The organism is Oerskovia sp. USHLN155 (genome assembly GCF_037145535.1).
Classification (GTDB): Bacteria; Actinomycetota; Actinomycetes; order Actinomycetales; family Cellulomonadaceae; genus Oerskovia; species Oerskovia rustica.
The window spans coordinates 1-56,884 of record NZ_JBBCXG010000010.1 but is presented as its reverse complement, the minus strand read 5'-3'; the positions used below and the strand labels follow the sequence as shown (position 1 = coordinate 56,884).

Here is a 56,884-nt window from a genome sequence, read left to right as displayed (position 1 = left end):
CTTTGGCTGGCCCCACTCCTTGGCCTGGTCGGCGAGCTGGGCTGCTGTCGTCTGCGCCTTGGCTCCTGCGTCGCCGACGAGCGCGGCGACCTCGGCTGCCTGATCCTTGATCTTCTCGGAGTCGATCGAGGAGATCGTGTCGTTCACGACTCGGGCGGAACGGCGGGTGCGGTCGGACATGGAGCCTCCTGTGTTCGCGGTGCTGGTGATGCTCGCTGGGACTCCACTCTGCCACCGTGCCAGGGGACCCGCGAGACAAGCGCGCCGAGGCGTTCGACACCAGTCGGGCGACTGGCGGGAGCCACAGGGCCTCGTGTGAGAATGAGGTCATGTTCGCAACCCTCCACACCACTGCTGGTGACATCCGCATCGAGCTCCTGCCGAACCACGCGCCCAAGACGGTGGCGAACTTCACCGGTCTGGCGAAGGGCACCACGACCTGGACGGATCCCCGCACGGGCGCCGAGAGCAACGCGCCGTTCTACGACGGGCTGATCTTCCACCGCGTGATCCAGGACTTCATGATCCAGGGCGGTTGCCCCCTGGGCACCGGGACCGGCGGTCCTGGCTACACCTTCAACGACGAGATCCACCCCGAGCTCCAGTTCGACCGCCCGTACCTGCTGGCCATGGCCAACGCCGGCTCGCGTCGCAACCCGGTCTCGGGCGAGGTCGAGGGCACCAACGGATCGCAGTTCTTCATCTCGACGATCCCCACGCCGTGGCTCAACGGCAAGCACACCATCTTCGGCGAGGTCGCGGACGACGAGTCGCGTGCCGTGGTCGACGCGATCAACACGACGCGGACTCGCCCGGGCGACCGCCCGGTCGACGACATCGTCATCAGCTCGGTCACCATCGAGGACTGACCATCTCCGTCCCCGCCTTCGGGACACCGGAGCCGGCCCAGCCGGCTCCGGTGTGTCCCCGACACCCCGACCGAGTCTCCTACGTCCGCTGCCAGCGCTGCGGACGTCCGGCCTGCCCCGAGTGCCAGCGGCCCGCCGCCGTCGGGGTGCAGTGCGTGGACTGTGTGCGGGAGCAGGCACGCACTGTTCCGCGCACCCAGACAGTCCTGGGGGGCACGGTCCGTGGGGGCCGCCCCGTCGTGACGCTGACGATCATCGCGCTGTGCGTCGGGAGCTGGTTGCTCCAGCTCGTGACGGGCGGCGAGTGGACCCAGCAGCTGGCCTTCGCCCCCTTCATCGGCGAGGTGGAGCCCTACCGCTTCCTCACCGCCGCGTTCCTCCACTCCACGGGTGTCTTCCACATCCTGTTCAACATGTACGCGCTGTGGATCACCGGGCCGTTCCTCGAGCAGATGCTCGGTCGGGTGCGGTTCGTCGCGCTGTACGTGCTCGCGGCGCTCGGAGGGTCCGTCGGGGTCCTTCTCCTGGCCGACCCGGCGACGCAGAGCTGGTACACGGCGGTCGTGGGCGCGTCGGGCGCGGTCTTCGGGCTCTTCGGAGCGATCCTGCTCGTCCTGCGCCGCCTCGGCCGGAACGCGACCCAGATCCTCGTCCTGATCGGGATCAACGTCGCGATCGGCTTCATCCCGGGCACCAACATCGCGTGGCAGGCGCACCTGGGTGGGCTCGCCGTCGGGCTGATCCTCGGGGCGGGGTACGCCTACGCGCCCAAGGCGCGCCGCACGGTGTGGAGCGTGGGCGTGACCGTGCTCGTCGCGGTCGCCCTGGTGGCGCTCACGGTGCTCAAGTACTCGTCGGTGGCGCCGGGGTACGTGGCGTTCTGACCCGACTATTCGACCTCGAATAGTTATCCACAGAGTTACTCACACCTGTGGAACTACACCCGTGTAGTTATCCACAGCCTCGGTGGCTGGGGATTCGTCGAGCGAGCAAGGGTGGGTCCGCAGCACTGCGGACCCACCCTGCACCGTCACCCACGGCGGCGAGGGACGACCACGACGGCTACTTCCAGCGCGTCGTCAGGACGAAGCCCGCGATGATGAGCGCGAACCCGATCGCCAGGTTCCACTGGTTGATCGCCGGGATCGGCAGCCCCAGGCCGTTGCTGGTCAGGTAGAAGATGACGATCCACGCCAGGCCCAGCAGCATCAGGGTGAGCATGGTCGGGACGAGCCAGCGGGGGTTGCCCGTGTCAGGCTTCTTCACCTGCGGGGCCTTCACCTTGACTGGCTTCTTGCGAGACTTCGACTCGGGCACGAGAGCTGGCTCCTGTCCTCGGTATGCGTGTTCCTGGCACGAGAGCTGTGCAGGAGCTGTGTCGGGTGGGACGAAGCGGCGTTGCGCGACGTCGTGAACGGCAACGCCATTCGACGTCTAGCGTAGTGGGCGGACAGAATGGCCGTGTGCACGGTGACCGGAGGTGAGCCAGGTAATGAGCCAGGACGACCGGAGCCTCGACGCGCCCCGCCGCGGCGACCAGGGGGACGACGGCCCCGAGCCGTCCGCCGCGGGCGAGACGACCCCGGCGGCCGCTCCCCCGGTCTCTCGTGGACGGCGCTTCCGGTCCAGCATCACGGTCCTCCTGGTGCTCGCGCTCTCCGGACTGATGTTCACGGCGAGCGCCAGGCTCGCTCGCAACCAGGACGGTCGCCACCCCCAGAACCTGACCGACCTCGTGCAGAACGAGGAGCGCCGCGTCGAGAGCATGACCGGGCAGGTCGTCGACCTCGAGGCCGAGGTGACGGCCCTGGCCCAGGACCTCGCTCCCGCCGAGCTGACCTCCCCCGAGGTCGTCGTGAACACGGGCATCGTGGCCGGCTCGGTACCCGTCACCGGACCCGGCCTCAGCGTGACCCTCGACGACGCCCCGCCCACCCAGCAGTCCCGGAGCGCCAACGTCGACGACCTGGTCGTCCACCAGCAGGACCTGCAGGACGTCATCAACGCCCTCTGGGCCGGCGGTGCCGAGGCCATGACCCTCCAGGGCCAGCGCGTGACCCCGACCACCGCCTTCCGCTGCGTCGGCAACGTCCTCAACCTGCACGGCCGCGTCTTCTCTCCGCCGTACGTCGTCTCGGCCGTCGGGGACACCGCGGCGCTCCAGGCCTCGCTCGACCGTTCGCCCGCGATCGGCATCTACCAGGAGTACGTGGACGCGTACGGGCTCGGGTGGAAGGTCGAGAAGTCGTCCTCGCTGGACATCCCTGCCTTCGAGGGCGCCACCGACCTGCGGTATGCGCGCGTGCCCGGCGAGAAGGACCAGGCGTGACGGCGTCGTCGGGACCGGTCCGCCACGTACGCCCCGACGGCCGCCGACGTCCCCGCGCGCGCCGCAGCGCCGCCTCGACGGTCGCCGGGGTCCTCGGCGAGCTCCTCATCACGGTGGGCGTCCTCCTCGGTCTGTTCGTCGTGTGGCAGCTCTGGTGGACCGACGTCCAGGGAGCCCGTGAGCAGGCCGAGGTGCTGCAGAGCATGGGATGGGAGGTTCCCGCGGACGAGGCCGTCGAGGTCCGGCGCGACGAGCCTCCGGTCGCCGAGCAGCCCGCGGTCGGTGACGTGTTCGGACAGCTCTTCGTCCCGCGGTGGGACGACGCGGTGATCCCCCTCGCACAGGGGACGGACAAGCGCACGATCCTCGACAAGGCGATGGCGGGCCACTACCCCGAGACGGCCATGCCCGGAGCCGTCGGCAACTTCTCGCTCGCGGCGCACCGCATGACGTACGGCGCACCCTTCCACCGGGTCGAGGAGCTCGAGGTCGGCGACCCCCTCGTGGTCCGCTCGAACGACACCTGGTACGTGTACCGCGTGACCGAGGGCTTCGTCGTCCAGCCGAACCAGGTCGAGGTCATCGCGCCCGTCCCCGGCCAGCCGGGCGTCGAACCGACGCAGCGCTTCCTGACCCTCACGACGTGCCACCCGATCGGCCTGAACTCCCTGCGGGAGCGGTTCATCGTGCACGCCGAGCTCGACTACTGGCTGCCCGTCGCCGACGGACTGCCGCCCGACCTCGTGGGCCACGTGCCCGACGAGCTCGTCGCGGCCCCCCCGGAGGCTGCCGAGGGCGCTGACGGGTCCGCTCCTGCGGGTCTCGCCGGGGTGCGCGCCGTGGACACCGTGACCGGCCCGACGAACGGGGGACGATGATGTACGGAGCGCTCTGGCGTGTGCTGCCAGGTCCGGCGTGGCTCCGGGTGCTGCTGCTGCTCGTCCTCGCGGCGGCCGTGGTGCTCGTGTGCTTCGAGTGGCTCTTCCCGATCGTCGCCGAGTACATGCCGTTCAACGAAACGACCGTCGAAGGAACAGGTGGGTAAGGGATGGTCCGCATCCTCGTCGTGGACAACTACGACTCGTTCGTCTACACGATCGTGGGGTACCTGAACCAGCTGGGTGCCCGCACGGTCGTCGTGCGCAACGACGCCGTCCCCGCCGTGGGCGCGGACGGCCGGTACCGGGACGACGACGGCGCGTTCGACGGCGTCCTGGTCTCGCCCGGTCCCGGCACCCCCGCCGAGGCAGGGCAGAGCGAGGAGGTCATCCGGGCCTGCGCCGCCTCGCGCACGCCGATGCTCGGGGTGTGCCTGGGCCATCAGGCTCTCGCCGAGGTCTACGGGGCGACCGTGACGCACGCACCCGAGCTCATGCACGGCAAGACCAGCCTGGTCGAGCACGAGGACACGGGCGTGCTGGCGGGCCTCCCCTCCCCCTTCACCGCGACGCGCTACCACTCGCTCGCGGTCGTCCCCGAGACGGTTCCTGCCGAGCTGGTCGTCACCGCCGCGACGGAGAGCGGGGTCGTCATGGCTCTCCAGCACCGCGACCTGCCGCTGCACGGCGTCCAGTTCCACCCCGAGTCGGTGCTGACCGAGGGTGGGCACCGTCTGCTCGCGAACTGGCTCACGCTGTGCGGGGCGTCGGACGCGGTAGAGCACTCGGAGGGCCTCGCGCCGCTCGTACGTCGCTGACGGGGCCGCTGAGGACCCAGAACGAGGGCGCGCAGGGCTGGACGGCCGCCGCCCGTCGGCCGCCGCGGCGCCGCGCACCAGGGCCCGGCCCGGGGCCGGGCCCGCCCCCCCCCTGGGGGGGGGGGCCCCCCGCGCGTCGCCGGTCCTACGGCTCGCGACGGAGCGTCACGGGGTCGGGTTCCCGCCGCCCCCGCCGCCGTTCCCGCCGCCCCCGCCGCCGGCGGGCGGGCCGCTCGAGATCACGAGGTCGACCGTCGTCCCCTCGGCGATCGCGGTGTCCTTCGGCGGGTTGGAGGAGATGACCTGCCCCTTGGGGACGGTGGCCGACTCCTTGTCGGTGGTCTTTCCCAGGTTCAGCTGGCGGCCACCGAGTGCCTCTTCGGCCTCGTCGCGTGTCAAGCCCTCCATGTCCGGGACGTTCGTCATCTCCGGACCCGTCGGCACGGGGGCCTTGGCGATGGTCAGCGTGACCTTCTGGCCCTGCTTGCCCGGGCCCGCGCCCGGGTTCTGCTTGATGACCGTGCCGGCCGTCTTGGTGCTCTCCTCCTCGATGATCGCGTAGCTGAGGTCGATGTCGTCGAGAGCCTTCTCCGCGTCGGCCTGAGGAAGACCGACCAGGTCCGGGATGTTGACGAGGCCGCTCGAGATGAAGATCTTGACCGACGAACCGGCCGGGGCGCTCGCGTTGGCAGCCGGGTCGGTCCGGGTGACGAGCCCCTTCTTCACGGTGCCGTTGTCCTCCTGGTCGATCGTCGGGTCGACCGCGAGACCGGCGCCCTCGATCTCGGCACGGGCCTGCTCCTGGGAGAGGCCCGCGACGCTCGGGACGATCACGGCGTCCGGGCCCGCCGAGAAGTACACCGTGACCTCGGTGCCCTCCTTGACGGACTCGCCGCTCTGGGGGTTCGAGCTGACGAAGACGTCCTTGGGAAGATCCGAGTCCTGGTCGATCGCCTTCAGGAACGTCAGCCCCACCGCGTCGAGGGCCTGCTCGGCCTGCTCCGGGGTCGTGGTCGCGCTGAACGTCGGGACGGTCACCGTCTTCGGCTCGGGCGGTTGCTGGTTGAGCAGGATCATGGCGATGATCGCCGCGATCGCGACCACGCCCACCGCGATGAGCGCCCACATGAGGCCGCGCTTCTTGCCCGAACCCTCGTCCTGCGGCTCCCCCTCAGCGAGGGGCCCGCCGGGCTGGCCCGGGGGGACGGCGGCGGGGACCCCGGTGGTCTCCCACGGGTTGGGTGGGCCCGCGACGGCAGGGCTCATGACCTGCGTCGCGTTCTCGAGGGGGCCCTGCACCTGGGTCGCCGCGAGAACGGCTCCGGCGGCGGCAGCCGCTGCGACCCCGAGCGCGGGCGCGGTGATGTGCCCGCCACGGACCGCGTTCTCCAGATCGTTGCGGAACTCGGCGGCGCTGCTGTAGCGGGCCGTGCGCTCCTTGGCGAGCGCCTTGAGCGTGATGCGGTCGAGGACCTCGGGGACGTCCGGGGCGAGGTCGCTCGGCTTCGCGGGGGCCTCGCGCACGTGCTGGTACGCCACGGCGACCGGGGAGTCGCCGATGAACGGCGGGCGTCCCGTGAGGAGCTCGAAGAGCAGGCAGCCCGTGGAGTACAGGTCGCTGCGGGCGTCGACCGTCTCACCGCGGGCCTGCTCGGGAGAGAGATACTGCGCGGTGCCGATCACGGCGTGGGTCTGCGTCATGGTCGCCGCGGAGTCCGCGACGGCACGGGCGATGCCGAAGTCCATGACCTTGACGGCACCCGTCGGGGTGATCATCACGTTGGCGGGCTTGATGTCGCGGTGCACGATGCCGGCGTGGTGCGAGTACTCGAGGGCCGACAGCACGCCCGCGGTGATCTCGATCGCCTCGTCGATCGGGACGGCCTGCCCGTCGCCGAGGATGTCGCGGACGGTGTGCCCCTCGACGTACTCCATGACGATGAACGGCACGTGCGCCGTCCCGCCGCCGGGCTCGACGTGGGTGTCCTCGCCCGTGTCGTAGACCGCGACGATCGCAGGGTGGTTCAGTGCCGCGGCGGCCTGTGCCTCGCGGCGGAACCGGGCCAGGAACGACGGGTCGCGCGCGAGGTCCGAGCGCAGGATCTTGATCGCCACGGTCCGTCCGAGACGGGTGTCGTGGCCGATGTGCACCTCGGCCATACCGCCTCGGCCGATGAGCTCACCGACCTCGTACCGGCCGGCAAGTACCCGGGGAGCGTTGTCCACCACTTAGGAGTCCTTCGATGTCGTCGGGGCCGAGGACCCAGAAGGGCCCGGCACAGTACTGAGCATCATCCCATCGTCGGACGTCAGGTCCGGGGACGAATGCAACGATCTGGTCACGTTCGGGGCGGAACCGGCCCCCTCGGAGCGTTCGTCGCCGCCTCCCACGAGGGTCGCGACGAGCACGACCAGCAGGAGCCCGAGGAGGGCGAGGAGCGGCCACGAGAACCCCTTGGCGAATCCACCGATCCGCTGGCCGGTCGTGGTCGACGTCCTGACGGGCGGCGCGTCCTGGGACGCGCGCCGACGCTCGGCGCGGGTGACCCCAGCGGGGGCCGCCCTGCCGGGGCCGCCCTGCACGGTGGCGCGCGACGGCGTCGGGCCTGACTCCGTGCGGCGCGGGCGCGTGGCCGACGCGCCACCGTGCATCTCCCGCCGCGGCGGGTACGAGCGCGGTGCGTCCGTGGGCGGGTCCGCCGCCACGGAGGCCGAGGCGCGCTCCCACGGGAGGGCGGTCGGCTCGGCCGGGCCGGGGACGGGAGGCGCGGGTGGAGGCGGCGGTGGAGGCGGGAACGCCTGGCCGTCGAAGACGGGAGTGCTCGGGGGCGCGGCCGACGCCGCGGAAACCGGCGCGGACGCCGCCGACGGTGCGGAGAGCGCCGAGTGACCCGAGTAGCCCGACTGGGCCGAGTAGCCGGACTGGGCGGAGTAGCCGGACTGGGCGGACCGTGCGGAGTCCTGCGACCGCGGGGACGAGATCATGGGCAGCGGGCGCGACCGCAGCTCCTCGGGGATCTCGAGCGGCGTCGGCGAGCTGGGCGGCGGCGCCGCGCCGTGGCGGGCCGGCTGCGCCCGGCGAGACCGACGTGACGGGCCGCCTGCGCGAGCGGTCGCCCCCCACGGGTCGCGTGCGATGGTCTCGACGAGGTCGTCGAGCGTCTGTGCGAGCGCCGACGCCGGCATGGGCCGCGCCTTGGGGTCCTTCGCGAGCATCGCGTAGATGAGCGAGGCGAGCGACGGGTGCACGTGCGCGGGCAGCGGCGGCACCTTCTCGTTGACGTGCGCGACCGCGATGTCCACGGGGGTCGAGCCCGTGAACGGCCTGTTCCCGGCCACCGACTCGTACGCCACGATCCCCAGCGCGTACACGTCGGAGGCGCCGGTCGCGGCCTGGCCGATCGCCTGCTCGGGCGACAGGTACTGGGCCGTGCCCATGACCATGCCCGTCGCCGTCATGGGGATCTGGTTCGCGGCGAGGGAGACCCCGAAGTCGGTGATCTTCACGACCCCGCGCGGCTCGAGCAGGATGTTGCCGGGCTTCACGTCACGGTGCACCACGCCCGCGACGTGCGCGGCGTGCAGCGCCCGAGCGGTCTGCGCCAGGATGGGCAGGAGCTTGGAGGGCATGAGGACGGGCTCGCGCTCCAGGAGGTCGGCCATGGGCTCGCCCATGACGAGCTCCATGACCAGGTAGCCCGACTGGTTCTGCTCGCCGTAGTCGTACATCTGGGCGATGTTCGGGTGCGACAGCGCGGCGCTGTTGCGCGCCTCGGTGCGCAGGCGCTCCAGGAAGTCCTCGTTGCCCGCGTACTCCTCGCGGAGCAGCTTGACCGCGACCTCACGCCCGAGCGCGCTGTCGTTCGCGACCCACACCTCGCCCATGCCGCCGATCGCGATCCGGCGCACGAGACGGTAGCGGTCGCCCAGCGCGAGCCCTTCCACGGGCCTCACTTGTTCAACACCGCCTCCATCACTGCCTTCGCGATGGGGGCGGCCACGGCACCGCCGGTCGCCTCGTTGCCGCGGTCGCCGCCGTTCTCCACGATCACGGCGACCGCGACCTGCGGGGCGTCGGCGGGGGCGAAGCCCGTGAACCACGCGTGCGGGGACTTTTCCGGGTCGTTCTCGGCCGTGCCGGTCTTCCCGGCGACCTGGACTCCGGGGATGCGCGCGGGCTTGCCCGAGCCGTTGTCCACGACCCCGACCATCATCGACGTGAGCTGCTGGGAGACCGTCGGGGAGACCGACGTGCGCAGGAGCGACGGCTCGGTCTGCTCGACCACGTCGAGGTCTGCTCCCCGGACCGTCTGCACGGTGTAGGGCGTCATCTGCTTGCCGCCGTTGGCGATCGCGGCCGACACCATGGCCATCTGCAGGGGCGTGACCTTGACCTCGCCCTGGCCGATCGAGGCACGCGCGAGCTCCGCAGCGTCCTCGGTGACCTCCGCGGACGGGAAACGGCTCGGCGTGACCGTCATAGGGACGGAAAGGTCCGTGTCGAACCCGAAGGCCTCGGCCTGGTCCCGCATCGCGTCGTCGCCGAGCGTGACGCCGAGGTCCGCGAACGCCGTGTTGCACGAGATCCGCAGGGCGTCCGCGAGCGTCTGCTCGCCCGTCGGCGAGCAGCGGGTGCCGCCGAAGTTCAGGAGCGTCCGCGTCGAGTTCGGGTACTGGTACTCGTCCGGGGCGGGGATCACTGTGTCCGGCGTGTACTGCCCGGACTCGAGTGCCGCCGCAGAGGTCACGACCTTGAACGTCGAGCCGGGCGGGTACGTGTTGCCCGCGATGGCCCGGTTGACGAGCGGGTCGCCGTCGGCGTTGATGAGGGACGTGTAGGCCTCGCTCGCCGCCTTGGTGTCGTGGTTCGCGAGGACGTTCGGGTCGTACGACGGCTTGGAGACCATCGCGAGGATCTTCCCGGTCGACGGCTCGATCGCGACGACCGCGCCACGCTGCTCGCCCAGCGCGTCGTACGCGGCCTGCTGGGCCGCGGGGTCGATCGTGAGCTCGACGGACGCACCCTGGGGCTTCTGGCCGGTGATCATGCCCTGGAGCCGGTCGATCCACAGCGTGCTCGCCTGGCCGTTGAGGAACGCGTTCTCGCTGCGCTCGATCGCTGACGTGCCGTTGACGATCGAGAAGAACCCGGTGACGTGCCCGAACACGGGCCCGTTGGTGTAGGAACGCTGGTAGCCGTACGGGTCGTCGACCGGGGTCGAGAGCGCGACCGACTCCCCCGCGACGACGATGGGCCCGCGGAAGTTCCCGTACTCGCGGTACACCTGTCGCTTGTTGCGCGGGTCGTTGTTGAGCGAGTCCGCCTGGACGAACTGGATGTAGGTGGTCGAGACCATGAGCGCCAGGAACATGACGAGCACGACGGTCGCCACGCGGCGCAGGGGGACGTTCACAGGTTCTTCCGCTCGGTGTCGTCGATGATCTCGGTCGCCCCGGTCATCGGGTCGCCACCGTCCTGGGGGCGGTCGGTGCGCACGACCTGCGTGGGCAGGTCCTGGGAGGGGGCGCCACGCGAAGGCCCGACGGCGGCGCTCGCCTCGCCCGCCTCGACGGCCTCCTGGGAGCCCGCGCCCACCGCGACGGGCTGAGGGCCCGTGCTCGGGCCGGTCGCCGTCTGCGACGGGGCGACCTGGCCGCGCACCGGCAGGGACGACGGACGGCGGGCGTTGTCGGAGATCCGGAGCAGCAGGCCGACCACGAGCCAGTTCGCGAGCAGCGACGAACCGCCCTGCGCGACGAACGGCATGGTCAGGCCCGTGAGCGGGATGATGCGGGTGATCCCGCCGATCACGACGAAGAGCTGCCACGCCATGACGAACGCGAGGCCGCCCGCGAGGAGCTTGCCGAACCCGTCACGCACGCCGATCGCGGTCCGCAGGCCGCGCTCGACGAGCACGAGGTACATGACGAGGATCGCGAGCAGACCCGCGAGCCCGAGCTCCTCGCCGAGCGACGTGTAGATGAAGTCCGAGTAGGCGTACGGCACGAGACGCGGATAGCCCTGGCCCCAGCCGGTGCCGGTCAGCCCGCCGTTCGCGAGCCCGAACATCCCGCCCACGAGCTGGCCCGAGCCCCCCGGGTCACGGCCGAAGATCTCCGGGGCCAGCGGGTTGAGCCACACGTCGACGCGTGCCTGGACGTGGGGGAACGCCGACGCGGCGACGACGGCACCCACGGCGAACATGCTCAGGCCGATCGCGACCCAGCTGAACCGCTCGGTCGCGATGTACAGCATGGCGACGAAGAGCCCGAAGAACAGGAGCGAGGTACCCAGGTCCCGCTCGAAGATGAGGACCGCGAGCGAGGCGGCCCACACGATGACGAGCGGGCCGAGGTCGCGTAGGCGCGGCAGCTGGAGCCCGAGGACCTTGGGGCCGGCGAGCGCGAGCGTGTCCCGGTTGGTCACGAGGTAGCCGGCGAAGAAGATCGCGAAGGCGATCTTCGCGAACTCGGCGGGCTGGAGCGACATGCCCGCGATGTTGACCCAGATGCGGGCGCCGTTGATGTTCCGGCCGATGACCGGGAGCAACGGCAGGACGACGAGCACCAGACCGACGATCATCGCCGTGTACGAGTACTTGCGCAGGGTCCGGTGGTCCTTGAGCAGCCAGACGACGCCGCACGCCGCGACGACGCCGAGCACGGTCCACATCAGCTGCTTCGTGGCGAGGTCCGACGGAGAACCCACGATCGAGCCACCGATGGCGATGCGACCGATCATCGCGAGGCCGATGCCGTTGAGCGCGACCGTGACGGGCAGGATCACCTGGTCGGCGTAGGGCGCCTTGATCCGCAGGACCACGTGCGCGCCCACGGCGAGCACCACCAGGACCAGGCTGTGCAGGAGGAAGTTGTCCGGGAGCTGGTCCATGAGCCCGAACCCGACCGAGGCGTACGAGCCGATGCCGAGAGCGAGGGCGAGCACGAGCAGGCCCGCCTCCGCCCGGCGCGACGGGCGCTTCGTGGAGGCTGCGGTGTGCGGCTCGACCGTGGCCATCAGGGCGCCGCCGGGGGAACCGTGGTGTCCGCGGGCGGGACGGCGGGATCGGCCGGTGCGACCGGGTCGACGGGCGGGACCGTCTCGGCGTCCGCGGGGGACGCGGGCTGTTCCGTGGTCTCGGTCTCGGTGTCGGTCTGGGCGTCGGCCACCAGGCGGGTCGCGCGTTCGCGCGCGTCGTCGAGGGACGTCGCGCTGATCGTCTCCTGGAGGCGGTCGACGACGTACGGCGGCAGGTCGTCGACCTTGTCCCCCGTGAGCTCGACCGGGGTCGACAGCGTGAGCGGACCTGCGCTCGTCGGGACGCCGCGGAACACCGCGACCTGGCCGTCGGAGACGCCGACGTAGTACTGGTCCTGGGTCCAGCGGTACCCGTACAGGGCGCCGGCACCGATCACGGCCAGCACGACGACGGTGACCACCGGGGCGATCCATCGTCTGGTGCGCTTGGCGGGCCGCACGTCAGAGTCGTCGCCGGCCACGACCACGGTGCCTTCCGTGCCGTCGGCGGGCGCCGGGGAGGTGTCGGTGGACTCCTCGTCCGCGGCGGCCTGCTGCTGGGCGGCGCTCGCCGTGGCGACGAGCGAGGCCGCCCGCGCGGCCGGACCGTCCTGGGCGGACGTCGGGCGGTCGCGGTCGATCGCCGCGGAGCCGACGACGACCGGCGCGGTCGAGGGCCCGGCGCCGTCGGGAAGGGTGTCCAGGTCGACGACGTCGACGACGACGACCGTGACGTTGTCCGTGCTGCCCGCGCGTAGCGCGAGGTGCAGGAGGCGCTCGGCGCACTCGTCGGTGTCCTCGACCGAGATCAGGGTCTGCTCGAGCGTCTCGAGGCTCACGAATCCCGAGAGGCCGTCCGAGCAGAGCATCCAGCGGTCACCCGGGCGGGCCTCGCGGACCGACATGTCGGGCGTCAGGTCGACGTCGAAGTCGCCGAGTACCCGCATCACGACGTTGCGCTGCGGGTGGTACTCGGCCTCCTCCGGGGTGATGCGGCCGGTGTCGACCAGGTGCTGGACGAACGTGTGGTCGGTCGTGACCTGGTTCAGGACGCCGTCGCGCAGCAGGTAGGCGCGCGAGTCACCGAGGTGCGCCATCGCGAGCGTGTTGCCGCTGCGCAGGAGGGCCGTCACGGTGGTGCCCATGCCCGCGAGCTCGGGCGTCTGCTCGCTGCGCTCGACCAGGTCGAGACGGGCGTTGTCGATCGACGACTCCAGGAGGCCGAGGGCCTCGTCCGGCCCGTGCGACTCGCCGTCGAGCGGGGCGAGGGCTGCCACGGCGAGGGACGACGCGACGTCGCCGCCGGCGTGCCCACCCATCCCGTCGGCCACGACGACGAGGTGCGGACCCGCGTAGCCCGAGTCCTGGTTGTTCGACCGGACCAGGCCCACGTCGGAGAGGGCGGCGTACTTCAGCGCGATGTTCATGCCGGGCGCTACCGCTGCAGCTCGACGATGCTCTGACCGACCCGCACGCCCACACCCGGTGGCAGGGCTTCGATACCGGTGATGCGTCGATCGTTGATGTACGTGCCGTTCGTCGAGCCGAGGTCCTCCACGTACCAGGTCCCGCCCTGGGGGAAGATCCGGGCGTGCCGGGACGACGAGTAGTCGTCGTCGAGGACGAGGGTGCAGCTGGGAGCACGCCCCAGCAGGATCGAGGAGGCCGAGAGCGGGACGGTGGTGCCGCGCAGCGGGCCGGCGGTCACGACGAGCCGTGTCGGCCCGGTCGGCGCAGGGGCCGCGGGCGTGGGAGCCGACGGAGCAGCTCCGCGCGACGGTGCGGAACCGCGCGACGGGGTGGCACCCGTGGCAGGGTGCGTCTCCTGGGTGCCCCGGCCCTTGCGCGCCGTGATCTTGGTGCCGTACAGGTCGCGTCGCAGCACACCGATCGCGGCGAACACGAACACCCACAGGAGGACCAGGAATCCCAGCCGCAGCAGGGTGAACGTCAGCTCGGTCATGCGGAGGGGATCACCAATCCTCGTTGTCGGGCGCACCCGTCCAGAACATGATGCGGGTCCGCCCGATGGTCAGGCTGTTCCCGTCGAGCAGGGTAGCGGCCGGGACCTGGTGGCCCTCGACGAAGAGACCGTTGGTCGAGCCGAGGTCCGTCGCGATCACACCGTCCGGCGTGACCCGGATCTCGAGATGGCGACGGGAGACGCCCGGGTCGTCGACCACGATGTCGGCCTCGGACCCACGCCCGATGACCGTCACGGGCCCGGTGAGCAGGTACCGCTGCCCGTCGATGTCGACCAGAGGGTGACGGGCGCTGGGCGCCGAGCTCGTCGCCGGCGCGACGTTCCCCCGCACGCTCGCGGACCGGAGCTGGAAGCGCCCGGTGTCCAGGGAGTCCTCCTGCTCGAACGACACGCTCACGGGGCCGACGAACGCGTAGTGCTGCGACGCCGCGTGCTCCGTCACGTTGGCAGCGAGCTCGTCGGCGAGCGACTCCGCCCCCCAGCCCTCGACCTGCGCGTAGTCGTCCGGCGACAGCTCGATGGTGAACTGGTTGGGCACGACCGTCCGGTCGCGGTCCACGACCGCGGCCCGGTCGTCGACCTCACGACGCAGAGCGCTCGCCAGCTCGACGGGCTTGACCTCGCTGCGCCCGACCTTGAAGGCGTTGTTGACGACGCGTTCGACGCCCTTCTCGAAACGATCCAGGACTCCCATGCCACCTCCTCCCTCATCGACGTTGCTTCGACCGGGTACACGGTCCCCGGGCAGACTACCTAGATCGTAACGACCCGGGGCCTCGCCGAGCCGGTGATCGGCTGAAGTGGACGGGGAGATCAGGGGGAGATCGGGTGCCGCGGGCGTGAGGCGGTCGCCGGAGCGGGGTACTGTTCTCTCTGGTGCAGCACCGGGCTCCGGCTCAGGTGAGGCGCCTGTGGAAGACCTCTTGGAGGTGGCCCGACGACCGATGCAGGTCTGGGTCGGCTCTCGTGATAATCTTCTGCGGCACGCGCGAGTGGCGGAATGGCAGACGCGCTAGCTTCAGGTGCTAGTGTCCGAAAGGGCGTGGGGGTTCAAGTCCCCCCTCGCGCACGTGATGTACGAAAGGCCCCGGATCGTCGATCCGGGGCCTTCGTCGTACCTGGCGGTCTGCTACCCGCCATGTTCCGTCCTGGTGGGCGTCAGCCGAACACGTGGTGGTAGAACTGCCCCACCCAGTCGGCGAACTCGGGGCTGACGTTGAGCTCCTCGTCGACGGAGTACTTGCTGAAGACGCCGTTCACCACGGTCGGGTCCTCGGCCGTGAACCACGGCCCCCCGCTGCCTCCTGCGGTGAGGTTGTCCTCCTTCGTGACGGTCGACGGGAAGGTGTCCGCGACGCGCCGTCCGAGGCTGTGCCACATGTGCTCGCCGTCGAACGGGAACCGGGGGGTCGGGCGGGCCGGGTAGCCCGTGTTGTCCCAGGTGGTGCCGGTGCTCCCCCACCGGACGCCGGCCGTGCCGACGACGTCGCCGACGCCTCGTCCGTCGCCGTCGGGGGCGACGACGCACAGCCCGAGGTCCCACGCGGACGACTCGTCCGTGGTCCACGCGCTGGGCCACACCGACCGTGTGACGGCCCACTTCTCGTAGGGGGCGGCGCCTGCCGTGTAGGCGGGGACGAAGACGATGTCGGTCGCCTGGTTGCCCCCGAGCACGAGGCAGTGCGCGGCGGTCATGATGCCGAAGCGGTGGACGACGACGGCCGACGCCGTGTGCCGCTTGCCGTCCATGACGAAGAAGAGCTTGCCGACGGTCCGCTCGGGGAAGGACTGGGGGTCCTTGACCCGGGAGGTCTGGGCCGCGCCGAGCAGGTCGAGGCGACCGCCCTCGGACGAGGCCGTGCCGGAGATCGTGCCGCCCGCGCCGGTCGAGGTGACGTCGGTGACCGCCAGGGAGTCCCGGTCGATCGTGACCGAGCGGTCGAGCGGTTCGGCCTCCTCCATCCGCTCGGGGGTCCAGTAGTCGGTGCCCTCGGCGTCGGTCGCGTGGAGTGCGCGGGCGACGTCGTCGGACTCGACGAACTCCGGCTCGTGCGTCGCGGTCAGCGCCCACGGGCCGGCCGGGTACAGGTTGGCGTCGACCGTGTACCAGACGATCGTCCAGCTGCAGCCGCGGTCGTAGTCGCTCTTGACGTAGACGTTGCCGTTGTTGCGGCCGATGATCGTGGCGCTGCGCTTCTGCCAGTCGCCGCCGTTGTCGGTCCGGTTGCAGATCACGTCCCACCCGACGATCACCTTGGAGGTGTCGCGGAACGTGAACACGTTCTCCCGCCACCCGATCTTCCAGTCGGCCGAGTAGTTCTGGGTGACGCTGGCCACGTCGATGCCCGGGGCGTCGCCGCGCTGGAACCCGTAGCCCCAGCGCACGCGGCCCTTGTCGGCGTCGAAGTTCTCCCCCTCGGCCGGCTCGGTCTTCGACGCGGCGACGACCTGGGTGTAGAACGTCTGGCGGTTGCCGACGACGTCGAGCTCGCCGAGGAGCCGCTTGGTGTCCGCCGTGAACGCCTCGATCCGGGGCTGGTCGGTCGGGAGCGACGACTGGTAGGCCTCGAGGTCCTTCTCGAGCCTGCGGAACGGGTCGTCGACGAGCTTCTTGCCGAACTCGGGGCAGGTCTTGACGCGGCTCCGGGCGAGCCAGAACTGGCCGTAGAGGTAGCCGACCTGCGAGAAGACGTCGGGGCTGATGGGCACCTCGCCCGAGATCGACGGGTCGATCATGCGGTAGGCCATGAGGTAGGACTCGAGCGGGGCGGGCGTCTGGGCCCCGTTGAACCAGGGCAGGAGCGTCGAGACGATGGTCTCGGCCGTCCAGGTCGATCCCGACGGCGGGTCGGGGAAGCTGCCCTTGACCCCGCGTGCCGTGATGTGGATGCTGACGTTCGCGCCGTGCTCCGAGGCGACCTTCTCGAACTTCGAGCTTCCCTCGGTGCTGAACACCTGGGGGACCTCGGCGGCCACGGCCGCTGAGAACTTCGTGCGCTGCTCGGTGCTCGTGAACCGGCACTGGTAGGTGACGTACAGCGAGGAGCCTGAACGGTAGCCGGCCACGAAGTAGTCGCCGTACTTCTCGCGGAAGCCCGGTCCGGGCTGGACCGCGAGCTCGTACGACGGGGCGAGCGAGTACTGGCCGTCCTCGACGGACACCTCGGCGACGAGGGTCACCGCGAGGTCGGAGACGGCGAGCTCGTCGAGGAACGAGGTGCTGGCGCTGACCGTGATGCCCTCGATGTTGTACGAGCCCTTCAGCGAGGCGCTGATGAGGGTCTGGACGTCGCTCTCCGCCTGGATGAACGAGTACATGAACTCGGGGTTCTGGGTCGTGCTGGGCGTGACGGTGAACGGCTTGACGGCCGAGGCGCGGAGCTGGCCGGTCACGGCGTCGACGCCGAGGCCCGGCTTGTAGCTCGGCTGCCAGGGCTGGCCGACGACCGTGGTGTTGAGGAGCGTGGTCGGTTGCGTGTTCGATACCTGTCTCATCATCGATCCCCTTGCGTGTTCGAGTGACTACGGATGGTCGTGCTCAGCTCGTCATCGATGCATCACCGGTCCCCTGGTCCGGGTGGGTGCGAGGGCCTCGTCGTCGCCGCCTCCGAGGGGGCGGTGGTGCGGGAGCCTCGCGCACGTCGTCGTGCGTTCCTCACTCTGCTCGACGGCGTCAGGTGTCGTCCTCACCAGAATTGGTGAACTGTGCCGGGGCGTCGTGGAGCCAGGTCATGTGGCCGGAGCGACGGGCGACGGCCACCGCCTCGAGCTGGGACCGCACCTGGAGCTTGGTCAGGATCGACTTGATGTGGCTGCGGATCGTGTGGGTCGAGAGGTAGCGCTGGTTGCTCATCTGCGCCGCGCTGAAGCCGGCGATCATGCCGCGCAGGATGCCGCTCTCGGCGGCGGTCAGGCGGCCCAGGCCGGCGCTCTCGTCGCGTCGCCGCTGCAGCGTGCGGGAGAACGCGACGGCCTCGTGCTCGGTCCGGCCGGGTGTCAGGTGTGCCCTCTCGACGAGCCGGAGCAGCGAGAGCAGGGACGCGGACTGGTTGAGGACCGTGGCGCCCCGCCCGTGCAGCGTGAGGAGGACCGACACGGATCGCACCGAGCCGACGCAGACGCAGGTCGTGAGCGACCCGGACGTGGGCAGGCCCATCCGGGGGTTGCCGTCGTCGTCCTCGATGACGACGACCGCCCTCGTCCGCAGGTGCGTGGGGTCGGCTCGGGAGACGGTGTGCAGGTCGGCCGTCCACCCGCGGGCCACGAGTCCGGCGTGGAGCGCGGGGCCGAGGGCGGTCCCGTGCGGCGCGATGACCGTGATGCTCGGCCGCGAGTTCTCCACGGTCGTCTTTCTGGCACGGGTCGTGAGGGTCGGCAACCGCGGGCCGGGCCTGTCTCGGGGGACCCGCACCGTCATACCTAGATCTGCTAGGTTAGTTACCCCTAGCAGTCCTAGGTATTGGAGCACCATGCACATCGACAAGGACCTCGTCGCCGCCTCGGCCACGCCGCTCGTCCTCGGCATCCTCGCGGACGGGGAGTCGTACGGCTACGCGATCGTCCGACGCGTCAACGAGCTCTCGGGCGGTCACATGCAGTGGACCGACGGGATGCTCTACCCCCTGCTCCACAGGCTCGAACGCCTCGGGTTCGTCGAGGCGACGTGGGGAGTGTCCGACGTCGGGCGGCGGCGCAAGCACTACGCCCTGACGCCCGCCGGCCACCAGGCGCTCGCCGAGCGCCGCGCGCAGTGGCAGGTCGTCGCCGACGCGCTCCAGCAGGTGTGGAAGGACATGGGCGACGCCCAGTCACCCCGCGCCGTGGCCGAGGGGTGGGCATGATGGCCGGCACCCCGGAGCTCGAGGCCCAGATCGACCAGTGGCGCAGCTACGTCCAGCGCCGTCAGGCGATCTCCACGGCCGACGTCGACGAGATGGAGGACCACCTGCGGGAGCAGGTCGCCGACCTGACCGCGACGGGCCTCGACGACGACGAGGCCTTCCTGGTGGCCGTCAAGCGCATGGGCAACCTCGACGAGGTCTCGCGCGAGTTCGCCCGCGAGCACTCGGACCGCCTGTGGAAGCAGCTCGTGCTCGTCCCGGACCCAGGCACCACGGGTCGTGGCGGGAGCTCGTGGCGCGAGCTCGCCGTCGTCCTCGCGCTCGCGGTCGGGGCCGGCGTCGCGGTCAAGATCGCCTCCGGGCTGATCGGCGACGAGACGGTCCTGATGCGCAACATCAGCCTGCTCGTCCTCCCGTTCCTCGCGGGCTACTTCGCCTGGAAGCGCCGCCTCACGTGGGGCGTGGGCGCGATGCTCCTGGTCCCGTTCGCGGTGCTCGCGGTCGTGCTCAACGTCTACCCGTTCGAGGCGGACGGATCGACCCTGCTCCTCGCCGCCCTGCACGCCCCCGTCGTCCTGTGGGCGCTCGTGGGGATCGCGTACGTCGGCGGGCGCTGGCGCTCGGACAGCGGCCGCATGGACTTCGCCCGGTTCACGGGCGAGCTGGCGATCTACTTCACGCTCCTCGCCCTGGGAGGCGGCGTCCTGCTGGGCCTCACGTTCGGGACCCTGAACATCGTGGGGATCGACCCCGAGCCGTTCTTCGAGGGCTGGGTCCTGCCCTTCGCGGTGCCCGGGGCGCTCGTCGTCGCGGCCTGGCTCGTCGAGGCCAAGCAGAACGTGGTCGAGAACATCGCACCCGTCCTGACCCGCGTCTTCACGCCGCTGACGATCGTCATGCTGCTCGTGCTGTTCGTGGTCCTCGCGACGGCCGGCTCCCTGCTCGACACCGACCGCGGCCTCCTCATCCTCATGGACGCGATCCTGGTCCTCGTCCTGTGCCTGCTGCTCTACTCGGTCTCCGCACGCGACCCGCTCTCGCCGCCCCACCTGTTCGACGCGCTCCTGCTCGCCCTGGTCGTCGCGGCGTTCGCGGTCGACGCGGTCGCGCTCACCGCGATGCTGACCCGCATCGCCGAGTTCGGGTTCAGCCCCAACAAGGTCGCGGCCCTGGGGCTCAACCTCCTGCTGCTCGTGCACCTCGTGGGGTCGGCGCTCCTGCTCACGGGGTTCCTGCGGGGACGGCGCCCGTTCGCCGCTCTCGGACGCTGGCAGACGCAGTTCCTGCCGGTGTACGCCGTGTGGGCGGCGGTCGTGGTCGTGGCGTTCCCGCCGGTCTTCGGGTTCGTCTGACGGGCGGCCCGACGGCGCAGGGCGACCCTGCGCCGTCGGGCTCGGAGGAACACGTGACGGACGGACTTCCTTCCTCTCCCCCGGTGTGTGACAGTGGGCCGGATGCCCCGGGCGCGCCCGCGCCCGTGCTGCTCGCACCGGTCCTGCGACCGGTGCACCCCCGACAGCACCGCAGGACACTGGAGGAGCCATGACCGACGTGCACGTGCCCGTCGCCGCCGACCACGTCGTGACCGTCGACGCCGAGGGGAACCGGACCGGGACCTTCGCGCGCAGCGACGTCCACACCACGGAGACGCCGCTGCACCTCGCGTTCTCCTGCTACGTGCTCGACGGCGCAGGTCGCCTCCTCGTGACGCGTCGCGCCCTGTCGAAGCGCACGTGGCCGGGCGTGTGGACCAACTCGTTCTGCGGGCACCCGCGCTGGACGGAGACGACCGAGGAGTCCATCACGCGGCACGCCGCGCACGAGCTGGGCCTGCGGATCGAGGGCCTCGAGGTCGCCGTGCCGGGGTTCCGGTACCGGGCCGTGGACGCGTCGGGCGTGGTCGAGAACGAGATCTGCCCCGTGTACGTCGCGCGCGCCGCCAGCGACGTGACGGCCAACCCGGACGAGGTCGCCGAGCTCGAGTGGGCCGCGCCGGGCGCGCTGGGGAGCGCGGTCGACGCGACGCCGTGGGCGTTCAGCCCGTGGATGGTCCTGCAGGTCGCGGCGCTCCGCGACGCGGCGAGCAGGCCCGACGGCGCCGTCTCGCCCCTGCTGACCGAGGTCGCCGCGGCTCTGGGCTGAGCGGCTTCAGCCGACCCGGGAGCGGACCTGGACGCTCGCCGAGCGCAGCTTCTCGGGCAGGTGCAGGTGGTCGGCGTCGGCGACGCTCACGCGCAGCCGACGCGCCGGCAGGGCGTGCGGCAGAACGAGCTCGGCCCCCGGCTGACCCGACCGGTGCAGCGCCGCGGCGAGCTCGCGCACCAGGATCTCCTGGCGCCGCGCGCCCCGCACCGAGAACACCCACAGGTCCTGCTTCTCGGGCCGGGGCTGCCACGTCCCGGTCCGGGTGAACGCTCGGGAGTCCTCCGCCGTCGGCCCCACGAACGTCACGGACCGCAGCGACCACAAGGCCGTCCGGTTGGTCGCCGACGCTCCCTGGTCGGCCTTGAGCAGCGTCACCGGACGCTGGGTCCCGACGATCGCCGAGACGCTCGGCACGACGACGTCCGCGTACGGCACGGCATAGGGCGTCATGAACGGCCCGAACGAGCCCACGACGAGGCCACGTTCGAGCACGAGGAGCTTCTCGCTCGCGACGAACCGCAGGACCACGGCCAGGACCAGGCCCATCGCGAGGGCGAATCCGATCACCTCGACGACGCGCCCGTTGAACGCCACGACCGCGACGAGCAGGGAGAAGACTCCCGCCACGGTACCGATCGCGCGCGCCGAGAGCGTGCAGGACTCGACGTGCCGCAGCTCGCCGAGGGTCGACCGGTGGCGGTCCACGACGGCACGGACCTTGTGGGTCGCGCGGTCGCTGAGGGGGTGGGGTGCGGGGCTCAGGGGAATCCTCGTGTCGGGTGGTGGTGTGGCGTGGTGCCGGCGCACGAAAATACCGCTTTGTCGCGTTGTGTGCCACGGGCATCCGCCCTGGACCCCGGCACGGTGCGGGTCGTCGTGGGGCGGGCGTGCCGTTTCGACCGAGCACGCTCTGCCGGGGGACAATCGACGCATGTCTGAAGCCGGAGTCCTGCCCGTCCCCGACCGCGCCGCCCCGTTCGAGGCGCACGTCGAGTGGGCGCGGGCGACCCCGGTCGTGGGCTTCGACCTGTCCCCGATCGACGACCGCTGCATCGAGGACCCTCTGCCCTGGGACTACCTGGTGCTCGCGCGCGAGCTCGTCGGCAGCGGTCGAGGTCCGGTCCTGGACCTGGGGACAGGTGGTGGCGAGGCGTTCGGCTCGCTCGCGCCCTTGCCGGAGGGTTCGGCCGCGACGGAGGGCTGGCCTCCGAACGTCCCGGTGGCCCGACGGCGCCTCGAACCCCTGGGCGTGGACGTCCGGCAGGTGGGGAGCAGCAAGGGCGAGGGCCTCATGCTGCCGTTCCTCGACGGCCGGTTCGCGGTCGTGCTCGACCGGCACGAGGAGTTCGAGCCGTCCGAGGTCCTGCGCGTCCTGGAACCGGGAGGCGTGTTCATCACGCAGCAGGTCGACTCCCGGGACGGTATCCGGGTCAACACCGCGCTCGGCGCACAGCTCCCCTGGGACCCGGACGACGTGACGCTCGAGGGCGCCGTCGCCGACCTGGCCGAGGCCGGCTTCGTGATCGACGTGGCGCGCGAGCACGTCGGGACCCGGCACTTCCACGACCTGAGCTCGCTGCTCTGGTACCTCAAGGTCATCGCGTGGCAGGTCCCGGAGATCGCGAGCCTGTCGTCCGAGGCGATCGGGCGGTACGAGGCCCCGCTGCGTGCGCTGCACATGCACTTCGCGGCGGGCAACGACTTCGTGGACGAGGCGCCGCGGTTCCTCGTGGTGGCGCGCAAGCCGTTCTGACCGCCGAGGGGACGTTGGGACCCGCCGAGGGTGACGGCGACTTCCCTACCTGGCCCTACCTGGCCGGCCGGTACCCTGCTCGTCGTGAACGAGGTCAGGTTCGTCGGTGACACCACGCTGGCGCGACGGACGGCGTGGGTCGTGACCGCGGCAGGTTGCGTGCCGCTCCTGCTCGCGGGGATTGCGGTCATGGCGTGGCAGCTCGCGCAGACCAACGACTGGCAGACCGGGATGCGGAGCTTTCACACAGGCGACCCGTTCCCGTGGTTCTGGGTCGTCCCGTCGGTGGCCCTGTCCGCGTGGCTGACGGTCCCTGCCATCCGGGCCTGGCGCCGCGTGCGTGGACTCGTGGCCCACGACCGATCACGTTCGTCGGCCTGACGGGACGTCTCTCGGTCCAGCCGCAGAGGGCGCCTTCGACCAGGGCGTGAAGAAGCCCGCGGGCCGGTGGATTCCTCCACCCGTCGCGCTGGACAAGGGCGCGACTCCCGCGGGCTCCGGTGGTTGCTCGGTTCTCGCCGGTCGTGGGTGACGTGACGGTCACCTGTCGGCCGCGGGTTCCTCGCAAGGTCCGTTGCTCGATGGCACGACTAGCGTGCAACCACCTCATGTGTCCGAAGATTCTTCACTTCGTGGACCACCTCCTTTCCCATGTACGGACGACGCTACGCCTGCCGTCCGCAGGGTCGCCAGGGTTTTTCTCGACAGGTTCGGACCCGTCACCCTCGGCCGCCAGATCGGACGGCCCTGTCCTTGCCGCGGAACGTCGCGTTGACCGTGGACAGCGTCGCGGGCAGGACGAACGCGCCACCGACGCCCTGGATCAGGCGCGCCACGACGAGGGTCCCGGCGTCGTCGGCCTGCGACGCGAGGAGGCTCCCCGCGAGGAAGACCACGACGCCCCCGAGCAGCATGTTCCGCCGCCCCAGGCGGTCACCCAGGCGCCCCGTGGTGAGCAGGAGCGCCGCGAACACGACCGAGTAGGACGCGTTGACCCACTGCGCGTCGCCCAGGTCGAGGTGCAGGTCCTCGATGATCGTCGGCAGCGCGACGCCCACGATCGTCCCGTCGAGCACGATCATCGACAGCGCCGTGGCGAGGACGAACAGCCCGGCCCACCGGTGGTCCGGGGCGACGGGGCCCTGCGCGGTGCGCGGGGAGGAGGGCTGGCCCGTCCCGTCCGACTGCGTGCTCATGGACGCTCCTTCGAAGCGGTGCTGCGGTGCGCAGCCCTGGCTGGGCGGTCAGGCAGGGAGGAGGCGGTCCCACTCCTCGGGGTAATCGTCGAGCCACTCGGCGAAGCCCTGTGCGGGCCGCCCGGCGAAGCGTTCGACGACGTCGCTCACCCCGGCCAGCTCGCCCGTGGCGATCGCGGTGTAGGACGAGACCCAGCCGTCGACCTCGAACGGTGGCGCGGCGTAGACGGCGCGCGACGCGTATGCCTCCTCGACCGTCTCCGGGTGGTACGTGATGGTGCGGCCCGTGACGCCGGAGAGCACGCTCGCGACCTCGGTGAGGGTCAGCGCCTCGGGGCCGGTCACGTCGTACGTCTTCCCGTCGTGCGCGTGGGGGCGCTCGTCGAGGAGGATCGCGGTCGCGACGTCGGCGATGTCGTCGTGCGACACCGACGCGAGCCGCCCGTCGCCGCCCGGGCCGCGGATGACGCCGTCGTCCCCGACCATGTGGACCAGGCCCTGGTGGTAGAGGTTGTCGCGCAGGAACGTGTACTTCAGGCCGGTGCCCTTGATGTACTCCTCGGTGTGCCAGTGGTCGCGTGCGAACGTGAACGTGGCCTCGGGGGCCGCGCCCACGAACGACACGTAGACGATGCGTTCGACGCCCGCGGCGACGGCCGCGTCCACGGCTGCCCGGTGCTCGGCGACCCGGTCGGGCGCCTCGCGCGCCGAGACGAGGAAGACCGAACGGGCGCCCCGGAAGGCGCGGACCATGCGCTCGGTGTCGGTGTACCCGGCGGTGACCGCGACCTCGGAGTCGGGCAGCGGGTCGCCGTCGGGCAGGCGCGGCGTCCGGGAGGTGTCCCGCACCACGAGGCGCTGGGCGGCTCCCTCGGCGGCGAGCCGGAGCGCGAGCTTCGATCCGAGCTGCCCGCTCGCGCCGGTCACCGCGACGATCCCCGAGTCCGTCCTGATGGTCATGCGTCCACGGTAGGCCGGGCGCGCGGGAAGTGCCCGACGGCGGGACGACGGTCGCGAGACGGGTCGGTGCGTCCGAGACAGGTCTCCCGGGCGTCGGTCGACCCACCCGTCTCGTGCGGGACCACCCGTCTCGTCACGCAGGCGGGGCAGGGCGCACGGTTCGGGCAGACTGGTCGGGTGACGACTTCCCACGACGCGACCCCCGATCCCGGCCACGGCCCCTACCGCGTGATGACGGTCTGCACGGGCAACATCTGCCGCTCGCCCATGGCGGAGATCGTGCTGCGCGACCGGTTCGAGGCCGCGGGGCTGGGCGGGCGCGTGGTCGTGGACTCGACGGGCATCAGCGCGGAGGAGCACGGCAACCCGGTGGACCGCCGTGCGCGCCGCGTCCTGGCCGAGCACGGGTACGACACGGGCGACGGCCACCACGCCCGCCAGGTCCGCGCGAGCGACCTCGTCTCCCGCGACCTGGTGCTGCCGATGACGTCGCAGCACGCGCGTGCCCTGCGCCGGATGCACGGCGACGGGAACGTGCGCATGTACCGGACGTTCGACCCGGCGGCGCCCGTCGTCCCGCGGGAGCGGGCCGAGCGCGACGAGCACCTGCTCGACATCGACGACCCCTGGTACGGCGGTATGCAGGACTTCGAGGACTGCCTAGCGCAGGTCGAGGCCGCCGCGGACGGCGTGGTCGAGTTCGTGCGCGGGGAGCTCGCGCGACGTCAGGCCTGAGGCGATCGCGCCCGGGCGGCCCACCCGCGCACGCTCGCGCCCACGGCCCCCGCCGCCGAGCGTGCCCACCGGACCGGCGCCCACGCGCCGACCCCGGTCGTCTCGGTCCGCGCCTCGTCCGACCCGGGCTCCGCCGCGGACTCCGGCTCGGGCACGTACCCGTGCACCCACGTGGCGATCTGCTCGTAGGCCGCGGCCCGGGCGGGAGCGGCCGAGAGCACCACGTCGTGCAGAGCCCCCTCGATGCGGGCGAGCAGGACGAGGCTCCCGAGGTCGGTCGACCGCCGCGCGATCCCGACGACGTCGAGGGCCGTGTCGCTGTGCATCATCTCGGGGGTCCAGCGGGGCAGGAGCGTGCTGCTCGTGGACAGCAGCACGAGGACGGGCACGGCGATCCCGAGCCCCAGCTCGACCGCCGCCTGCCCGTGCAGGACCGCGTTGAGCCAGCCCCCGTGCACGACGAACCCGCGCACGGGACGCCACGCGAGGTCGTAGTCCCACTCGCCGTCGAGCGTCCTGGACACCGAGCGCGTGTAGAAGCCGAGGTCGACCTGGGGCAGGGGGACGCGCGGGTCGAGCCGCGCCTGGAGCGCGATCGCGGGGGCGAGCACCTTGCGCCCGATGTCGCGCGCCTGGAACTCGAGCCACGGGCTGTTGAGGACGAGCCCTGCGACACGGCCCTGGTTGCGCGCGGTCCACAGGCTCAGCGTGAGCCCGCCCGTGGAGTGGCCCATGAGGACCAGGCCGCGCTCGCGCATCACGGGGTCGGCGGTCAGGACGCCGTGCCCCATCGCGGCGAGCGCGGCCTCGATGTCCTCGTCGTACGTCGCGAGGCTCGTGACGAACCCGGGGGTCTGGCCCGGGCGCAGGCTGCGGCCGTACTTGCGCAGGTCGAGCGCGAAGAACCGCGCGCCCTGGGCCTCCCAGAAGTCCGCGAGCCCGGTCTGGAAGAAGTAGTCGGACCAGCCGTGCACGTACAGGACGTCGATCCCGCGGTCGCGCACGCCCGCGGGGCGCGCTCCTCCGTGGAGCGTGTCGCCGGCTGTGCCGCCCTCTGCGTCCCGACGGCGGCGCACCAGCGTCGCGACGACCTCGCCCTCGTCGTCGGGGTCGAGGGGCAGGGTGAGCTGCTCGAACCCGTCGAGGACGTCGGGCGCCCAGCCCGTCGGCTCGGCGGTCGGGGCGGTGGGTTCGGGCATGTCCCGAGGGTAGGAGCCGGTGGGTGGGAGCGCTCGCCGGGAGCGGGTGGTTCAGGTCGCCTCGGTGCCGCCCGCCGGTCCGCCCGGCCGACGGCGCCACCACCGCCGGGCGCCCGTCGCGCCCGAGCCGTCGGCCGCCCGGGGCGAGCGGTCCCGGGGTGAGCCGTCCCGGGAGGTGCGCGGCGCCGTCGGGCCGGAGGACGACGCAGCGCTGCGGGCCGCCCGCCGTTCGCGCCAGAGCGACACCTCCTCCTCGACGTCCCGCAGGGGCGTGACCACGGGCGGGCCGCCCAGGAGCTGGCGCCGCGCGTCGACCACGCGCGCGTTGAACTCCGCGAGGACCTCCCGCACCGACTCCTCCGAGAACTGGCGGTCGAGCTCGTCGCGCAGCCGGGCGTCGTCGGCCCGCAGCTGCGCCGGCGGCAGGATGCCCGTGATCTGCTCGCGCTCGACGAGGTTCTTGAGCCACCAGTCGGGGTCGTACCGCGCGCCCAGGCCAGGGATGGGCTTGCCCGCGAGCGGCAGGTCGTCGAACTCGCCGCGGGCCATGGCCTGGCGGACCAGCTCGTCGACCCACTGGCCACGGTTCTCGAGCGGGAGCCGTGCGCGCGCAGGGCCGTCACCGTCGGCGGCGCCCTCCTGGGCGGGCTCCTCGGCTGCAGCCTCCGCCGCCTCGAGCGCGGCCTCGCGGTCCACGCGGTACTGCGCGGCCCGGCGCACCGGGTCGTCCTCGGTCATCGGGTCCTCCCACGGTCGGCGCTGGACGGGTGCTGCTCCCATCCTCGCCGATCGCGGGCGTTGTACGCTGAGCCGCCCGGCCTCTTCCGACCGGGTGTGCTCGTCATCGGTGAAGAAGCAGCCGGGACTTGTCGGCAGCGCGCTGCCATGAACGGCCCGCACCTTGCGGGAGGGGAGCTGCACATGACCCAGAGCACGGACGAAGAACTTCTCAGCCCGGCCGAGACGATCGACCTCGAGAACTGCGCGCGCGAGCCCATCCACATCCCCGGACGCATCCAGCCCCGCGGGGCGCTGCTCGTGGTGCGGGAGTCCGACGGCCACGTGGTGCAGTGCTCGACCACCGTGCGCGAGGTCCTGGGACGAGACACCGAGGACGTGCTCGGCGCCCACCTGTCCGAGGTCCTGGGCGCCGACGACGGCACGAGGCTCCTCACGCACGTCGCCCAGCACCCCGACCTCGCGCCGCACAACCCCGTCGAGATCCGCACGGGGACGGCCCGCGAGGCCGCGACCGACGCGATCCTGCACCGCCCGCCGCTGCCGGCCGACGCCGAGCCCGTCGTCGTGATCGAGCTCGAGCCCGCCGTCGTACGCCCCCTCAGCTTCCCCAACACGTACCAGGCCGTGCGCGCGGCGCTCGCGGACCTCGACCGGGCCGGGACGCTGCCCGCGCTGTTCGGGACCGCGGCGCAGCACGTCCGGCACCTGACGGGCTTCGACCGCGTGATGATCTACCGCTTCGACGCCGACCACAACGGCGAGGTCGTCGCCGAGGCCAAGCGCGAGGACCTCAACTCGTTCTACGGGCTGCACTACCCCGCGACCGACATCCCGCGCCAGGCCCGCGCGCTGTACGAGAAGAACTGGATCCGGCTGATCGACGACGTGGGCTACGTGCCGTGCGACGTCGTCCCGACCGACCTCCCGACCACGGGGCAGCCGCTCGACCTCACCTACTCGACGCTGCGCAGCGTCTCCCCGATCCACCTCGAGTACCTCGCGAACATGGGCGTGGGCGCGTCGATGTCGATCTCGCTGCTTCGCGACGGGAAGCTCTGGGGCCTCATCGCGTGCCACCACTACTCCGGGCCGCACCACCCGCCCTACGCGGTGCGCGCGGCCGCGGAGTTCCTGGGCGCCGCGCTGTCGGTGCTGCTCGTCGCGCAGAGCGAGGAGGACCGCCTGGCCGCGTCGCGCGCGTCGGCGCGCCTGCTCGCGGGCCTCGTGGCGGACAGCCGCGACGAGGACACGTCGCTCGTCGAGGCGCTCACGGCAGACGGTCGGCTGCTCGACCTCGTGGGCGCCGACGGGGCCGTGGTTCTCGCCGAGGGGCGCTCGGCCTCGCTCGGGCACGTGCCCGACGACGCAGGGGTCGCCCTGCTCGCCGGGTGGTTCGCGGAACGGCTCGCCGCCGCGGACGACGAGGTCGTCGCGATCGACTCGCTGCGCGTGGCCGCCCCGGACCTCGCGGAGCGCCTGCCCGACGTCGCGGGGGTGCTGGGCGCGCACCTCAACGACGGTCAGGTCGTGCTCTGGCTGCGCGACGAGGTGCTGCGCAGCGTCGACTGGGGCGGCGACCCGCACAACAAGGCCATCGCACGCAGCGAGGGCGACACGGTCCGGCTCAGCCCTCGCAAGTCGTTCGAGCGCTGGCGCGAGGTCGTGAGCGGCCACAGCGAGCCCTGGGCCGAGGACGCCGTCGAGACGGCCGGAGCCCTGCGCAGCCACCTCGTCGAGGCGCTCTACCTGGCCGGGCGCCGGGACGTGCGTGCGGCCGAGGCCCTGCAACGGAGCCTCCTCCCCGCATCGCTGCCGGACACACCGGGCTGGACCGTCACCGCGCGGTACGAGCCGGCGGGCGGAGGTTTCGTCGGCGGCGACTGGTACGACGCGCTGCGCCTGCCCTCGGGCGCGCTCGGGCTCGTCGTCGGGGACGTCACGGGCCACGGGCTCCAGGCAGCCGCCTCGATGGGTCAGCTCCGCAACACGTTGCGCGCCGCGCTCGTGCAGGCCGGGACCGCGCGCGGGGCCGTCGAGCAGGTCGCCGAGACCGTGCGATGGACCATGCCGGGGCAGATCGCGACGCTCGTCGTCGCGGTCGTCGACCTCGACGAGGGCTCGGTCGAGTACGTGACGGCCGGGCACCCACCGCCCTTCTTCCTCGTGCCGGGCGAGGGCGTCGTGTGGGGCCGGCTGCTGGGCGGTCCGCCGCTCGGGCTGGGAGCGCTGCGGTTCGAGGCCGGGACCACGTCGATCGCGCCCGGCGGTGCCCTCGTGCTCTACAGCGACGGGCTCTTCGAGCGCCGGGACGAGTCGCTCAAGGTGGGCCTTCGCCGGCTCGCCGGGACCTTCGCCGAGCACGTGGGCGACGTCGACGCCGTGCTGCGCGCGACCCGGGACCCCGCGTCGGAGGACGACGCGACGCTGCTGGTGCTGCGCCGTCGGGCGCAGGACGAGGCAGAGGACGAGTCCGGGGACGACTGAGGGCCGACCTGCGCCTCGCGCAGACCGGCCCTCAGCGGGAGCGAGCGGTCAGGGGACCGCCGCGACAGGTGTGGGAGCCCCCACCGCCTCGCGTGGTACGCCGAGGCGGGCCCAGACGTGCTTGCCGTCCGCGACGAACCAGCCCACGTCCAGGGCGATCCGCTGCGCGAGCACGAGCCCGAAGCCGCCGTCGCCCGGCAGGCGAGGCGCCGCGACCACGGGGGCGCGGCTCGTGTCCTGGTCGATCACGTCGACGATGTACTCCTCGCCGTCGGTCAGGAGCTGGACCGTCGTCGGCGGGCGCCCGTGGCGCAGCGCGTTGGTCGCGAGCTCGCTCGCGACGAGCACGATCTTCTCGGGGACCTCGGCGAGGGCGCCGTCGGGGGCGAGCGGTCGCCCCGTCAGCTCGAGGTGGAGCGAGGTACGCAGCGTCGAGAGCTCGTCGATCGAGTCGAGCTGCCAGACGCGGACCACGTGGAAGTTCTCGGGCGGACGGGACGAGGCGATCGAGGTGTCCAAGAGGTTCCTCCGATGGGTCCGGTGGGGTGTGCGGTGGGACAGGTGCGACGACGCGGCCGGGGATGGTGGCCGGGGCGCCGGGAAAGGTCAGTCGACGAGCGTGAACTGGGTCAGGACGCCGCTGATCTCGAGCAGGTCCTTGATGCGCTCAGGGACACCGACCAGGACCGGGGCCTCGCCACCGGCCAGGAGGGACAGGTACAGCAGCCGCAGCCCGCCCGAGTCCATGAACGTGACGTCGGACAGGTCGATCGTCACGGGGCCGTCGGCGCGCTCGAGCGAGCGGACGAGGTCACCCTCGGAACGGTCCTGGACCGCGGCGTCGACCTCGCCCCACATCGTCCATCGAGGTCCGGAGTCGTCGATGCGGACTCCCCCTTGCGTCGTGTGCTCCGGCACTGCTCGCCTCTCGATCGTGACCTGCGGGACGTCGTCCCCGGTCTCTCGACGACCGGGACCGTGCCAGGTTACGGAACTTCCGTCGCGGTTTCCTTCCAGGACTCGCTCCGTCACCGGACCTGCACAGTTCACCCGGTGCTCCTCGGGCCCCACGAGGCCCGGAACGACGGGCATGATGGCCTCATGAAGGTCTCGCGCAGGTCGCACGTCCCCCCGTTCGCCGTCATGGAGGTCCTCGCCGCGGCGAACGCGCGCCGCGACGCGGGCGAGTCGGTCCTCAACCTGTGCGCCGGGGAACCCGCGACGGGGGCGTCCGACGTCGTGCGGCGCCGGGCGATCGAGCTGCTCGAGGCGGGCGACCTCGGCTACACCGAGGCCCTGGGCGTGCCCGCGCTGCGTCAGGCGATCGCCGAGCACTACGGGCGTACCTACGGCGTGCACGTCGACCCGTCGCGCGTCGCGGTGACCACGGGGTCGTCGGGCGGCTTCATGCTCGCGTTCCTCGCCGCGTTCGACGCCGGCGACCGCGTCGCCCTGGCCCGCCCCGGGTACCCCGCGTACCGGAACATCCTCGCGGCCCTGGGGTGCGAGGTCGTCGAGCTCGACTGCGGCCCCGAGACCCGCTACCAGCCCACCGTCTCCCAGCTCATGGAGGCGTACTACGAGGGCGGCCTCGACGGCCTCGTCGTCGCCAGCCCGGCGAACCCGACCGGGACGATGATCCCGCCGGCCGACCTGGCCGAGCTCGCGGCCTGGTGCGCCGACCACGAGGTGCGCCTCGTCAGCGACGAGATCTACCACGGCATCGTCTACGCCGACCCTGCGTCGGAGGCGGGCGAGACGGCGACCGCGGCCCGGTACCTCGACGGCGGTGCGGTCGTCGTGAACTCGTTCTCCAAGTACTGGGCCATGACCGGGTGGCGGCTCGGGTGGCTCGTGCTGCCCGAGGACCTCGTGGCCCCGGTCGACGCGCTCGCGGGCAACATCGCGCTGAGCCCGCCCGCGCTCGCGCAGCACGCGGGCGTCGCTGCCCTGTCCCCCGAGGGGTATGCGGCCGCGCTGGCGAACGTCGCCCGGTACGCGGACTCGCGTGCGCTCGTGCTCGACCGGCTCGACGACCTGGGCTGGGACCCGGTGGCCCCGGCGGACGGCGCGTTCTACGTCTACGCGAACGTCGCGGAGTCGGGGCTGGACTCGGTCACGTGGTGCGAGCGGCTCCTGGCCGACACGGGGGTCGCGCTCACCCCGGGGACGGACTTCGACGGCGTGCGCGGCCACGAGTGGGTCCGGTTGTCGTTCGCCGCCGCACCGGAGGTCGTGGCCGAGGCGGTGGACCGGATCGTCGCGTGGCGGGCGGCGGGCTACCGGCGGGTGTGAGGAGCGGTCAGGCCGCCAGGTCGACGGCGCGTGCGTGGGCGGCAGGCACCTCGAGAGGGACGACGACGGCCTCGGTCGCGCGGCGGCGTCGGGCCTTGACGAGCACCACGATGGCCTGACCGCCGATGACGATCCAGACCACGTTCGCGACGGCCGAGGGCCACACGCCGTTGACCGCGGCGACCAGGCACATGAGGCCCGCGCCCACGAAGTTCGTGAGCTGGAACCGCAACGAGTCCCCCGACCAGCGACCACGTGTGACCATCGCGTACGCCGTGACGGCCGCGATCGCGCCGATCCATCCGAGCGGGGTCACGACCAGGTCGACGAGGGCGGGGGAAGCGGACATGGCGGTCTCCGGGCAGGGGTCAAGAAGGGATCGGGGAGGGGGGTCCTGGTGGGAGCTGCGACGCTGCAGCGACCAGGTGGATTGTGGGCGCCAGCCCCTTTTGAGGAGGACCAGCCGGCGCCACGTCACAAGTGTGACCCCGAAAATCATTCAGCACAATTGAAGAACTCTGACGTGGCCGTTTAGCATCTCTACATGGCCACGGACCCACGAAGACTTGGTTTCCTGCTTGCCGTGCACCGGGCCGGAGGTGTCCTGGCGGCAGCCGACCTGCTGCACGTGACGCCCTCTGCCGTGTCTCAGCAAATAGCGCGTCTGGAGGCCGAGGAGAAGGTCCAGGTCCTCGACCGGGGGCCCCGTGGCGTGACCCTGACGCCCGCAGGCCGCATCCTCGCCGAGGCCGCCGAACGCATCGAGTCCGAGATGGTCGAGGCCCGCAAGGCCATCGTCGCGATGAGCGAGGAGATGACGGGGACGGTGTCGGTCGGGTCGTTCCAGACGGCGATCCGCGCGGTCGTCGGACCCACGTTCGCGTCGCTCGAGTCGCGCTACCCCGGCGTCGAGCTCGACGTCCAGGAGCTCGAGCCCGCGGAGGCCCTGCGGCTCCTGCGCAGCGGCGACCTGGACGTCGTCCTCCTGGAGCGCGACGAGGACGCGGACTCCCCCGCGCCGCGCGGCATGCGCGAGGTCCCTCTGCTCGACGAGCCGTGGCGCGTCGTCGTACCCGCGACGTTCCCGACGCCCGCGCGCCTCGACGACGTGCGCGACGCCGTCTGGCTCGGCCCCGAGCCCAGCACGGCGGCCGCCCGCGCCCTGCGCCGCCTCTCGCGCACGCTCGGCACGACGCTCCGCACGCGTCACTCGTACTACGACTTCGACGTGGCCCTCGCGCTCGTCGCGGCCGGTCAGGGCGTCGCGATGCTCCCCGCGCTCGCCGTCCAGGGCGAGATGCCCGACGGCGTCACGGTCGTCCCGCTCCCGGGTCTCGGATCGCGACGTCTCGTCGCACGGCACCGGGCCACCCGGCACGAACCCCGACCCGTCGTGAACGCGGTCATCGACGAGATGGTCGCGGCGGCCGCGGCGATCGAGCTGGGCTGAACAGGCTGGGACCGAAGACCGCTCAGCGCCTCCCGACCGACAGGCTCCCGTCGTCGAGCACCGACAGCTCGTCCAGGACCCGGTGGAGGGTGCCCACCGACCGGTCCCAGCGCATCGACCGAGGGTCCGCAGGCAGGTCGGCGCCCCGGGCGGGTGCGGCCGGCGCGGCCGGCGAGGCCAGGTGCCGAGGGACGTAGGCGGTCGTGCGGGGCTGCTGGTCCTGCGACGTCATGTCCATGCTGGGTGAAGCCCCCTCGGGCGCTCGTGGTGGTCCCCGACGCGGACGTGCGACGAGGTGAGCACCTCATCCTGCCCGCGCCGCGCGCGGCTCGACGGAGGCGCGCCCTCGGACGTGGGCGGGACCCTGGTGAGAGTCGTGGAGATCGTGTGGCCGCTACTCACGGACGAAGACCTGGTAGCGCTCCGGGTCCTTCTGAGCCGCGACGGTCGCGGCGACCCGTTCCTCGGCCGCTTCCCTGGTCGGCAGCACGTCGCAGTCGAACGCGTCGTACAACGTGATCGAGGTGTGCGCCCAGCCGAGGAAAGGTTCGGTCCCCGCGGGGCAGCTCCCGACGAGCGGGTACACGAAGACGATCTGCTTGCCGGTCTGGAGACCGACCTTCCGTGCGATCCCCTGCGCGGTGTCGACGATCAGGCTGCGGTTCGTCGTGATCTGCCCCGGGACACCCGGGTCCTGCACGGTCCCGTCCACCTGCCCCTGCACCCAGGCCCGGACGCGCTCGGGCAGGGGTTCGTCGCTCGTGACGACGACCCGCGTCTTGTCGGGCAGGACGAAGGCGTGCGTGCCGGGCGGAAGCCTGTCGACGTCCTCCACGGCGATCGTCTCTCCCGTGGTGACGGCCAGCTCCTCGGGCGGTGGGGACGCAGCCGCGGCGTCCGCCACGGACGACCCGTCGGCCGGGCCCGCCGTGTTCCCGAGGTCGTCCCGGACGCAACCCTCGAGCATCGCGAGCAGCGCGAACATCACGAGCGTGGCCGCTATCAGCAAGAACCCCGTGCGACGATTCTCGAGGTTCGTCACCGAGCGCACCTCCGTCGATCTCGGGCGTGCTCGCCAGGAGCACACGTCGGTTTTCCACCTCCTATGCGGCGAGAACGTCCTTGGCCTGCGTCCCGTGCTGCCGGGGGGCTCGCGGTCCGGCGCGGGCCTGTGCTCGCCCGCGGGTGCGCCCCCGACCGTCCCGGCGCGCGCCGTCCCGAGTGCGCTCGTACGGTGTGGGGGTGCGCGAACCCCAGACGCCCCGGGCAACCCCGGCCCTGCCGACACCGTCCCCCCGACGTCTCGGGGCCGTCCTCGCCCTCGCTCTCGCCGTGCTCCTCGGCGTCGGCGTCGCGGGCTCCGCGACCGCGGCGACCACGGCCGGCTGGGCTGCCTGGGACCCGCTCGCCGGGACGGGCGGCAGCTTCACGACCACGATGCGGCTGCCTGCAGGAGGCTTCCCGGCTGCGACCACGACGTCGGACTCGCGGGCCGGCCAGGTGGGCGTCCAGTCGGGGGCCAGCTCGTGGCTGAGCACGGCGACACCGGTCGGCGCGAAGTACGGGTCGAGCCAGGGGCAGCCCTACCTGAACCTGCGCCCCCGGGCCGACGCACCCACGTCCCCGTCGACCACGACCTACACGTTCGAGCGCCCTACCCCGACCGGCGGGTGGACCTTCGTGCTGGGCGACATCGACGCCGATCAGGTGACGGTCGTCGCCCGGGGAGAGGGCGGCCGCCTCCTGACGGGGGTCGAGCTGGGCTACCAGGGCGGGTTCAACTACTGCGCCGTCACGCCGAGACCGGCCTGCACGGGCACGGACGTCCCGACGTGGGACCCCGCGACGGGCGTGCTGCGGGGGAACGCGACGGCGACGGACACGTCGGGGGCCACGGGCTGGTTCGAGCCCACGGTGCCCGTCACGAGCCTGACGCTCCTGTTCCAGCAGCGCTCCGGCTTCCCGGTCTTCCAGACGTGGTTCGCGTCGCTCGCCCGGGACGTGACCGGGACGGTCGCGCTCCAGGACGTGGGTCCGATCAGCGGTGCGACGCTCACCCTCGTCTCCGCGGACGGCGTCCGGCTCGCGACCACGACCTCGGGAGCCGACGGCACGTACTCGTTCACCGGCTACACCGCGGCGGACGGGTACACGGTCGAGGTCACCCCGCCGCCGGCCCCGCCGGGGCAGGCCGGGTACGTCGTCGTCGGCCCGGGGTCCCTGCCCGCGGACCTCGCCGCGACCGACGCGACCGGGGTCGACTTCACGGTCCGGCCGATCCTTCCCGTCCCGGTCGGAGGCACGGTCCTCACGGAGGACGGGACGCCCGTCCCCGGCGCCACGATCACGATCACGGGGCCGGGCGGGCCCGTCACGGCGGTGACCGACTCGAACGGGGCCTACCTCGTGGACCAGGTGGCGGTCGGGCAGCACACCGTGACCGTGACACCGCCGCCCGGGTACACGGTGGACGAGCCCAGCCAGTCGTTCGAGGTGCTCCCCGGGGACGAGACGCTGCGCACCGTGAGCTTCGTGGCGTCACCCCTGCCGTCGGTGTCCGGGACGGTCACGGCGGGCGGACGGGGTGTCGCGGGGGCCGTGGTGTCCTTCACGGGCCCCGGGGGCGCGACCGGCAGCACCCTCACGGCTGGGGACGGTACGTACCGCTTCGACCTGCTCCCCGCCGGTCGGTACACGATCACGGTCGCTCCCCCGCCCGGGTTCACGGTGGACGGGCCGGGATCGCGCGTGGTCGTGCTGGGAGCGGAGGACGTGGCCGGGGTCGACCTCGCGCTCACGCGACCGGGCGCGATCGGGGGCACGGTCACCACCGACGACGGCGCACCGATACCGGGGGCGAACGTGCTGGTCAGCGGCCCCGGCGGTGACGTCCCTGTCACGACCGGAGCGGACGGGACCTACTTCGTCGACGGGCTCGGCCCGGGCGACTACACGATCGTGTTCGCGGTCCCGGACGGTTTCACGAGCGCGGGACCGACCGAGCGCGCCGTGACCCTCACGAGCGCGGGCGAGTCACGCCTCGACCAGGACTTCGCGGTCGAGGCGGCCGCGCCCGTCGACCCCGTCGACCCCGTCGACCCGACGACGCCGGGCACCCCGGGCACGTCGCCAGGCTCCTCCCCCGGCGCACCGGCACCCGAGGCCGGCACACCCGGCTCGGCGACCGCGGGACGTCTCGCGAGCTCGGGCGCCGACCCGAGCGCCCTGCTCGCGGTCGCCGCGGTCCTGACCGCCGCGGGACTCGCCCTGGCCGGCGGACGCGCGCTGCGCCGTCGGGCCTGACGACGCTCCCCCGGCCGGCTCCCGGGCGAGACCCCGTGCCTGCGGAGGGGACCTTCCGGACGTAGCCTGCTCGGATGGACGTAGCGGTGCTCGGAGCGACCGGCGACGTCGGGCGGCAGGTCGTCACGCAGCTCGTCGAGCGGCGCGTCCTGCCCACGACCTCCCGGCTGCAGCTCGTCGGCCGGCCCGGCGGTGCGTCGGGGCGCGCGGTCCACGGGCTGCGCGCGGACCTCGTCGACGCCTACGACGAGCACGCCCCGCTCATCGACGTGGCCCACTCCCCCGCCGACGTCGTCGCCGACGTGGTCGTCGTCGCGGCCGGGGCGACGACGCCCGCCCGCTCGGGCGCCTCGCTCGACCGGACCGGTCTCGCCGTCGCCAACCGCGAGGTCTTCGCCGAGTACGCCGACGCGATCGCGCGCCACGGCTCGGGGCACGAGGTCGTGATCGTGGTATCCAACCCCGTCGAGGTCGGTGTCGCCGTGATGGCCCGGGCGCTGGGCGCGCGGCGCGTCGTCGGGATGGGGGCCTGGCTCGACACGCTGCGCTTCCGGCGCGAGATCGCCGTCGAGCTGGGCGTCCGACGGCACCGCGTGGGCGGCTTCGTCGGGGGCCAGCACGGCGAGGACGCCGTGCCGCTCTGGTCGACCGTCCGCCTCAGCGGGCACGACCTCGCCGAGCGCGACCGGGCCGTGCGGCTCCTGCGCCGGGGACGCACGCTCGACGCGTTCCCGGACGAGATCGCCGCCGCCAAGGCCGAGCTCGTCGCGGTCGCGGCCACCGACGTCGGCGCCGCGTACCGCCTGATCGACACCTGGCCCGCCGACCTGCGCGTCGTCGCGCGCCCCTGGATGACGCACCAGAGCGGCGCCAAGACCGCGACCGCCACGGCGTCCGCGACGGTCGACCTCGTCGAGGTCGTGCTCGACGGCCGGGAGATCGTCGTCGCCGGGCAGGTCGCCCTCGACGGCGAGGTGGCGCTCGCGGGCGAGCCGCAGCGCGGGGTCCTGGGCGTCCCGCTCGTGCTGGGTCCCGAGGGGTGGACGCGCGTCCTCCTGGACTCCCTGCCCGACGACGAGACGCACCGTCTGCGCGGAGCGGCGGCGGCCGTGGGGTCGGCCCTGCGGACGGCGGGAGTGGTGGGCGGGCCGGGCGGATCGGCCGCAGGGGCCGCGGGAGCCGCGGGGCCCGAGAGGACCGACGGCCCCGAGGCGGCCGAGCCCTCCTGGGTCGCCCAGGTCGAAGGGGTGCACCGTGCGGGCACCCTGACCGGCCTCACGGGCGTCTTCTCGACGCGCGGGGTGAGCTTCGAGCACCTCGCGACCGAGGAGGTCGAGGGCGACGGCGACGCGGGCACGATCCACGTGAGCTTCCGGGCCAGCGAACGCCGTGCCCGGGCGCTCGAGCGTGCAGTGGGACGCCTCGCGACGGTGCGCTCCGTCGTCGTGCACGGCGCTCCGCGCGAGACGGCCGCGCCGCCGCGCGAGCGTGGGCGCTAGGCTGGGCCCACAACCACATACTGCTGCTCGAACCACTGCGGGAGAGCCCGGCCACCTCAGGGTGAGGTCGGCGCCGAAGGAGCAACTCCTCCCCGAGAATCTCTCAGGCCGACGTACCGCGGTGGCGAGGCAACTCTGGAAAGCGGTGGCTCCGCGTCCGCCCTCGGGCGGAGGGGTCCCCTACCGACGGTGCAAGCCGGCGCGCCCCGGGTCCGCGAGGACCATGGCGGACCGGCAAAACTCTCAGGTCGACGCTGCGCGTCCGATGACAGAGCGGGGAGGAACGGGCCGGCCCCTGGGCCTGCCGTCGTCTTCCTCGCCGACCCCCCGGAGACCTCCGTGACACAGCAGTCCAGCGACGCGTTCGACCGCGCGCACTTCCCGTTCCGCCACCTCGGGCCCCGCCCTGTGAGCGACGACGCGCCCGCCGCACCCTCGGGCGAGGTCGCGACGATGCTCGCCGAGCTCGGGTACGACTCGCTCGACGCGCTGATCGACGCCGCGGTCCCCGACTCGATCCGGACCGACCGCCCGCTCGACCTGCCCGCAGCCCGCACCGAGTCCGAGGTCCTCGCGGACCTGCGCGCCATCGCGGCCAAGAACGTCGTGAAGACCCAGATGATCGGTCTCGGCTACTACGGGACCATCACTCCCCCGGTCATCCGACGCAACGTGCTCGAGTCCCCCGCCTGGTACACGGCGTACACGCCCTACCAGCCCGAGATCTCGCAGGGGCGCCTCGAGGCGCTGCTCAACTTCCAGACCGTGGTCCTCGACCTGACCGGGCTCGAGGTCGCCAACGCGTCGCTGCTCGACGAGGCTACCGCGGTCGCCGAGGCGGTCGCGCTCATGTGGCGCGCGGCCAAGGGCGGGGCGGGCGTCGTCGTCCTGGACTCCGAGCTGTTCCCCCAGACGATCGCGGTGACCCGGGCGCGGGCCGAGTCGGTGGGCCTGCCGGTGGTCGTGGTCGACCTGTCCGAGGGCGTGACGGCGGGCCTCGTCGCCGCCGGGGTGGCGGACCAGAGGCTCATCGGCGTGGTGCTGCAGCAGAGCGGCGCCTCGGGCGTGGTCCGGGACCTGCGCCCCCTCGTCGCCGAGACCAAGGAGCAGGGCGGTCTGGTGACGATCGCGGCCGACCTCCTGGCCCTCACGCTCCTCGTATCCCCCGGCGAGCTCGGCGCGGACGTCGCGGTGGGCTCGGCCCAGCGCTTCGGGGTCCCGCTGTTCTACGGCGGCCCGCACGCCGCGTTCATGGCGGTCCGCAAGGGCCTGGAGCGCTCTCTCCCGGGCCGCCTGGTCGGGGTGTCGGTCGACGCCGACGGCGACCAGGCCTACCGCCTGGCCCTGCAGACCCGTGAGCAGCACATCCGTCGCGAGAAGGCGACGAGCAACATCTGCACGGCCCAGGCGCTGCTCGCGATCGTCGCGTCGATGTACGCGGTCTACCACGGGCCCGCGGGCCTCAAGGAGATCGCGGAGCGCGTGCACTCGCGGGCGGTGGCGCTCGCGAACGGTCTGCGGGCCGCGGGCGTCGAGGTCCGGCACGACGTCTTCTTCGACACCGTGGCGGCCGTGGTGCCGGGCCGCGCGGCGGCGCTGGTCGGGGCCGCCGCGGAGGCCGGGATCAACGTGTACAACCCGGATTCTGATCATGTACAGCTCGCGTGCGACGAGACCACGACGCCCGACGACGTGCTCGCCCTCGTCGAGGTCTTCGCGGCCGGCCAGGACCTCGGGTTCGTCGGCGGCGGCAGCGTGCTGCCCGCCGACCTGCTGCGCGCGACCGGGTACCTGACCCACCCGGTGTTCCACCGGCACCGCTCCGAGACCGCGATGCTGCGCTACCTGCGCTCGCTCTCCGACAAGGACCTGGCGCTCGACCGCACCATGATCCCGCTGGGCTCGTGCACCATGAAGCTCAACGCGACCGCCGAGATGGAGGCCATCTCCTGGCCCGGGTTCGCGGACCTGCACCCGTTCGTGCCCGCCGACCAGGCGTTGGGCTACGCCGAGCTGATCGACGGTCTGCAGAGCCAGCTCACCGAGATCACGGGCTACGCGGGCGTCTCGGTGCAGCCCAACGCAGGCTCGCAGGGCGAGTTCGCGGGCCTGCTCGCGATCCGCGACTACCACCGCTCCCGCGGCGAGGAAGGGCGCGACGTGTGCCTCATCCCCGCGTCGGCCCACGGCACCAACGCGGCCTCGGCGGCACTCGCGGGCATGCGCGTCGTGGTCGTGGCGACGTCCGAGAAGGGTGAGGTCCAGCTCGACGACCTGCGGGCCAAGCTCGACCAGCACGGTCCCCAGGTCGCGGCGATCATGATCACCTACCCCTCGACGCACGGCGTCTACGAGGAGCACGTGCGCGAGGTGTGCGATCTTGTACATGCATCCGGTGGTCAGGTGTACATCGACGGTGCGAACCTCAACGCGCTCGTCGGGCTCGCCCGTCCGGGTGAGTTCGGGGGGGACGTCTCGCACCTGAACCTGCACAAGACGTTCTGCATCCCGCACGGCGGCGGTGGCCCCGGCGTCGGCCCCGTCGCGGTCGCCGAGCACCTGGTGCCGTTCCTCCCCGGCAACCCGCTCACGGGGGAGGGGGCGGCGCCCGTCTCGGCCGCGCCCTTCGGCTCGGCCGGCATCCTGCCGATCTCCTACGCGTACGTCGCCCTCATGGGCCCCGACGGCCTGGAGGCCGCGACCAAGACCGCCGTGCTCGCCGCGAACTACCTGGCCAGCCGCCTGACCGAGCACTTCCCCGTGCTCTACACGGGCGAGGCGGGCCTGGTCGCGCACGAGTGCATCCTCGACCTGCGCCCGATCACCGCGCAGACCGGCGTCACGGCCGAGGACGTGGCCAAGCGCCTCATGGACTACGGGTTCCACGCGCCCACGCTGTCCTTCCCGGTCGCGGGCACGCTCATGGTCGAGCCGACCGAGAGCGAGGACCTCGCCGAGCTCGACCGCTTCGTCGCGGCGATGGTCGCGATCAAGGCCGAGATCGACGAGGTCGCGGCCGGCACCTGGGGCATCGAGGAGTCGCCGCTGCGCGGGGCACCGCACACGGCCGCCGCGGTCGTCTCGGACGCCTGGGACAGGCCGTACTCGCGCGAGGTCGCGGCCTACCCCCTCGCTGCTCTGCGGTCGGGCAAGTACTGGCCGCCCGTGCGGCGCATCGACGGGGCGCGCGGCGACCGCAACCTCGTGTGCTCCTGCCCCCCGATCGAGTCGTACTCCTGAGGTCGTCAGGACCAGCGTGACCTCGAGGCCACGCTGGTTCCGACACCTCGACCCACCCCAGGACTGTCAGGGCGTGCGTGACGTAGAGGTCACCCTCGTCCTGACACCGCAGAGAGGATCACCATGACGGAGTCCGTGCAGGACACCACCCCGGCCGCTGACCGCCTCAGCCCGCTCCACGACGAGCACGTCGCCCTGGGCGCCTCGCTCACGAGCTTCGGCGGGTGGCAGATGCCGCTGCGCTACACGAGCGACCTGGCCGAGCACCGTGCGGTGCGCGAGGCAGCAGGTCTGTTCGACCTCTCCCACATGGGCGAGATCGAGGTCAGCGGGCCGCAGGCGGCCGCCGCCCTGGACCGCGCCCTCGTCGGCAACCTCACCGCGGTGGCCGTGGGACGTGCCCGCTACACCATGATGTGCGCCGAGGACGGCTCGGTCCTCGACGACCTGGTCGTCTACCGCCTGGGCGAGGAGCGGTTCCTGGTCGTCGCCAACGCCGGGAACGCGCCGCTCGTGACCGACGAGCTCGTCCGCCGGTGCGAGGGCATCGACGCGACCGTCACGGACCAGGCCGTGGACACCGCGCTCGTCGCGGTCCAGGGACCGCGCGCCGAGGAGATCGTCGGCTCGCTCGTCGCACCGGACGATGTACAAGTAGTCAAGGACCTGAAGTACTACGCATCGGTCGAGCTACGGGTCGCCGGGATCGCCGCCCTGGTCGCGCGCACCGGGTACACCGGGGAGGACGGGTTCGAGCTGTTCGTCCCCGCCGCGCAGGCCCGCGAGCTGTGGCAGAAGGTGCTGGCTGCGGGGGAGCCCCTCGGCCTCGTCCCTGCCGGCCTCTCGGCCCGCGACTCGCTGCGGCTCGAGGCCGGCATGCCGCTCTACGGCCACGAGCTCGACACGACCACGACGCCCTACGAGGCGGGCCTGGGTCGCGTCGTGAAGCTCGACAAGGTCGACGCCGAGGGCGCACCGCTCGACTTCGTGGGGCGATCGGCCCTCGCGTCGCGCAAGGGGGCTCAGCCCGCGCGCGTGCTCGTCGGCCTCCGTGGCCTGGGCAAGCGACCTGCTCGCGCGGGCTACGCCGTCGTGATCCCGGGCAAGGAACCCGACGTGCAGATCGGCTTCGTCACCTCGGGGGCTCCCTCGCCGACCCTCGGGTACCCGATCGCCATGGCCTACGTGACGCCCGAGTTCAGCGCCGAGGGCACCGAGCTCGCGGTCGACGTCCGAGGCCGTGAGGAGCCGGTGGTGATCGTGCCCATGCCGTTCTACCGTCGTCCTCAGACGTCCTGACCCGGGCCCCGGCCCGACCTCCCGACCCCCCGATCCTCCACCAGCAGACCAGGAGCACCTCATGGCAGACTTCCCCGCCGACCTGCAGTACACCGCCGAGCACGAGTGGCTCGACGCCTCGACGCCCGCCGTCGTCGGCATCACGAGCACGGCCGCCGAGGCCCTCGGTGACATCGTCTACCTCGAGCTGCCCGAGGTCGGCGCGACCGTCACGGCGGGCGCCGTGATCGGCGAGGTCGAGTCGACCAAGTCGGTCTCCGAGCTCTACTCGCCCGTCACCGGGACCGTGGCCGAGGTCAACCAGGCCGCGATCGACGACCCGTCGCTCGTCAACGCCGAGCCCTTCGCCGGGGGATGGCTCATCAAGGTCGACGTGACCGAGACGGGGCCCGTGCTCACGGCCGACGAGTACAGCGCGCTCGTGGGCGGCTGACCCTCCGCTTCCTCCCTAGGTCCCCCCGAGGGCCGCTCCGCGACGCTGTCGCAGGGCGGCCCTCGGGCGTCTCCGGTTGTCACTCAGCATGCTGTCGCGCCAGACTGTGAGGCGGATCACATTTCTTGTCGCAACGAACGACGGGTGATCCGTGACACATCGGAGAAATCGTCCGTTGTCGCCAGAGCCGCGGTTTTCGGCATCTGACCTGCGTGGATACTGTGCATCACGCCGCGGGGGACCCCGTCGTGAAAGACCGCTGAGATTGAGGGTGAAGAACCGCGTCATGAATCGCAGGTTCGCCCATCTCTCCCAGTAGCAGCACCTCACCGGATCGACCCATGACGCGATGGGAAGACCGGTCAGCACATGGAGGAAGCATGAGCATCATCGAACTGGCCCGGACAGAGTCGCCGGCCGTCCAGCTCGCAGCACCACTCACCCGCCGTGAGCAGGTCGTGCTGTCGAACCTTTCCGAGGACATCACCTTGGAGCAGATCGCCACCAAGCTGTTCGTCACCCGCAACACCGTGAAGTCGCAGGTGCGCAGCCTCTACCGCAAGCTCGGTGTCTCGACGCGCGCCGAGGCCGTCCAGTGGGCCAAGGACGCGGGCATCCGCTGACGTCGGCTCTCGGGGGAGGCCCCGCCCGTTCCGCGGGCGGGAGTGCGGGGTCGGCCAGGTCTCGTGGTGGTCGGCGTGAAACACTGCGCACATGATCTCCCGCCGTCTCGTGGTGGCCGCCGCCGTCGTCGACGACCTCACGAACCCTCGCCTGCTGCTCGCCGCCCGCCGTTCTCGGCCGGTCGAGCTCGCCGGGCGCTGGGAGTTCCCAGGGGGCAAGGTCGATCCGGGCGAGACGCCCCTCGACGGGCTGCACCGCGAGCTCCACGAGGAGCTGGGGGTGCAGGTCGAGCTCGGTGACGAGCTCGTGGGGCCCGACCAAGGCGGCTGGAACATCACGGACCGGCATGTCATGCGGCTGTGGCTCGCCCGCATCGTCGCGGGGGAGCCCGAGCCGCTCGTCGAGCACGACGCGCTCTCCTGGCTGCCGACCGGCGAGTGGGGGAGCGTCGACTGGCTGGACGGCGACGTCCGGATCGTCGACGCGCTCAGCGACTGGGTGGCTCGGGAAGCCGTCTGACCCAGGTCTCGACCTGCCGCCTGCTGCGCAGGCGCACGAGGGTGGGCGGTGCGTCCTGGCGTGCGACCGTGGCCGGGAGGTCGCGCAACGAGTGCCTCGTCGACCACGCCCACCTGACGACGTGCCCCGGGTCCGAGAAGACCGTCCGCAACGGCGGCTCGACGTTCCCGTTCCACAGCACCTCGTGCCGCCACGCGCGCCGTACCGTGCGTGTCACGACCTGACGCATCGTCGTCGCCAGGGGCAGGTCGAGCCATACGACGAGGTCGGCCTCGTCCAGGAGGAGCTGTCGCGCCGCGCGATACTGCCACTCGACGACGAAGCCCTCCTGCCCGACGACGTCGCGCACGTCGTCGAGGAACGTCGCCCGAGGAGTCCATCCCGGGCCGTGGAAGAGCGCGTCGATCTCGGTGTGCGGCAGGCCGAGCCGTGCGGCGACCCGCCGCGCGAGGGTCGTCTTCCCCGACCCCGAGACCCCGGCCACGAGGACGCGGCGAGGACTGTGCCCGAGGTGCGCGACGACGTCGTCCAGGGGGCCGAGAGCGGTGAGCACCCGGGGACCCTACCCGACGGGCCCCACGGCCATCGCCTCGTGCGGGGAGGCTTCGCCGCGCGGTCACGTCCTGGCGCTGGTATCACGGAGGGACGCAGAACGCGGCGCGCGGTGGAGCAGGACCGGGCGCCGCACCCACCTCCGACCGCCCGACCGGGCCTCGTGCACGCACGGCGTCCTCACGCAGAGAGGTGACCCGCATGAGCGACCTCACCGGACTGGGCCCCCCGGCACGACCCACGAGCGTCACCGTCGCGGTCGTGCTGACGTGGATCGCAGCCGTGACCGACGTCGTCAGCAGCGTTGCGCTGTTCCTGCTCGCGGGCGACACCGCAGTGACCGGGGCGCTCGCCGCGACCCGCGCCGAGATCCAGTTCTTCGCGCTCCTGAGCCTCGTGGTCGGGGTCCTCGTCGTGCTCGTCGCGCTCGGCCTCCAGACCCGGGAGAGGTGGGCGCTCATGGCGATCACGGTCGTCATGCTGGTCCGTGTCGGCGTCGGCGTCTACTCGCTGCTGCGCTTCGGTCCGCACCACCTGACGGGGGCCGTGCTGACGATCGTCGTCGCGCTCCTGGTGCTCGCGCTGCTCTGGAACCGGGCGTCCCGGCGGTACTTCAGGGCGTGACCGACGCCCCCGCACGGGACGACGGACGCCCCCGCCCCGTCGAGGGGAGCGGGGGCGTCGTCGAGACCGCGGTCTGGCTTGTTCGTGTGCGGGTCAGCCGTCGGCGGGCTCGCGGGTGGGGGCGCCCTGCGCCGCGGTCTCGTCGGCCGAGACCTGCTGCTCCCCGAGGTGCTTGGGGGCCCAGCCCTTGCTGACCGCGCCGATCATCTGCGGCGGCGTGTGCTTGCGGGTCCAGGCCTTGAAGACCAGGTACATGACGATCACCAGGACGTACCGGACCAAGGCCAGGAGCGACTGGACCGTGGGCTCGCCGCACCCCAGCGTCGCGCTGGTGTCGTTGAGCGAGTGGACGACCATGACGAGCACGATGCCGCCGATCGCGGCAGGCATCCCCTTGCGGCCGTAGAGGTGCCAGGCGCGCCACGCGATCGCGACCGCGATGCCCGTGAAGAGCCAGTGGAACGGCGAGACGCCGAAGATGCGGGCGACCTGGGCGGCGATCACCGATCCGGTGGTCACGGCGGGGGTCTCGCCACCGCAGAAGGCGGGACCTGAGGCCGCGGCCATCTGGTAGGCGTACAGCGTGGTCTCGGCGATCGCGAAGCCGAACCCGGACGCGAGCCCGATCGCGACACCCGCGCGCGGGTTGCGGTAGGTACCGAGCAGGAACAACGCGATCGGGACGAGGAGCTTGGCGGTCTCCTCGGTGAACCCGACGAGTGCCGTCGCGAGCGAGATCCCGCCGATCGAACCGGTGAGGTCGTTGAGGTTCAGGGCGACGAGGAACGTGGCGCCGGCCGAGGCGACCGCGACGGCCGCGACCTGGCGGAGGCCGATCACGTCGCGCAGCGAGAGCTGGCGGTCGACGAAGCCGTAGAACGCCCAGCACACGAGGGCCATGGCCAGGAAGCTCGTGACGGCCATGACGTGCACGTTCTCGGTCGCCTGGTAGGCGGCGATCCCGATCCCGAGGACGACCAGCGCGGCGGCGAGGATCCAGACCCACCGGCCCCAGAACCGGCCTCGGAAGTGGTGGCCGAGGTTCGCCCGCGCGGCACCGTCCGTGACGCGTGCCGTCCAGGCCTGGCCGTCCCAGAGGCGGCTGCGCGTGGACTTCGAGGCGGGGTCGGGGAACCAGCCTGCGGCAGGGGCGTCGGGGCGCTTCGGTGCGAGTCGCCACGCGGCGTAGAAGCCGACGATCAGCAGGACCGCGCCGAGGATGTTGAGCATCATGACTTCAGCCAATCACTAGGTTCCGTCGTCGAGCCTTCGAGCGGCACGACACGCCGACAGCGGCGTGCGGGAGCGCGGTGGGGCCGGGCCGGTCGACGCGACGTCGCCGAGTGTGCAGTTCGGGTCGTCCCCGGCCGCCACGGACGACCCGAACTGCACACTCGGCGTGGGCGTCCGCCGGACCACCACGTGCCCCGGTCGGGGGGACGAACGAGGCCGTCCCTCCCGCGCGCGCGTGTTCGGCATCTGTGCCCTACTAGTGAGCGGCAGGTTTCGACTTTTGATTGACAGGCGATAAAAGTCGCCCTAGATTCCTACCAGATGGTCGAGGAAGACCATCGTTCTCGCAGGTGGATCCACCCTGATCCATGACATACCGAGCATCTCGCCTTCGCGGGAGATCGCTCGTCCCGACGGGGGAGACCCCGGTGTGCTCGGCCGGTGCGACCTCCGGGTCCCACCACCACTCGACGGCGAGGGGAGGACAGCAGCAGCAGCGGCGCGGGCACGAAGACCCGGACGCCGCCCCCGTACAGACAAAAGACCGAGCCACCCGTGTTCCCGCTGTTCCAGCAGCGAGCGGTGGCTCGGCCCGGCGATGAACCCCGATGAGGAGCTGCATCACTGTGAAGTCTATTCCTGAACGAAGGACCGTGAGATCAAGGGTGGTCGCCGCCTCCCTCGCCGGCGTCCTGGCCCTGACCGGCCTCGCGGCCGCGACGGCCCCGGCGACCGCGCACGACGGCGTCGACCACGGCAGCGAGCCAGGCGCAGAGGCCGCGCTCGACTGGTCCAACTACGAGAAGATCCTGCTGACCAAGGACGTCGGCGAGCCGATCGACCTCGCGATCCTGCCCGACGGCAAGATCCTGCACACCGCACGCAACGGGGACGTCCGGCTCACGGACCCCCAGACCGGCGTCACGGCGGTCACCAACAAGGTCCCCGTCTACGCGAACTCCGAGGACGGCCTGCAGGGCATCGCCGTCGACCCGAACTTCGCCGAGAACAACTGGGTCTACCTCGTCTACGCCCCGCTCAGCGGCACCCCCGCGGGCTCGGCACCCAACGCGCTGCCCGCCGGCGCCGACGCGAGCTACTGGGACCAGTGGAAGGGCGTCAACCGCCTCTCCCGCTTCCAGTGGACCGGCAGCGGGCTCGACATGGCCTCCGAGCAGAAGATCCTCGACGTCGAGGTCCAGCGCGGCCAGTGCTGCCACGTCGGCGCCGACATCGACTGGGACGGCGACGGCAACCTCTACCTGTCGACCGGTGACAACACCCCCGCCAGCGCGCCCGGAGCCAACGGCTTCGCTCCCAACAACGACGCTCCCGGGATGAACCCCGGTCTGGACTCGCGTCGCGGCGCCGGCAACACCAACGACCTGCGCGGCAAGATCCTGCGCATCACGGTCCAGGAGGACGGCTCCTACACGATCCCCGAGGGCAACCTCTTCCCGGTCGGTACCGAGAAGACCCGGCCCGAGATCTTCGTGATGGGCGTCCGCAACCCGTTCCGCATCGACGTCGACCCCGAGACGAACAGCCTCTCGTGGGGCGACTACGGACCGGACGCGGCCAACGCCGACCCGAACCGCGGTCCCATGGGCTACGTCGAGTGGAACACCGTGAGCCTCGACGACCCGCACAACGCGGGCTGGCCCTACGTGCACGGGCCCAACGCGGCCTACAACGAGTGGAACTTCGCGACGAGCACGCCCGGGGCGTTCTTCGACCCGGCCGCGCTCAAGAACAACTCGCGGTGGAACACGGGTCTCGTCGACCTGCCGCCGGCCCGTGCGGCGACGCTCTACTACGGCGACCGCCCCGGCGACCAGCCGTGGGACGAGCTCGTGAACTTCGGGGCCGGCAGCGGCCAGGCGCCCATGGGCGCCCCCGTCTACCACTACGACGCCGAGAACCCCTCGACGTCCAAGCTCCCCGAGTACTGGGACAACAAGGCGTTCTTCGGCGAGTTCTCGCAGGACTACCTCGCGGCCTTCACGGTCGACTGGGACTCCTACGAGGTCACGCACATCGAGGACTTCACGCCCAACGCGGAGCTCGCAAAGAACGCGCAGCCGCTCAACGACAACATGATCGACATGGAGTTCGGGCCCGACGGCTCGCTCTACGTGCTCGACTACGGCGACGGGTTCTTCCGCGCCAACCCGGACGCCGGCCTCTACAAGGTGTCCTACGCCGAGGGGAACAAGGCCCCGCAGGCCCGGTTCACCGCGAACCCGACCTCGTCCTCCGAGGCTCCGCTCGCGGTGGCCTTCGACGCGGGCACCTCGAGCGACCCCGACGGCGACGCACTCACCTATCAGTGGGACTTCGACGGCAACGGCTCGTTCGACGCCACGGGCGTCACGGCGAACCACACCTACACGACCCTCGGCCAGTACAACGCCCGGCTGCGCGTGACAGACGCCAAGGGCAAGTTCACGCTGACGTCGAAGGTCATCTCGGTGGGCAACCAGGCGCCGACGGTCACGGTCGACTACCCCGGCGACGGCTCGTTCTTCAGCTGGGGCCAGGCCGTGCCGTTCAAGGTCTCGACGCAGGACGCCGAGGACGGGACCGCGACCGCGTGCAACCGCGTGGCGTGGACCTACGGCCTGGGCCACGACGAGCACGCCCACCCCGAGGTCTCGGGCACGGGCTGCACGGGGGCGTGGAAGACGTCTCCGGACTCGCCGCAGCACGGTGAGGGCGCGCACATCTACGGCGCCGTCGTCGTGTCCTACACCGACAACGGGCACAACGGCCTGCCTGCCGCTCCCGGCGAGGCGACCGTCCAGCTCAACCCGTTCGTCCAGCAGGCCGAGCACGCCAAGAGCAAGGGCGTCGTGGCCTACGAGGACGAGACGGCGGGTGCCGGTCAGGCGATCCGCGGCCTCGGCAACGGTGACCACCTGTCCTACAGCCCGGTGAACTTCGCCGGGATCACGGGCGTCAAGGTCGTCGCCAACGGCGGCGGTCAGCTCCAGCTCCGCTGGGGTGCGGCCGACGCGGCACCGTTCGCGACCGCGCAGATCCCCTCCGGCGCAGGCTGGAAGGAGGTCACGGTGCCGTTCACGAACGCCCCGCAGGGTTCGGGCACGCTCTTCGTGACCTCGGCCAACGAGCTGGCCGTCGACTCGTTCGACTTCCAGGGCGTGGGTGTCGGCGACGTCAAGGCGCCGACCATCACGCACTCGCTCGACCCGGCGGCGCCCACGGGCGTGGGCGGCGTCTACAACAAGGCCGTGCGCATGAACCTCGACGTCAAGGACGACGGTGCGCTCGCGAGCGTGCAGTACTCGACCAACAACGGTCAGACCTGGACGAACGTGGCCGCGGCCGGTGGTGCGTACAGCGTGAACTTCACGACCAACGGTGCGCGCACCCTCCAGTACCGTGCGACCGACACGGGCGGCAACGTCTCGACGGTCGGGTCGGTCTCCTTCACGATCGACCTCGCGGCACCGAACGAGCCCACGGTCTCGTCGGTCACCAAGGTCGCCGTGTCCTCGGCCCGCGTCTCGTACGGGGCTCCGGGCGAGGCCACGGTCACCGTCACGGGCGAGGGCGGTACGCCCACGGGCGACGTCGTCCTCACCTCGGGCGACACCGAGGTCGGTCGCGGGACCCTCGTCGAGGGCGTCGCGACGATCGCGCTCGACCCGTCGCTCGCCGTCGGGACGCACACCCTCAAGGCGAGCTACCAGGCCGACCAGGTCTTCAAGAAGTCCTCGTCGACCGTGCGCCTCACGGTGGCCGCGGCCTCCTCGACCGTCACGGGCTCGGTCTCGCCCAACCCGGTCAAGCCCTCGATCGCCGCCAAGGCGAACATCTCGGTCGAGAGCTCGACGGGTGTCGTCGCCACGGGCGACGTCACGGTGACGGTCAAGCGCAACAACGCCACGGTCGCGACCCGCACCGGGACGCTCGACGCCGAGGGCCACGTCGTCGTGACGCTCCCGAAGCTCCCCGAGGTCGGCACCTACAAGGTCGAGATCGCCTACCAGGGCTCGACCGGCGTCACCAAGAGCGCGACGTCGCTCAACCTCACCGTCCGCAACTAGGCACGTGGTGGCCCGGGGCTCGCGCCCCGGGCCACCGAACCTCACCTCGAAGGAGAGACATGAGTTCACACGAGCACTACCACGAGTCCATCCCGGCTCGGCCGATGAGCCGGCGGAACCTGCTCAAGGCCCTCGCGGCCTCGACGGTCGCCGTGGGCGTCGGCGCGACCCTGGGCCCGACGGCGGCGTCGGCCCTCGGCAGCGTGGCCGCGGCCCCCAGCAGCGGACGCAACCGCCTGGTCCCGGTAAACCGCATCGGCATCCAGCTCTTCACGATCCGCGACAAGGTCAGCTCGCTCGGCTTCCGGGCCGTGTTCGAGGAGCTCGCCGACATCGGCTACTCCGAGGTCGAGTTCGCCGGGTACACGCAGGGCCAGATCGGCGCGATCACCCCCGCGCAGATCCGCCAGCTCCTCGACGACAACGGCCTGCGGGCCGTGGGGTCGCACGTCAACCTCAACCCGAACAACATCGACGCCGAGATCGAGAAGGCGCTGATCCTCGGCATGCCGCACCTCGGCCAGGGTGGCCCGATCAACGGCACCAACACCGTCGCGGCGTGGACGGCCGCGGCGCAGACGTGGAACGCCATGGGGGAGAAGGCCAAGGCGGCGGGCCTCAAGCTCTACGCCCACAACCACGACGGCGAGTTCCGCTTCACGTCCGACGACCCGAGCCGTCGCGTGTACGACCTGCTGTGGGACGAGTTCGACCCGTCGCTCGTCTACTTCGAGATGGACGTCTACTGGGCGCACGTCGGCCAGTACAAGTACCCCGGGTTCGAGCCCATCGAGTACGTCAAGCGCGACCCGCGACGCTTCCCGATGCTGCACCTCAAGGACGGCAAGGCCAACCCGAGCAGCGCCAACGGCTACGACATCATCGAGTTCGGCGCCGGCAGCATCGACTACCAGTCCTTCCTCTCGCAGCTCCGCACGCGCGGCCAGCACTACGGCCTGTACGAGCAGGACAACGCGAGCTCGGTCGCCGAGCCGCCGAACCCCTTGAACTCGCTGGGCAACGCACGACGCAGCTACACCTCCATCTACGGCCTTCGCGGCTGACCCACCGAGATCACAGGAGAATCGACATGAAGTGGAAGGTTTCAGCAGCCGCTGCCGCAGCGTTCGCGCTGCTCGCGGTCGCCGCGCCGTCGGCGCACGCCGCGGTCACGAACTGCACGACCGAGCTCGACGACACGGTCGTCGCGGGCGACCTGGTGGTCCCCGCGGGGGCGACCTGTGTCCTCGGCGGCACCACGGTCCAGGGGTCGATCACGGTCGGTGACGACGCGTGGCTCGACGCGACCGAGGCGGTCATCGAGGGAGACGTCGTCGCGACGGACGCGTACGGCGTCCTGATCGACGGTGCGAGCGTGGGCGGCGACATCAGCTCGTACACCGCGGGGTCCCGCACCGGGTTCCTCTACCTGTACGACCTGCGCGTGGGTGGCAGCGTCGCGACGGGCGGGGTCGACGTCGAGATCTCGGACACCAAGATCACGGGCAACCTCACGACGCAGGCCGCGACCTACGTCGACCTGCTGCGCACGAGCGTGGGCGGCGACGCGACGCTCGGCGACAGCGACTTCGGCGTGAGCGTCGGGGGCGCGGTCGTCGGGGGCAGCCTGTCCGTGACGGGCACCTCTCGCGACGCGCTCGTCGGCGCGAACGCCGACGGGACCGCCGACCAGTGGGGCAACACGGTGGGTGGGGACCTCGTCCTGACCGGCAACACCGCGAACCTCCAGGTCGCGGGCACCACGGTCCACGGGGCCGTGCGTCTCGCGGACAACACCCCGGCGGCGAACTTCGGTCCGGGCAACACCGCGGGCTCGGTCGAGGGCGACCTCACGGGTACGGCCCCCGGCGCGCTCGCGGCGGGCGACCAGTCGGTCGCGGTCGTGATCCCCGAGCCCCGGCCGGGCGAGCTCACGTGGAGCCTCGAGGGCTCGACGGGTCTCGTCGACCTGGGCGTGGCCGAGGAGCAGGGCGACCACTTCGCGGCCTCGGGCGACCTGGTGCCGGTCCGTGTCACGGACACCCGCATCAACGCCCCGGCCTGGTCGGTCTCGGCGCAGGTCGGCGACTTCGTCGCGGGCGGCGAGACGGTGTCCGGCAAGTACCTCGGGTGGACGCCCGAGCTCCTGGAGAACGACGGCGGAGCGGTCGCGGGTGCGGCCGTCGCCTCGGGCTTCGTCGAGGGTGACGGCCTGTCCGTCGCCCGCACCCTGGGCAGCGCGGAGGCCGGGCACGCCCGCGGCTCCGCGGTCATCGGGGCGGAGCTCGACCTCAAGCTCCCGCTCTCGGTGAACGAGGGGACCTACAACGCGACGATGACGCTGACCGCGCTCAGCTAGTCACGCCGTGACCGTGGTGCCGGCCGGCCCGTCCCTCCACAGGCCGGCCGGCACCACCGCTGGACAGCCCGTCCGACCGGCCCCGAGGGCCGCCGGACGGGACGAACGACCCGGCCTTCCCGGCCGGACCTCACGAAAGCAGGCACGACCATGGCGATGCAGCAGCTCTTCCTCCGGCCCGAGCGGGACACCGACGGGCGGTCCGAGCTGACCAACGTGCGCGCGCACCAGCGGGAGAACGGCCACAGCCACGCCCTGTGGATCCTCGCGGTCCTCGCGGTGACCCTCGTGGTGGGCCTGCTCGTCTCGCTGCTTGCCCCGGGGGCGTCCGCCCTGGCCGTCGCCTCGCGGTCCGCTGCGCTCCCGCACGCGGTGAGCGCCGCCGTCGGGCCGGAGGATCCTGCGGCGGGCGCCGACGCCGAGGCGCCGGCGGAACCTGTCGCTACACCGGTCACCTGGGGCGTGCGGCCCGCCGACACCGTGCACGGCACCGAGCGCCCCAACTACGCCTACTCCCTGGAGCCGGGTGCGAGCCTGGACGACGGGATCATCGTCTCGAACTACACGCAGGGCCCACTGACGTTCCGTGTCTACGCGGCCGACGGGTTCATGACGGACGCGGGCGAGCTCGACCTGCTGCCCGCGGGCGAGGAGTCCTCCGCGCTCGGCGCGTGGGTGTCCTTCGCGGGCGAGGAGGTCACGGTCGACGGTGGCGACAGCGTGGTCGTCCCGTTCACCCTGACCGTCCCGGCCGACGCGACGCCGGGCGACTACGCGGCGGGCGTCGTGTCCTCGCTGCTGGTCGAGAACGCCGAGGGCGTGAGCGTCGACCGCCGCCTGGGCTCGCGCATGCACCTGCGCGTCGCGGGCGACCTGGTCCCGGCCGTCGTGCTCGACGACGTCTCGGTCACCTACGACGGCACGCTCAACCCCTTCGCGGCGGGCGACGCGACCGTGACGTTCACCGTCACGAACGACGGCAACACGCGCCTGGCCGCCGGTCAGGTCGTGCGGGTCGCGGGGCCGTGGGGGGCCGGCGCGCAGAGCACCCCGCGCGTCGAGCTCCCCGAGCTGCTCCCGGGGACGTCCGTGACGCGCACCGTGACGGTCGACGGCGTGTGGCCGCTCGGCCGGGTCTCGGCGGACGTGCGGGTGACCGCGGAGGTCGTCACCGCGATCGGCGCGACGGACGCGGAGGCCGTCCCGGTCGTGGCCCCCGCGACGGCCTCGGCGTCGACGCTCGCGGTGCCGTGGACCGCGCTGGCGCTGCTCGTCCTGGTCGTCGGTGCGGTCGTCCTGTGGCGGCGCGCTGCCCGACGGCGCCGCGCCCGCGACGAGCGCAAGGTCGCCGAGGCCGTGGCCCAGGCCCTCAAGGAGCGCGACGAGCAGCCTGTCGGCTGACGCGCCCGGAACGGCCCGACACCCCCGGCCGACCTGACGCACCCCCGACCGGGATCAGGAGAACAACGGGTCGAGCCGGTTGGCGACCGTCGAGAGCGCCGACCCGATCGCCATGTGCATGTCGAGGTACTGGTAGGTGCCCAGGCGACCGCCGAAGAAGACCTCGGGCTCGCCCTCGGCCAGGCGACGGTAGGCCGCGAGCCGTTCGCGGTCGGCCGCGGTGCTGACCGGGTAGTAGGGCTCGTCGGTCCGCTCGGCGAAGCGGGAGAACTCCCGCATGATGACGGTCCTGTCGGTCGGGTAGTCGCGCTCCGGGTGGAAGTGCCGGAACTCGTGGATCCGGGTGTACGGCACGTCGGCGTCCGGGTAGTTCATGACGGAGGTGCCCTGGAAGTCGCCCACGGGCAGGACCTCCTGCTCGAAGTCGAGCGTCCGCCACGAGAGCTCGCCCTCGGAGTGGTCGAAGTAGCGGTCCACAGGCCCTGTGTACACGACCGGGACGTGGCCGACGACAGCCTGCTTGTTCACGGGCTGCGAGGCGTCGAAGAAGTCGGTGTCGAGCTGCACGGTGATGTTCGGGTGGTCGGCCATGCGTTCGAGCCACGCCGTGTACCCGTCGACGGGAAGGCCTTCGTGGGTGTCGGCGAAGTAGCGGTTGTCGTACGTGTACCGGACCGGGAGGCGGGAGATGATCGACGCCGGCAGGTCCCGGGGGTCCGTCTGCCACTGCTTGGCCGTGTAGTCGCGGACGAACGCCTCGTAGAGCGGGCGCCCGATGAGGCTCACGCCCTGCTCGTCCAGGTTCTGCGGGGTCCTCCCACCGAGCTCGGCCGCCTGCTCGCGGATCAGGGCGCGCGCGGCGTCGGGACCCAGGGCGCTGCGGAAGAACTGGTTGATGGTCCCCAGGTTGATCGGCAGGGGGTACACCTCGCCGCGGTGCGTGCTGTAGACGCGGTGCACGTACGAGGTGAACCGCGTGAACCGGTTGACGTACTCCCACACGCGCTCGTTCGAGGTGTGGAAGAGGTGCGCCCCGTACTGGTGCACCTCGATCCCCGTCTCGGGCTCGGTCGCGCTGTACGCGTTCCCCCCGATGTGCGACCGGCGGTCGATCACGAGGACCTTGAGCCCACGCTGCGTCGCGAGGCGCTCCGCCACGGTCAGGCCGAAGAAGCCTGCTCCCACCACCACGAGATCCGTCATCATGCTCCCAGCTGAACCGGCCGTCACGTCGCTCGACGCACCTGCGTCGAGGGGCGTCCGTGCGGCCCGGGAACCTCACCGGGAGTCTCGGGATCGAGGTCACGGGCGCCGACGAGCTCGAAGGACTGCAGCATATAGCGCCCCGCTGGGCGTCCGGCCGGCAGCGCCTGCACGGACGTCGCGCCCGTTGCGGGCGCGGTCCATGGGGGCCGCGGGGCGACAGATCATGCGCCCTGATCGACAGGTTGTGCACGGCGGGCCGGAGGTGCGCCGCGGGAGTGCTTGACTGCCGACGACGCCACTCCCGGACGGGAGGCGGCGCCGCAGTACTCACGACCCCCACGACGAGGACGACCGCCGCACCTGCGGCCGGGTGTCCGGATCGGGTGCACGGACGACACGTCGTCCGTGCACCCTGTCACCGAGGAGCACGACGGAGCACCCGAACGGCAAGGAGGCCGATGACGATCGAGACGTTCCCGTCCCCGCGGTCCCGGCACCCCTCCACGCTGCTCGGTACCCCTTCATTCTGAGAGCGAGTGTGTGTGATGTTCCGACGGATTGGTCAGGCGTGGTCGGGGTTTTCTGAGCGGCGTCCGGGGACGGCGCAGTTCTTGTTGTTCTTCTTGTTGAGCAATGGTGTGACGGTGCTGCAGCTGGCGTTGATGCCGGCGTTCAAGGCGGCGTTCGGGATGACGGGGTTGGTGGACACGAGTTTTCAGGTGTTGCCGGTGGGGTCGAATCCTGATGGTTCGCCGTTCTTCGTGTTCGACTACGCGGCGGGGGGCCTGCCTGAGGGTGGGGGCGGGTTGGCGTACTTCTTGGCGGTG

The 56,884-nt window shown here is 72.0% G+C and carries 51 protein-coding genes, 1 tRNA gene, 1 pseudogene and 1 riboswitch (1 of these 54 cut by a window edge); of the genes and pseudogenes, 29 read left to right on the top strand and 24 right to left on the bottom strand.

Going from position 1 to position 56,884, the window contains the following annotated elements:
* Nucleotides 1–180, bottom strand: the start of a protein-coding gene (locus tag WFH32_RS15035) for a hypothetical protein (protein ID WP_191794678.1). The gene continues 795 nt to the left of window position 1, outside the view; only the first 180 of its 975 coding nucleotides appear in the window; it begins with the start codon at nt 178–180; its stop codon lies beyond the left edge, outside the window.
* Between the two features lie 149 nt (nt 181–329).
* Here WFH32_RS15035 and WFH32_RS15030 point away from each other — a divergent pair, with 149 nt between their 5' ends.
* Nucleotides 330–869: a peptidylprolyl isomerase gene (locus tag WFH32_RS15030; protein WP_138826988.1), complete on the top strand. Its 540-nt coding sequence runs from the start codon at nt 330–332 to the stop codon at nt 867–869.
* A 239-nt stretch (nt 870–1,108) separates the two neighbouring features.
* Nucleotides 1,109–1,753 carry a rhomboid family intramembrane serine protease gene (locus WFH32_RS15025; RefSeq protein WP_318243961.1) on the top strand — a complete coding sequence of 215 codons (645 nt, stop codon included), beginning with the start codon at nt 1,109–1,111 and terminating at the stop codon, nt 1,751–1,753.
* Nucleotides 1,754–1,931: 178 nt separating this feature from the next.
* On the opposite strand, the gene WFH32_RS15020 is transcribed toward WFH32_RS15025, so the two are convergent.
* Nucleotides 1,932–2,186 carry a cell division protein CrgA gene (locus WFH32_RS15020; RefSeq protein WP_138826987.1) on the bottom strand — a complete coding sequence of 85 codons (255 nt, stop codon included), beginning with the start codon at nt 2,184–2,186 and terminating at the stop codon, nt 1,932–1,934.
* Between the two features lie 175 nt (nt 2,187–2,361).
* On the opposite strand from WFH32_RS15020, the gene WFH32_RS15015 reads away from it, so the two are divergent.
* The 4 genes from WFH32_RS15015 to WFH32_RS15000 are packed head-to-tail and all read left to right on the top strand — an operon-like array spanning nt 2,362 to nt 4,894.
* On the top strand, nt 2,362–3,198 hold the full coding sequence (locus tag WFH32_RS15015) for a DUF881 domain-containing protein (protein ID WP_225227656.1): 837 nt from the start codon (nt 2,362–2,364) through the stop codon (nt 3,196–3,198).
* Nucleotides 3,195–4,076, top strand: a complete 882-nt coding sequence (locus tag WFH32_RS15010) for a class E sortase (RefSeq protein WP_191794676.1) — start codon at nt 3,195–3,197, stop codon at nt 4,074–4,076. Before WFH32_RS15015 ends, WFH32_RS15010 begins: the two co-directional genes overlap by 4 nt.
* A complete protein-coding gene (locus WFH32_RS15005) occupies nt 4,073–4,243 on the top strand; it encodes a hypothetical protein (protein WP_157283436.1) in 171 nt (56 codons plus the stop codon). The genes WFH32_RS15010 and WFH32_RS15005 overlap by 4 nt, the downstream gene beginning before the upstream one ends.
* A 3-nt stretch (nt 4,244–4,246) precedes the next feature.
* A complete protein-coding gene (locus WFH32_RS15000; protein WP_336708129.1) occupies nt 4,247–4,894 on the top strand; it encodes an aminodeoxychorismate/anthranilate synthase component II in 648 nt (215 codons plus the stop codon).
* A 165-nt stretch (nt 4,895–5,059) separates the two neighbouring features.
* Here the strand turns inward: WFH32_RS15000 and pknB are convergent, their stop codons facing one another.
* The 7 genes from pknB to WFH32_RS14965 are packed head-to-tail and all read right to left on the bottom strand — an operon-like array spanning nt 5,060 to nt 14,590.
* Nucleotides 5,060–7,123 (bottom strand): Stk1 family PASTA domain-containing Ser/Thr kinase, encoded by a 2,064-nt coding sequence (pknB, locus tag WFH32_RS14995; RefSeq protein ID WP_191794672.1) that lies wholly within the window; start codon nt 7,121–7,123, stop codon nt 5,060–5,062.
* Entirely contained in the window at nt 7,124–8,848 is a 1,725-nt protein-coding gene (locus WFH32_RS14990; RefSeq protein WP_191794670.1) for a serine/threonine-protein kinase, read from the bottom strand. It abuts the gene before it with no gap.
* Nucleotides 8,845–10,308 carry a peptidoglycan D,D-transpeptidase FtsI family protein gene (locus WFH32_RS14985; protein ID WP_191794667.1) on the bottom strand — a complete coding sequence of 488 codons (1,464 nt, stop codon included), beginning with the start codon at nt 10,306–10,308 and terminating at the stop codon, nt 8,845–8,847. The genes WFH32_RS14990 and WFH32_RS14985 overlap by 4 nt, the downstream gene beginning before the upstream one ends.
* The gene (locus tag WFH32_RS14980; RefSeq protein WP_336708126.1) at nt 10,305–11,912 is read right to left on the bottom strand and encodes an FtsW/RodA/SpoVE family cell cycle protein; all 1,608 of its coding nucleotides are present in this window, start codon (nt 11,910–11,912) and stop codon (nt 10,305–10,307) included. The genes WFH32_RS14985 and WFH32_RS14980 overlap by 4 nt, the downstream gene beginning before the upstream one ends.
* Complete coding sequence (locus WFH32_RS14975) at nt 11,912–13,339, bottom strand: PP2C family protein-serine/threonine phosphatase (protein ID WP_336708124.1); 1,428 nt, start codon at nt 13,337–13,339, stop codon at nt 11,912–11,914. The genes WFH32_RS14980 and WFH32_RS14975 overlap by 1 nt, the downstream gene beginning before the upstream one ends.
* An 8-nt stretch (nt 13,340–13,347) precedes the next feature.
* Nucleotides 13,348–13,875: an FHA domain-containing protein FhaB/FipA gene (locus WFH32_RS14970; protein WP_191794661.1), complete on the bottom strand. Its 528-nt coding sequence runs from the start codon at nt 13,873–13,875 to the stop codon at nt 13,348–13,350.
* Between the two features lie 10 nt (nt 13,876–13,885).
* Complete coding sequence (locus WFH32_RS14965; protein WP_138826978.1) at nt 13,886–14,590, bottom strand: FhaA domain-containing protein; 705 nt, start codon at nt 14,588–14,590, stop codon at nt 13,886–13,888.
* Nucleotides 14,591–14,882: 292 nt separating this feature from the next.
* On the opposite strand from WFH32_RS14965, the gene WFH32_RS14960 reads away from it, so the two are divergent.
* A tRNA-Leu gene (locus WFH32_RS14960) sits at nt 14,883–14,965 on the top strand.
* An 89-nt stretch (nt 14,966–15,054) separates the two neighbouring features.
* Here WFH32_RS14960 and WFH32_RS14955 read toward each other — a convergent pair.
* Together WFH32_RS14955 and WFH32_RS14950 are read right to left on the bottom strand one after the other, a co-directional pair.
* Nucleotides 15,055–17,391: a trypsin-like serine peptidase gene (locus WFH32_RS14955; protein WP_191797088.1), complete on the bottom strand. Its 2,337-nt coding sequence runs from the start codon at nt 17,389–17,391 to the stop codon at nt 15,055–15,057.
* Between the two features lie 178 nt (nt 17,392–17,569).
* Nucleotides 17,570–18,238: a helix-turn-helix transcriptional regulator gene (locus WFH32_RS14950; protein WP_336708122.1), complete on the bottom strand. Its 669-nt coding sequence runs from the start codon at nt 18,236–18,238 to the stop codon at nt 17,570–17,572.
* A gap of 127 nt (nt 18,239–18,365) precedes the next feature.
* Between WFH32_RS14950 and WFH32_RS14945 the strand changes: the two genes are divergently transcribed.
* From WFH32_RS14945 to idi, 3 genes are all read left to right on the top strand, one after another.
* The gene (locus tag WFH32_RS14945; RefSeq protein WP_336708120.1) at nt 18,366–18,737 is read left to right on the top strand and encodes a PadR family transcriptional regulator; all 372 of its coding nucleotides are present in this window, start codon (nt 18,366–18,368) and stop codon (nt 18,735–18,737) included.
* Nucleotides 18,734–20,089 (top strand): permease prefix domain 1-containing protein, encoded by a 1,356-nt coding sequence (locus WFH32_RS14940; RefSeq protein ID WP_336708119.1) that lies wholly within the window; start codon nt 18,734–18,736, stop codon nt 20,087–20,089. Before WFH32_RS14945 ends, WFH32_RS14940 begins: the two co-directional genes overlap by 4 nt.
* 190 nt (nt 20,090–20,279) lie before the next feature.
* Complete coding sequence (gene idi, locus WFH32_RS14935; RefSeq protein ID WP_191797094.1) at nt 20,280–20,879, top strand: isopentenyl-diphosphate Delta-isomerase; 600 nt, start codon at nt 20,280–20,282, stop codon at nt 20,877–20,879.
* 6 nt (nt 20,880–20,885) lie between these two features.
* Here the strand turns inward: idi and WFH32_RS14930 are convergent, their stop codons facing one another.
* Nucleotides 20,886–21,587, bottom strand: a complete 702-nt coding sequence (locus WFH32_RS14930) for a hypothetical protein (protein WP_336708118.1) — start codon at nt 21,585–21,587, stop codon at nt 20,886–20,888.
* Between the two features lie 226 nt (nt 21,588–21,813).
* Between WFH32_RS14930 and WFH32_RS14925 the strand changes: the two genes are divergently transcribed.
* On the top strand, nt 21,814–22,635 hold the full coding sequence (locus tag WFH32_RS14925; protein ID WP_336708116.1) for a class I SAM-dependent methyltransferase: 822 nt from the start codon (nt 21,814–21,816) through the stop codon (nt 22,633–22,635).
* Between the two features lie 84 nt (nt 22,636–22,719).
* On the top strand, nt 22,720–23,016 hold the full coding sequence (locus WFH32_RS14920; RefSeq protein WP_336708115.1) for a hypothetical protein: 297 nt from the start codon (nt 22,720–22,722) through the stop codon (nt 23,014–23,016).
* Nucleotides 23,017–23,354: 338 nt separating this feature from the next.
* On the opposite strand, the gene WFH32_RS14915 is transcribed toward WFH32_RS14920, so the two are convergent.
* On the bottom strand, nt 23,355–23,831 hold the full coding sequence (locus tag WFH32_RS14915; RefSeq protein ID WP_336708113.1) for an MFS transporter: 477 nt from the start codon (nt 23,829–23,831) through the stop codon (nt 23,355–23,357).
* Between the two features lie 48 nt (nt 23,832–23,879).
* A complete protein-coding gene (locus tag WFH32_RS14910; protein ID WP_191797104.1) occupies nt 23,880–24,791 on the bottom strand; it encodes an SDR family oxidoreductase in 912 nt (303 codons plus the stop codon).
* 231 nt (nt 24,792–25,022) lie between these two features.
* Between WFH32_RS14910 and WFH32_RS14905 the strand changes: the two genes are divergently transcribed.
* Nucleotides 25,023–25,526 carry a low molecular weight protein-tyrosine-phosphatase gene (locus tag WFH32_RS14905; RefSeq protein ID WP_191797144.1) on the top strand — a complete coding sequence of 168 codons (504 nt, stop codon included), beginning with the start codon at nt 25,023–25,025 and terminating at the stop codon, nt 25,524–25,526.
* Here WFH32_RS14905 and WFH32_RS14900 read toward each other — a convergent pair.
* Nucleotides 25,517–26,725, bottom strand: a complete 1,209-nt coding sequence (locus WFH32_RS14900; protein WP_336708111.1) for an alpha/beta hydrolase — start codon at nt 26,723–26,725, stop codon at nt 25,517–25,519. The two genes, WFH32_RS14905 and WFH32_RS14900, sit on opposite strands and share 10 nt — an antisense overlap.
* 51 nt (nt 26,726–26,776) lie before the next feature.
* On the bottom strand, nt 26,777–27,463 hold the full coding sequence (locus WFH32_RS14895; RefSeq protein ID WP_336708110.1) for a J-domain-containing protein: 687 nt from the start codon (nt 27,461–27,463) through the stop codon (nt 26,777–26,779).
* A 183-nt stretch (nt 27,464–27,646) separates the two neighbouring features.
* On the opposite strand from WFH32_RS14895, the gene WFH32_RS14890 reads away from it, so the two are divergent.
* Nucleotides 27,647–29,950 (top strand): SpoIIE family protein phosphatase, encoded by a 2,304-nt coding sequence (locus WFH32_RS14890; RefSeq protein WP_336708109.1) that lies wholly within the window; start codon nt 27,647–27,649, stop codon nt 29,948–29,950.
* 48 nt (nt 29,951–29,998) lie between these two features.
* Here the strand turns inward: WFH32_RS14890 and WFH32_RS14885 are convergent, their stop codons facing one another.
* Entirely contained in the window at nt 29,999–30,469 is a 471-nt protein-coding gene (locus WFH32_RS14885) for an ATP-binding protein (protein WP_210411000.1), read from the bottom strand.
* Nucleotides 30,470–30,556: 87 nt separating this feature from the next.
* The gene (locus WFH32_RS14880) at nt 30,557–30,868 is read right to left on the bottom strand and encodes an STAS domain-containing protein (RefSeq protein ID WP_318244202.1); all 312 of its coding nucleotides are present in this window, start codon (nt 30,866–30,868) and stop codon (nt 30,557–30,559) included.
* Between the two features lie 183 nt (nt 30,869–31,051).
* On the opposite strand from WFH32_RS14880, the gene WFH32_RS14875 reads away from it, so the two are divergent.
* Nucleotides 31,052–32,245 carry an aminotransferase class I/II-fold pyridoxal phosphate-dependent enzyme gene (locus tag WFH32_RS14875; protein ID WP_191797113.1) on the top strand — a complete coding sequence of 398 codons (1,194 nt, stop codon included), beginning with the start codon at nt 31,052–31,054 and terminating at the stop codon, nt 32,243–32,245.
* A gap of 7 nt (nt 32,246–32,252) precedes the next feature.
* Here the strand turns inward: WFH32_RS14875 and WFH32_RS14870 are convergent, their stop codons facing one another.
* Complete coding sequence (locus tag WFH32_RS14870; RefSeq protein ID WP_191797115.1) at nt 32,253–32,594, bottom strand: CBU_0592 family membrane protein; 342 nt, start codon at nt 32,592–32,594, stop codon at nt 32,253–32,255.
* Between the two features lie 195 nt (nt 32,595–32,789).
* Here WFH32_RS14870 and WFH32_RS14865 point away from each other — a divergent pair, with 195 nt between their 5' ends.
* Complete coding sequence (locus tag WFH32_RS14865) at nt 32,790–33,695, top strand: LysR family transcriptional regulator (protein ID WP_191797117.1); 906 nt, start codon at nt 32,790–32,792, stop codon at nt 33,693–33,695.
* A gap of 22 nt (nt 33,696–33,717) precedes the next feature.
* Here the strand turns inward: WFH32_RS14865 and WFH32_RS14860 are convergent, their stop codons facing one another.
* Together WFH32_RS14860 and WFH32_RS14855 are read right to left on the bottom strand one after the other, a co-directional pair.
* Nucleotides 33,718–33,927 carry a hypothetical protein gene (locus WFH32_RS14860; RefSeq protein WP_191797119.1) on the bottom strand — a complete coding sequence of 70 codons (210 nt, stop codon included), beginning with the start codon at nt 33,925–33,927 and terminating at the stop codon, nt 33,718–33,720.
* 162 nt (nt 33,928–34,089) lie between these two features.
* Nucleotides 34,090–34,737 (bottom strand): hypothetical protein, encoded by a 648-nt coding sequence (locus WFH32_RS14855; protein WP_336708108.1) that lies wholly within the window; start codon nt 34,735–34,737, stop codon nt 34,090–34,092.
* A gap of 200 nt (nt 34,738–34,937) precedes the next feature.
* On the opposite strand from WFH32_RS14855, the gene WFH32_RS14850 reads away from it, so the two are divergent.
* The 7 genes from WFH32_RS14850 to WFH32_RS14820 all read left to right on the top strand — a co-directional run bounded on the left by WFH32_RS14850 (nt 34,938) and on the right by WFH32_RS14820 (nt 44,612).
* Nucleotides 34,938–36,998, top strand: a complete 2,061-nt coding sequence (locus WFH32_RS14850) for an MSCRAMM family protein (RefSeq protein WP_336708107.1) — start codon at nt 34,938–34,940, stop codon at nt 36,996–36,998.
* A 74-nt stretch (nt 36,999–37,072) separates the two neighbouring features.
* On the top strand, nt 37,073–38,497 hold the full coding sequence (locus WFH32_RS14845) for a lactate/malate family dehydrogenase (RefSeq protein ID WP_336708105.1): 1,425 nt from the start codon (nt 37,073–37,075) through the stop codon (nt 38,495–38,497).
* A gap of 28 nt (nt 38,498–38,525) precedes the next feature.
* A riboswitch (glycine riboswitch) is annotated at nt 38,526–38,626 on the top strand.
* 210 nt (nt 38,627–38,836) lie between these two features.
* Nucleotides 38,837–41,737 carry an aminomethyl-transferring glycine dehydrogenase gene (gcvP, locus tag WFH32_RS14840; protein ID WP_442946344.1) on the top strand — a complete coding sequence of 967 codons (2,901 nt, stop codon included), beginning with the start codon at nt 38,837–38,839 and terminating at the stop codon, nt 41,735–41,737.
* A gap of 123 nt (nt 41,738–41,860) precedes the next feature.
* On the top strand, nt 41,861–43,036 hold the full coding sequence (gcvT, locus tag WFH32_RS14835; RefSeq protein WP_336708104.1) for a glycine cleavage system aminomethyltransferase GcvT: 1,176 nt from the start codon (nt 41,861–41,863) through the stop codon (nt 43,034–43,036).
* A 61-nt stretch (nt 43,037–43,097) separates the two neighbouring features.
* Nucleotides 43,098–43,469 (top strand): glycine cleavage system protein GcvH, encoded by a 372-nt coding sequence (gcvH, locus tag WFH32_RS14830; protein ID WP_138826959.1) that lies wholly within the window; start codon nt 43,098–43,100, stop codon nt 43,467–43,469.
* A gap of 380 nt (nt 43,470–43,849) precedes the next feature.
* Nucleotides 43,850–44,092, top strand: a complete 243-nt coding sequence (locus tag WFH32_RS14825) for a LuxR C-terminal-related transcriptional regulator (protein ID WP_138826958.1) — start codon at nt 43,850–43,852, stop codon at nt 44,090–44,092.
* Between the two features lie 91 nt (nt 44,093–44,183).
* The gene (locus WFH32_RS14820; RefSeq protein WP_336708102.1) at nt 44,184–44,612 is read left to right on the top strand and encodes a (deoxy)nucleoside triphosphate pyrophosphohydrolase; all 429 of its coding nucleotides are present in this window, start codon (nt 44,184–44,186) and stop codon (nt 44,610–44,612) included.
* On the opposite strand, the gene WFH32_RS14815 is transcribed toward WFH32_RS14820, so the two are convergent.
* Entirely contained in the window at nt 44,581–45,165 is a 585-nt protein-coding gene (locus WFH32_RS14815) for an AAA family ATPase (protein WP_318244204.1), read from the bottom strand. The genes WFH32_RS14820 and WFH32_RS14815 overlap by 32 nt on opposite strands.
* A gap of 200 nt (nt 45,166–45,365) precedes the next feature.
* On the opposite strand from WFH32_RS14815, the gene WFH32_RS14810 reads away from it, so the two are divergent.
* The gene (locus tag WFH32_RS14810) at nt 45,366–45,788 is read left to right on the top strand and encodes a hypothetical protein (RefSeq protein WP_191797132.1); all 423 of its coding nucleotides are present in this window, start codon (nt 45,366–45,368) and stop codon (nt 45,786–45,788) included.
* Nucleotides 45,789–45,881: 93 nt separating this feature from the next.
* Here WFH32_RS14810 and WFH32_RS14805 read toward each other — a convergent pair whose 3' ends face one another.
* On the bottom strand, nt 45,882–47,021 hold the full coding sequence (locus tag WFH32_RS14805) for a PrsW family glutamic-type intramembrane protease (RefSeq protein ID WP_336708099.1): 1,140 nt from the start codon (nt 47,019–47,021) through the stop codon (nt 45,882–45,884).
* 653 nt (nt 47,022–47,674) lie between these two features.
* Between WFH32_RS14805 and WFH32_RS14800 the strand changes: the two genes are divergently transcribed.
* The 4 genes from WFH32_RS14800 to WFH32_RS14785 all read left to right on the top strand — a co-directional run bounded on the left by WFH32_RS14800 (nt 47,675) and on the right by WFH32_RS14785 (nt 54,851).
* Nucleotides 47,675–51,091 (top strand): PQQ-dependent sugar dehydrogenase, encoded by a 3,417-nt coding sequence (locus WFH32_RS14800; RefSeq protein ID WP_336708097.1) that lies wholly within the window; start codon nt 47,675–47,677, stop codon nt 51,089–51,091.
* Between the two features lie 59 nt (nt 51,092–51,150).
* A complete protein-coding gene (locus tag WFH32_RS14795; protein WP_225228508.1) occupies nt 51,151–52,155 on the top strand; it encodes a TIM barrel protein in 1,005 nt (334 codons plus the stop codon).
* 26 nt (nt 52,156–52,181) lie between these two features.
* Nucleotides 52,182–53,450: a hypothetical protein gene (locus tag WFH32_RS14790; protein ID WP_191798426.1), complete on the top strand. Its 1,269-nt coding sequence runs from the start codon at nt 52,182–52,184 to the stop codon at nt 53,448–53,450.
* A 150-nt stretch (nt 53,451–53,600) separates the two neighbouring features.
* Entirely contained in the window at nt 53,601–54,851 is a 1,251-nt protein-coding gene (locus WFH32_RS14785) for a hypothetical protein (protein WP_191798428.1), read from the top strand.
* 54 nt (nt 54,852–54,905) lie between these two features.
* Here the strand turns inward: WFH32_RS14785 and glf are convergent, their stop codons facing one another.
* The gene (glf, locus tag WFH32_RS14780) at nt 54,906–56,057 is read right to left on the bottom strand and encodes a UDP-galactopyranose mutase (protein ID WP_336708095.1); all 1,152 of its coding nucleotides are present in this window, start codon (nt 56,055–56,057) and stop codon (nt 54,906–54,908) included.
* A 545-nt stretch (nt 56,058–56,602) separates the two neighbouring features.
* Here glf and WFH32_RS14775 point away from each other — a divergent pair.
* A pseudogene (locus tag WFH32_RS14775) lies at nt 56,603–56,884 on the top strand (hypothetical protein); the annotation flags it as partial.

Coding starts and splice junctions, on each gene's coding strand:
- WFH32_RS15015 (WP_225227656.1), top strand. CDS start 2,362: ATGAGCCAGGACGACCGGAGCCTCGACGCGCCCCGCCGCGGCGACCAG.
- WFH32_RS15030 (WP_138826988.1), top strand. CDS start 330: ATGTTCGCAACCCTCCACACCACTGCTGGTGACATCCGCATCGAGCTC.
- WFH32_RS14790 (WP_191798426.1), top strand. CDS start 52,182: ATGAAGTGGAAGGTTTCAGCAGCCGCTGCCGCAGCGTTCGCGCTGCTC.
- WFH32_RS14980 (WP_336708126.1), bottom strand. CDS start 11,912: ATGGCCACGGTCGAGCCGCACACCGCAGCCTCCACGAAGCGCCCGTCG.
- WFH32_RS14860 (WP_191797119.1), bottom strand. CDS start 33,927: ATGACGTCGCAGGACCAGCAGCCCCGCACGACCGCCTACGTCCCTCGG.
- WFH32_RS14895 (WP_336708110.1), bottom strand. CDS start 27,463: ATGACCGAGGACGACCCGGTGCGCCGGGCCGCGCAGTACCGCGTGGAC.
- glf (WP_336708095.1), bottom strand. CDS start 56,057: ATGATGACGGATCTCGTGGTGGTGGGAGCAGGCTTCTTCGGCCTGACC.
- WFH32_RS14965 (WP_138826978.1), bottom strand. CDS start 14,590: ATGGGAGTCCTGGATCGTTTCGAGAAGGGCGTCGAACGCGTCGTCAAC.
- WFH32_RS14945 (WP_336708120.1), top strand. CDS start 18,366: ATGCACATCGACAAGGACCTCGTCGCCGCCTCGGCCACGCCGCTCGTC.
- WFH32_RS14925 (WP_336708116.1), top strand. CDS start 21,814: ATGTCTGAAGCCGGAGTCCTGCCCGTCCCCGACCGCGCCGCCCCGTTC.
- WFH32_RS14810 (WP_191797132.1), top strand. CDS start 45,366: ATGAGCGACCTCACCGGACTGGGCCCCCCGGCACGACCCACGAGCGTC.
- WFH32_RS14825 (WP_138826958.1), top strand. CDS start 43,850: ATGAGCATCATCGAACTGGCCCGGACAGAGTCGCCGGCCGTCCAGCTC.
- gcvT (WP_336708104.1), top strand. CDS start 41,861: ATGACGGAGTCCGTGCAGGACACCACCCCGGCCGCTGACCGCCTCAGC.
- WFH32_RS15005 (WP_157283436.1), top strand. CDS start 4,073: ATGATGTACGGAGCGCTCTGGCGTGTGCTGCCAGGTCCGGCGTGGCTC.
- WFH32_RS14820 (WP_336708102.1), top strand. CDS start 44,184: ATGATCTCCCGCCGTCTCGTGGTGGCCGCCGCCGTCGTCGACGACCTC.
- WFH32_RS15000 (WP_336708129.1), top strand. CDS start 4,247: ATGGTCCGCATCCTCGTCGTGGACAACTACGACTCGTTCGTCTACACG.
- WFH32_RS14875 (WP_191797113.1), top strand. CDS start 31,052: ATGAAGGTCTCGCGCAGGTCGCACGTCCCCCCGTTCGCCGTCATGGAG.
- WFH32_RS14970 (WP_191794661.1), bottom strand. CDS start 13,875: ATGACCGAGCTGACGTTCACCCTGCTGCGGCTGGGATTCCTGGTCCTC.
- WFH32_RS14845 (WP_336708105.1), top strand. CDS start 37,073: ATGGACGTAGCGGTGCTCGGAGCGACCGGCGACGTCGGGCGGCAGGTC.
- WFH32_RS14940 (WP_336708119.1), top strand. CDS start 18,734: ATGATGGCCGGCACCCCGGAGCTCGAGGCCCAGATCGACCAGTGGCGC.
- idi (WP_191797094.1), top strand. CDS start 20,280: ATGACCGACGTGCACGTGCCCGTCGCCGCCGACCACGTCGTGACCGTC.
- gcvH (WP_138826959.1), top strand. CDS start 43,098: ATGGCAGACTTCCCCGCCGACCTGCAGTACACCGCCGAGCACGAGTGG.
- WFH32_RS14955 (WP_191797088.1), bottom strand. CDS start 17,391: ATGAGACAGGTATCGAACACGCAACCGACCACGCTCCTCAACACCACG.
- WFH32_RS14865 (WP_191797117.1), top strand. CDS start 32,790: ATGGCCACGGACCCACGAAGACTTGGTTTCCTGCTTGCCGTGCACCGG.
- WFH32_RS14900 (WP_336708111.1), bottom strand. CDS start 26,725: ATGCCCGAACCCACCGCCCCGACCGCCGAGCCGACGGGCTGGGCGCCC.
- WFH32_RS14905 (WP_191797144.1), top strand. CDS start 25,023: ATGACGGTCTGCACGGGCAACATCTGCCGCTCGCCCATGGCGGAGATC.
- WFH32_RS14795 (WP_225228508.1), top strand. CDS start 51,151: ATGAGTTCACACGAGCACTACCACGAGTCCATCCCGGCTCGGCCGATG.
- WFH32_RS14975 (WP_336708124.1), bottom strand. CDS start 13,339: ATGAACATCGCGCTGAAGTACGCCGCCCTCTCCGACGTGGGCCTGGTC.
- WFH32_RS14910 (WP_191797104.1), bottom strand. CDS start 24,791: ATGACCATCAGGACGGACTCGGGGATCGTCGCGGTGACCGGCGCGAGC.
- WFH32_RS14870 (WP_191797115.1), bottom strand. CDS start 32,594: ATGTCCGCTTCCCCCGCCCTCGTCGACCTGGTCGTGACCCCGCTCGGA.
- WFH32_RS14805 (WP_336708099.1), bottom strand. CDS start 47,021: ATGATGCTCAACATCCTCGGCGCGGTCCTGCTGATCGTCGGCTTCTAC.
- WFH32_RS14890 (WP_336708109.1), top strand. CDS start 27,647: ATGACCCAGAGCACGGACGAAGAACTTCTCAGCCCGGCCGAGACGATC.
- WFH32_RS14915 (WP_336708113.1), bottom strand. CDS start 23,831: ATGAGCACGCAGTCGGACGGGACGGGCCAGCCCTCCTCCCCGCGCACC.
- WFH32_RS14785 (WP_191798428.1), top strand. CDS start 53,601: ATGGCGATGCAGCAGCTCTTCCTCCGGCCCGAGCGGGACACCGACGGG.